A 55,113-nucleotide genomic window follows, 5' to 3' on the forward strand; every position below is an offset into this window, starting at 1 on the left:
GTTTGGATAAATTGTTTTATTGCCAAAGAAAAAGAATCTTCATTTTTAATTTCCATTTTAAAAAAATCATTTGAGTAAAAAATGACAAAAAGCAAAGGTATAAAGACTATAAAAGTTATATAAGAAGCTTGGTATTTATGATTTAAAAATAAAGTTTTCATTTGTTTTTCTCAGTAAGAATTTGAAAATTTTCATGTTCTTTGGCTTTTAAAAAATCTATAATTTTTACAAAGCTTTCAAATTTAGCATTTTTATCGCTTTTTAGTTCTACTATGGTTTTTTTATCAAGTGAAAAAATAGCATTTTGAACTTCATTTAAATCAGCTAATTTATCATTTAAATAAAAAGTATTTTTTTCGTCTATGGTTATAAGAAGTTTTTTTTCATTATTGCTTATATTGGTAGCATTTTCACTTGAAGGAAGTGAGATTTGAATTTTTCCATGCGCAATAAAGGTTGAAATACTAAGCACTATAGCAAGCAAAACAAGCATAATGTCTATAAATGGAACTATATTTAAACCTTCATTTTTTGGTAGTTTAAGCATTTTTATTTGCCTTATAAGCATTGCTTAAGAGAGAAACTTTTCTAAGTAAGGCATTATAAGCCATTAAAGCAGGAATAGCAACCAAAAGTCCTAAGGCTGTAGCTTTAAGAGCTAAAGAAAGTCCCACGACTATAGATTTGACATCTATATTACCCGCCAAGCCCATTTCGTAAAATGTAACCATGATGCCTATTACAGTACCTAAAAGTCCTATATAAGGGGCATTGGAATAGATGATATATATAGTGGTTAAATTTTCACTAATCGCATCATCAAATTGCTCTTGATTCTCATAATTTTTAAAGTTAATTTTTCTAAAAAATAGCATTCTTTCTACGACACACCAAAAAGCTATAAATGCCATAATTCCTAGAATTAAAAAGATAATTAAGTCGATGTAATCTTTTAGAAATTCCACATTTTTCTCCAAAAATATACTTATAAATTTTAAAAGATTATACTATATAAAAAATAAATTTATAATTAATATCAATTATCATAATTTTTAAGAAATTCTTGTTTATAGTATTTATTTTTATTAGGTTATAATTTATAAAAATTTAATAGGGTTTAACATGACTATAGATTTAAATCACAATTTTACCTCTTTTGAAGTTGATTTTAATTTTTCGGAGTTAAAAAGCATTTTAGAAGATAAATTTAATATAAAAATAGCTGATGAAAATTTTACCAAAGAGGGCGTGATTTTTTCATATGAAAATATGTTAGTTACTCTAAATTTGATTAAAAATCCTATACCTAATCACGAAGCAGAATACTATGCAAATTTTAATTTTATGTGGAAAGATGCCTTAGAGCAAACTAAAAAACATAAAGCTCATCTTCTTATAGCGGTGCTAAGTCAAGATCAAAGCAAATTAGAACAAGCTAAAATGTTTACGAAAATTGCAGCTTTATGTTTGGATAATAAACATGCTTTAGGTTTTTATACAGGTGCAGTTGTTTTAGAGCCCAGTTTTTATATAGAAAATGCAAAAATGTTAGATGATAATCGCTTGCCGGTATATAATTGGATATATGTTAGTGTTTATCCTAGTGAAAATGGAGTTAATGCTTATACTTATGGGCTTAGAAATTTTGATAAATTAGAACTTGAAGTTTGTGATTTAAACATAGAAGAAAAAGAACTTTTCTTTTGTATTTATGATATTGTTTTGCATATTTTAACTTATGATATTAATCTAAAAGATAAAGATATTTTAAAATTTGAAGATGGAAAAGAAATAAAATTTATAAAAAGTCAAGGTATAAGTGTTGAGAATGAAAGCTTGAAAATTATTTTTTAAGTTTCACATTCACTTCACAGTTTTGAGTTAAACTTTCGCCAACCAAGACAAAAAAAGGAGAAATTATGAAAGCAAAACTAACTTTACTTGCTTTGTTGGGTACTACGGTGCTTTTAGCTAAAGATATGGTTGTTCCTGCTAGTGAACTTCCAAATAATGCCAAAGAATTTATTTCTAAAAATTTTAAAACCGCTCAAATTGGTTTGGTGAAAAAAGATATAGATTCTTATGATGTGATTTTAAATGATGGAACTGAAATTGATTTTATGATCAATGGAGAGTGGAAAGAAGTTGATGGAAAATATAAGGCTTTGCCACATACTATCTTACCTAATGTTATGAAAAAAGTGAGTACAACTCAACCAAATGCTCAAATTCTTGAAGTAGACAAAGAAATTAATGGTTATAAATTTAAGTTTAATAACAATATGGAAGTTTATACAGATATGCAAGGAAATATTCTAGGTCAAAAATTAGATTAATTTTTGAAAATTTAACTCCCTTAGAAAATTTGATGCAAAAATTTGGAAGCATAGTCTTCCAAATTTTTATTTTTTGATTGCAAAATCCAAAATATATTTAGTTTTAAAATAATACTTTATTGATACAAGTGATTGTTTTTTTTATAAAATTAAATTTACAAAATGTTACATAAGATTTAAAATATTTTTTTTAAAAAATAATTATTTATAAATATTTTGCTAAAATAAAAGAGATGTAATCTTAAATTTAAGGAAGAATAATGAATACTCCTAAATGGACTAGTCACGATACAAGGTGGGTTTTATCTCTTTTTGGAACAGCTATTGGAGCCGGTGTACTTTTGTTACCTATTAGTGCTGGGCTTGGTGGATTGATACCTTTGTTAGTTATACTTGTTTTAGCTTTTCCTATGACTTACTTAGCTCATAGAAATTTATGTCGCTTTGTGCTTTCAAGTTCTAATCCAAAAGATGATATTACTTTTGTTGCAGAAAGTTATTTTGGCAAGGGCGGTGGATTTTTAATTACACTTTTGTATTTTTTTGCTATTTTGCCTATTTTATTGGTTTATAGTGCTAATCTTACAACAACTTTGCTTGAGTTCTTAATCAATCAGTTCAATTTCAATGCAGATCTTACTCATGCTGCTCGTTGGTGGGTGAGTTTTTTGATTGTTGGAGTTTTGGTTTTGATTTCTATTCTTGGTGAAAATGTTGTAACAAAAGCAATGAGTTTTCTTGTTTTTCCTTTTATTATATTTTTATTTATTTTTTCATTGCTTTTAATTCCACAATGGAATTCATCACTATTTACAAATGTTGATTTTTCTGTAATCTCAACAAGTAATTTTTGGGTTACTTTATGGCTTGTTATTCCTGTGATGGTATTTAGTTTTAATCACTCTCCTATCATTTCTTCGCTTGCTTGTTATTGTAAAAAAGAATATGGTGATTATGCTGAACCTCGTGCTAGAAAAATTATTTCTTTGGCAATTATTCTTATGGTTTTTGTTGTAATGTTTTTTGTTTTTTCTTGTGCTTTAACTTTTACACCAGAAGATTTTGCATCAGCAAAAGATCAAAATATCAATATTCTTACTTTTATAGCAAACAAATTTCCTGAAGTTTCTTTACTAGCATATGTTGGGCCTATTGTTGCACTTGTGGCTATTAGCAAAAGTTTCTTAGGGCATTATCTTGGTTCTCAAGAAGGCTTAAATGGTATTTTATATAAAGCAAGCAATGGTAAAATTCAAGGTAAATTAGCTCAAACTTTAACAGCGATCATTACTTTTGCTATCGCTTGGCTTGTTGCGTATAAAAATCCAAGTGTTATAGGAATTATCGAAGCTATTGGTGGTCCTGTTTTGGCTATTTTACTTTTCTTAATGCCACTTTATTGTATTTATCGTTTTGATATTTTGGCAAGATTTCGTAATAAATTTTTAGATCTTTTTATTTTGGTAATGGGGATAGTTGCAATTTCTGCTGCAATTCATGATCTTTTGTAAATTAAGGATAAAAAATGAGTAATTTAAGCATTTTTAAAATAGGTGTTGGTCCTTCTTCTTCTCATACTTTAGGGCCTATGCTTGCTGGAAATTTATTTTGTAAAAAAGTCGCTAAAAAGCTTGATGAAATTGATAGAGTTGAGGTTACTCTTTATGGTTCTTTGTCATTAACAGGTAAAGGACACTTGAGTGATAAGGCTGTAATTTGGGGGTTAAATGGCCTAGAAGCTAAAAATTTAAGCGCAGCAATACAAGATGAAGTAAATAAAAATGCTATTGAAAATGCTCAAATTGATTTTTGTGGTGAGAAAAAACTTTGTTTTAATTATGAAAAAGATTTGATATTTTCCAAAGATTTTTTACCTTTACATGAGAATGGTATGAAGATTAAAGCTTATGATTGTAAAGGTGGGTTAGTTGATGAAGAAACTTATTATTCTGTAGGTGGAGGCTTTGTTTTAACAGCTGCACAATTAGAAAAAAAAGGTAAAAATTCTAACCAAAATAAAAAGAAAAAACTAGATATAGAGCTTAACAATGCAAAAGAAGCTTTAGAGCTTTGCGATAAAAGAGATTGGGATTTAGCAGAGCTTTCTTATCGTTATGAATTGCAATTTCACACTAAAGAGGAAATTCGTGCTTATTGTCTTGAAATTTGGGAAGTAATGCAAGAAGTGTATTATAATGGTACGCATCCAAATGAAGATTATTTGCCTGGAAAACTTCATTTAAAGCGTAGAGCCAAAGGACTTAAAGAAAGAGTGGCGATGACAGCTGATCCTATGGGCATTATAGATTTTATTTCTTTATATGCTATTGCGATTGCTGAAGAAAATGCTAGCGGAGCAAAAGTTGTAACCGCGCCAACAAATGGAGCATGTGCTGTTATCCCTGCTGTTATGCTTTATCTTAAAAATCATACTATAGGTTTTAGCGATGAAAAGGCTATAGAGTTTTTATTAACAGCAATGCTTATAGGTTCTTTTTATAAGAAAAATGCAAGCATTAGCGGAGCAGAAGCAGGCTGTCAAGCAGAAATTGGTAGTGCTAGTTCGATGGCAGCTGCGGCTATGGCAACAGTTTTAGGGGCTAATGCTTTTAAAGCATGCAACGCTGCTGAAATGGCAATGGAACATCATCTAGGTTTAACTTGCGATCCAGTTGCAGGACTTGTGCAAATTCCTTGCATAGAAAGAAATGCCTTTGGAGCTATTAAGGCTATAAGTGCTGCTAGAATGGCAATGACACGCAAATCTACTCCTATGGTAAGCCTTGATGAGGTTATAGAAACCATGTATGAAACAGGAAAAGATATGAATTATAAATACAAAGAAACTTCTTTAGGTGGTCTTGCTACAAATTTAAAAACAGTATGCTAAAGTGTTTTTACACTTTAGTGTATTTTTTCATTCTTTGACTTAAAAATTCTTTCATTTCTTCTTTGGAAAAACTTTTAAGAATACGAATTTGCTTAAAAAGCAAGCCAAGATTGATTGCTCCCATCACTAAAAGCAATAAGCAAATCATTAAAAAAACAAGATCTATGGCTCCAAATTCATTAATCATAGCCAAACTTGCAAAAAATATGCTCGCTAATAATAAAAAAAATAAAAGCAATATTTGTTTTAATTTTGCTTCATTAAAATTATCGCAATTTTGAGTGAAATTTCTAAAAAGTATGATCTTTTTACCCAAATTTGAAATTAAAATTTCATCATTTTCTTTAAATAAGCCTTCTTTTAAACTTTGATAAAAAAAGATTTCATTGTTTAAATTTAAATTATCTTTGTAGCTTGATAAAGTGTAGTCTTTGTAAAAAAAGGATTTTAATTCATTTTTCTTTTCTATTTTAAATAATCTTAAATCATTTCTCGCATAAAAAAATCCACTAAAGTTCATAAATGCCATAAGTATCACTCCCTAAAAAATTCCTATAAAGTGGCTTGAAATTTAAAGGTATTGTAACATTTTTTTCATCATTTAAACTTGAACTTTGGAAAATCAAAAACATATCTATTTCATCTTTAAAGATTTTGAGAAAATTTTCTCCACCCTCATACATTAAAAATTTAGCCTCACTTGGAATTTGGGTATAAATTTGGCGGTTTGGAACTTTAAATAAAGGGATATTTTTATCAAAATTATCTATATTTTGACGGCTTAAGATACAAAGATTAGGCGCTTTTGCTTTGCAAAGCCTAGCATCTAGTATAGGATGATCTTTTCTTATGGTTTCTCCGCCGACTACAAGCAAATCAATCACCGCTCTAATTTTATGTGCATAAGTGCGACTTAGCTCATTGCTTACGATTTTGCCAAAAGGCGAGCCATTCATAGAAAGGGCTAATTTAAAAAGTTTAAATTGCCCTTTTTGCCATTTTAAAAAAGGTTTTAAAAGTTTTTTTCCTTCTTCTTTAAGTATGTCAAATTCAACCTCTATGCCTTGTTTTTTTAAAAATTCAGCCCCACCACTTGCGATTTTATTTTCATCTTTAACGCTGATGAAAATTTTTTTAAAACCTAGCTCGCTAAAGAGTTTTGCACAAGGAGGTGTTTTTCCTTGATGAGAGCAAGGCTCAAGTGTGACAAAAGCTATGCTATCTTTAAATACACCTTGATGGTTTTTGCAAATAAACTCATGTAAGGCGTTTGCTTCTTTAGGCAATGAAATTTCAGGTCTTAAGCTTTTAAAAGCATGAGCTATGGCATTAAGTTCTGCATGAGCCAATCCAGCTTTTTCATGAGCTTTTATGGCTAAAATTTTTTCATTTTTATCTAAGATTACACAGCCTACAGCCGGATTTGGATAGGTTAAAAACTGATATTTCCAAGCCTCATTTAAGGCTAAATTCATATAAAATTCTTTCATTTACCTACCTTGTATTTTAAAATTTGACATATTTTTAAAATTTTATATTTTTGTTTTAAGATAATAAATTCTAAATTTTCCATTTGTATTTCTTATTTTAATTATATTAGCCATAGTTTTCCTAAGTTTTTTAGGATATAACAAAAATTGAAGTATTATTTTCATTTGTAGAGTATCCTTTATAATTTCAGGAATGATACAAGCTTGATAAACTAGAAAGTTTTGGTGGCCGGGAGAAAGGGATTCGAACCCCTGGAGGTGTGACCCTCAACGGTTTTCAAGACCGCCGCTTTCGACCACTCAGCCATCTCCCGATAAAGTAAAGTTTTGCCTTTTGGAGGCGACATCCGGATTCGAACCGGAGATCAAGGCTTTGCAGGCCCATGCCTTACCGCTTGGCTATGTCGCCCTGATAATGTTGAAAAAGTGGTGCCCGAGGCCGGACTTGAACCGGCACGGAAGAAAAATTCCGAGGGATTTTAAGTCCCTTGTGTCTACCAATTCCACCACCCGGGCGGGTGATTATGGAGCGGGAAACGAGATTCGAACTCGCGACCCCAACCTTGGCAAGGTTGTGCTCTACCCCTGAGCTATTCCCGCATAAATTTCTGAAAGAATTGAAGATAAAAGTATAGCAAAATAAACTTAAAAGGAGTTTATTTTGCCTTAAGTTATTTGCAAATAAATAAAGCTTTCGCGCTTAAAATTTGTTCTTTTTCGCTGATAATTGGAGATGAAAGTTCTATATTGTCAGATTTTGCATTTAACATTCTAGGTGCGATATTGGCATTTGTATTTACTTGTAAATTTTTCAATACACAAGTTTTATTAAGATCTAAAGAGTAAGTTTTTTCATATTCGTATGATGTTTTTAAAAGCTCTTTGTAGAGATTTTCTTTGTTGTTGTTTAGTGTATCTTTTGAAAATTTTGTTTGTATGGCTGGTGTTGAAACGCTGATGAAATTATTTTTAGCTATGATAGAATTGATGTCATTTAAAAGCTTGTTAAAATCTGCAAGTTGGTTTTCTTTAAATTCACATTCTAAATTCGCATCAAATCTTTGACCTTTTGGAGTTTGTATACCATCTTTATAGGAAAAATTAGGTTCTAAAGAAAAACTTCCTCCGCTACAAAAATTTTCTTTTTTTGAGCGTTCTAAAATTTGATTGAAAGTATTTGTGATTTCAGCTTTTTCACTATTGTCTAATGTAATTTTTGAACTTAAATTTTCATTTGCCCAAAAATTAATATTTGCATATAAAATATCGGGTTTTAGCGTATTGCTTACTTCTATATTTCTTGAAAAATATAAATCATGATTAGAGTCTTTTTTGCCTAAAAATTCTACATTAAAAACTACTCCTGCAACAAAAAGTAATAAACATAAAAAACCTATACCTAAACCTTTAAAAAAAGCTAACATGGATATCCTTAATAATTTAATTTGAGCTAATTTTAGCAAAAAATTTTAAAATTTTTTGTTATACTCTTATTTATGCAAAAAAAAGAGCTTGAAAAACTACAAGAAAATTTACTTCTTTGGTATGAAAAAAATGGACGCAAAACTTTACCTTGGCGTAATTTACAAAGTCAAAATTGTGATGAAAGTTTAAAGCATATTGATAGAGCTTATGGGGTTTATATCAGTGAAATTATGCTTCAGCAAACTCAAGTTAAATCAGTTTTGGAAAGGTTTTATTTCCCCTTTTTGCAAAAATTTCCTACTTTAGAAAGTTTGGCTAATGCTAATGAAGATGAACTTTTAAAGGCTTGGCAAGGACTTGGTTATTACACTCGTGCTAGAAATTTAAAAAAGGCAGCTTTAGAATGTGTGGATAAGTTTGGAGCTAAATTACCCAAAGAAGTTGAGAATCTAAAAAAATTAAGCGGCATAGGAGCTTATACAGCAGGTGCTATAGCTTGTTTTGGCTATGATCAAAAGGTTTCTTTTGTTGATGGCAATATACGCCGTGTGCTTTCTCGTCTTTTTACTTTGGAAAATCCTAGTATGAAAGAACTTGAAAAAAGAGCTAAAGAGCTTTTAAATGTAAATCATGCCTTTGATCACAACCAAGCTTTGCTTGATGTAGGGGCTTTGGTTTGTGTGAGTAAAAATGCAAAGTGTGGAATTTGTCCTTTGTATGATTTTTGTCAAGGCAAATTTCATACAGAACTTTATCCAAGAGCTAAAAAAATACTTTATGAGAGTGTAAATTTAAATCTTTTTTTGTTTGAATTTAATAAAAAATTTGCCATAGGGCAAAGCCAAGATAAGCTTTATAAAGGTATGTATAATTTTCCTTTTTTTAAAGAAGGAGAGTATAAACTTTCTAAAGATATGAGTTTTATAGGGGAGTTTAAGCACGGCTATACTAAGTATAAACTTAATATCAAGGTTTATCATCAAATTTTAAACAATGAAAATAAAAATTATGAATTTAAAACCTTAAAAGAGTTAGAAAGTACCGCACTTTCAGCACTTTCTTTAAAAGCGTTAAAATTAATTAAGCTCTGATTTTTTAGGCAAACATAAAGTAGCTATAAGCATGATGATTGTAAAAATAGCTATATAGATAAAAAAGCCATTTTCTATACCTGCATTTTTAAATTGTAAAGCAACCCAAGGAGCAGATCCTCCAAAAACAGCATTTGAAATAGCATAACCCAAACCTGTCCCTAAAGCTCTTACATGTTCAGGAAAAAGTTTTGCTTTAAAAATCCCAGCAACTGAAGTATAAAAACTTAAAATAACAAACAATAATACCACCAACATAAATGTCAAAGAAGGATTATTTTGTGCGTTATTGGCTATAAGTGAAAAAATAGGATAAATTCCTACCAATGCCAAAATACAAAATACAATTAAAGATCGTTTGTGACCTATTTTATCTCCTATATATCCAAAAAGAGGTTGAATGATCATTAGTATAAATAAAGCACCTAAGAAAAGATTATTAACAAGCATTTTATCCATACCCGTATTTTCCATAAAAGTTTTAGTATAAGTTGTAATAGTATAAAAAGCTAAAGAACCTCCAGAAGTAACCCCAAGCACCATTAAAAAAGGTTTCCAAGATTTGCATAATGCTTTTAAAGTACCACGATCTTCATGCTGGTGAAGTTTTGTAGCACTTTCATTCATCATTTTTCTTACAAAAAGCGAGCCTAGTGCTAAAATTCCGCCTATTACAAAAAGTATTCTCCAAGCATAATCTTTCATATCATCAATGCTAAAAAATAAAAACATTATACTAATGCTTGCAACGGCCAAAAGTTGACCACCTATTAGGGTTACATACTGAAAAGATGAGTAAAAACCGCGTTTTCCTTCTGTAGCAAGTTCTGAAAGATAAGTAGCTGCTATGCCATACTCCCCGCCTACACTAAGACCTTGAATGAGTCTTGCTATTAAAAGTAAGATAATAGCAAGATCTCCCACTGTATCTTTGCTTGGCAAGGCTGCTATCATAAAAGAGCCCAAAGCCATTAAAACCACTGATATAACCATAGATTTTTTACGACCTACTTTATCAGCTAAAGAGCCAAAAAGCCAAGAGCCTATAGGACGCATAAAAAACCCTGCTGCAAAAACCCCAAAGGCATTGATTTGCTGGATAACAGGATTATCTGAAGTTGAAAAAGTATGAGCAAAATAAGTTGCTGTAAAAGCGTAGATATAAAAGTCAAACCACTCTACTAAATTTCCGCTACTTGCAGCAATAATAGAGCGAATTTTTTTCGTGCGAGTAAGCTCTTGCATAAACCCTTCCTTAATTTTAGATTTTTATTTAAGTATAGTGTGATTTTTGTTTAATATATTTAAAAATAAAGAAGAGAAATAAAAAAGATAAAAATATCGATAAAAATGTTACATATTTTAATAAATTTCATAAATTTTGGTAAAATGTTTACTCTAGGAAATATAATGAAATTTAAAAAAATATATATAGAATTAAGCGATATTTGTGGTTTAAAATGTGATTTTTGTCCTTCTCAAAAAGGAATTCGCGGGGTAATGAGTGAAGAAAAATTTCAAAACTTAGCTTATGAAATTTCTAATAAAGCTGAGCTTTTTACCTTTCATCTTTTGGGCGATCCTTTGCTTTTACCTAATTTGGAAAATTATCTAAAAATCTCAAAAAGTGAAGCTATGAAACTTGAAATCACTACAAGTGGCTTTTATCTAAATTCTAAAAATCAAGCTTTATTGTTAGGGTATGAGAATATCCATCAAATCAATATTTCTTTAATGTCTTTTTTAAGTCAAAGCAAAATTTCTTTAGAACAGTATTTTAAGCCTATTTTAGAACTTTGCAAAAAGCATTTAGAGCAAAAAAGCCTTTCTTTTATCAATCTAAGACTTTGGAATTTAGATGCTAATTTTAAAGCACCTAAGTCAAATTTAAAAATTTATGAGTTTTTATCCAAAGAATTTGAAGTTAAGATCGATACAAACTTAAGTAAAAATCGCTTGCAAAGACATATTTTGCTTCATCAAAATAAACTTTTTAAATGGCCAAATTTAAAAGATGAACCCCTTTATAAAAAAGGAAAATGTCATGCTTTAAAAGAGCAAATTGGGATTTTAAGTGATGGAAGTTTGGTGCCTTGCTGTTTGGATACTAAAGCAGATATTAACTTAGGAAATGTTTTTGAAAATAACTTTGATAAGCTTTTTAAATCACCGCGTATAAAGATGATAAAAAAAGCTTTTGAAGAAGATAAACGCATAGAAAAACTTTGTCAAACTTGCGAATTTTTTAAAGCAAGATTGGGTGATTAAAAATTGTTATTTTCTAGCTTTGTTTTAAATTCTTGAATTCTATCTATTATCTTAGGACTAAGACGTAATAATATATGTGTATCTTTGTTAAAATAAATACTTCCTGTTTTAACTGCTTTGGTATTTTTCAATAAAGCATTTGTATCTAAAAGGTTGTTTTTAGCATTAATTCCAAGAATGAGTATGTCTGGATTTTGTTTCAGTATATATTCTGCTGATATAACAGGTCTTGAAATTTGACTTTGCGGGCTTAAATTTTTAATCCCTATGAGTCTTAAAATATCAGCTATTAAAGAATTATCATTAAAGGCCATTAAAGGGTTGCTAGAATAAAGATAAATCGCACTTTTATTTAGGGGTTTATCGCTTAATTTTTTTAAATTTTGGGTAAATTCTTGTTTTAAAAGCTCTGCTTCTTTTTCTTTTTTGGTGATTTGGCCTAAGGTTGTGATATTTTTTGTTATATCTTCTAAACGCTCGGCTTTTAAATTGATACTTTTGATACCAAAATTTTTAAGTCCTTCTTCTAAATTTAAAGAATAAGAGCTTAAAATCACCAAACTTGGTTTTAATGCTACTATTTTTTCAAGTGAAGGATTTGAAAAAGTGCCTACGCTTGTAAGTTTTGAGGTTTGATCTTTAGGATAGATATTTGAGTGTTGTAAAGTGGCAATGCCTACGATTTGATCTTCAGCCTTAAGCATAAAAAGGGTTTCTATGCTTGCAGGATCAAGCACTACAAGGCGTTCTTTTGCATTTAGTGTGATTAAAAATAAACTCATAATAATTAAAATTTTTTTCATTTTTTCTCCTTTAAAGCTAAAATATAAGGTTTAGAATTTTTATAAATAATCTCGCAGTTTAAATCATAAATTTCTTTTAAAATTTCTTGAGTAAAAAGCTCTTTGCTCGTTCCAAAATACTTTATTTCTCCTTCTTTTAAAAAAAGGATTTTATCGCAAAACATGGAAGCTAAATTTAAATCATGCAAGATAGCAACAACGGCTATATTTTTTTCTTTAACTAGTTTTTCGCAAAGAGTTAAAAGCTCTATAGCATAGTTTAAATCAAGGGCTGAAGTAGGTTCATCTAAAAAAAGAATTTTTGGCTTTTTAAGCAAAGCTCTTGCTAAAAGCATTCTTTGAAATTCACCCCCACTTAAAGAAAGTATGCTTCTTTCTAGAAAATTTTCAAGTCTTAAATCCTTAGCAAATTCTTTAATTTCTAAAATATCTTCTTTAGAATAAGAACTAAAAGCGTGTTTTAAATTCGCATATTTGCTCATTAAAAGCACATCGATGACTTTTAAAGGGGTGTTTAATTCTGATTTTTGAGGCACAAAGCCGCAAATTTTGGCAAATTCTTTAAGAGAAAAATCTTTGATATTTGTATTAAAAAGACTTATCTCTCCTTTATTTGGACTTAAATTTTTAAGTATAAGTTTTAAAAGAGTGCTTTTACCTGAGCCATTTGGCCCTAAAATTCCTATAAAAGCCTGATTTTTAAGTTCTAAATGAATGTTTTTTAGTAAATCTTTTTGGTGATAAGCAAAGCTTAAATCTTGTATTTTTAGCATTATAAAAATCTCCTAGCACTTAAAGCCAAGTATAAAAAAATAGGAGCTCCAAAAAATGCAGTTAAAATTCCAATCGGAATTTGTACAGGGGCTAAAAGAGTTCTTGCTAAAGTATCACAAATAAGTAAAAATAATCCTCCAAATGCTGTACATAAAGGGATAACTAAGGCATTATCATAATTTTTAAGCAAAAGTCTTATAGTATGAGGAATGATGAGTCCAACAAAGCCTATAAGTCCGCTAAAAGCAACCGCAAAAGATACAGCCAAAGATGAGACAATGAGTAAATTTATCTTTAATTTTTGAGCATTTACCCCTAGATTTCTAGCTTCATCATCTCCGCTTAAAAGTATGTTTAATTCGTTTTTATGAGCGTAAAAATAAAACAAACAAAAAATTAAAGGCAAGATTAAAATTCCCACACGAAACCAAGAAGCATTGCCTATATTTCCCATAAGCCAAGAGACTATTTTAAAAGAATCCTCGCCTATAAGATAAGTGAAAAAAGAAGTAAAAGCTCCTAAAAAAGATGAAGCTGCTATGCCGATAATGAGTAAAGTCGCTATAGAAGCTTTAGAAGAAATTTTAAAAACTCCTAGGGCAAAAAAGGCAGAGCAAACAAAACCTAAAATTCCATAATAATAATCATTCAATTTTAACAAATACGCCAAAACCGCTCCAAAGGTTGCCGCAGAAGCTATACCTATGATATAAGGATCAGCTATAGGATTTGAAAATACATTTTGAGTGATAGCCCCACTACTAGCTAGAAGCATACCGATTAAAATCGCCATTATAATCCGTGGTAAGCGTCCATCTATGATGATTTGTCTTAAAATTTCATCTTGGCTAAAGATATATGAAAAAAGTTCTTTTGGGTTTAAATTCTCATCTCCTAAGCAAAGTGCTGTAAAAGAAGCGATTATATAAGCTACCAAAAGCCCTATAATCACTAAAATTTTAGAATGCGTATTTAAATTCAACATAGTAGTTTCTGCCATTCCCAACTAGGTATTGATCATTTATACTGTCTTGGTATGTGTAGTATCTTTTATCGAAAAGATTGCGAATTCCTGCTAAAATTTGTAATTTTTTATAATTATATTTCATACCAATATCTGTTAAAAAATAATCCCTTATCCAAGAATTTTTAGACATTTTTCCTGTATTTTCATTTATAGTTCCACCATCTTTTGCTCTAGAAAAATAGGTTAAATCAATAAAATTTGAGAAATTTTTATTCCAAGCGTATTCTAGCCCAGCTGTGGCTTTGATTTTTGAAACATAAGGAATTCTCATGCCGTCATTAACGCCTTTAGAAATTTTAGCATCAAGATAAGTTAGACTTTCTCTAAAGATTAAATCATCATCTAAAAAATTTTGACTCAGACTTAATTCTACTCCTAGACGGCGAGTTTGATCTATATTATAATATTTCCACCAAGATCCACTAGTAGAATGAGGGTTTCCAAGATAAGAAATTTCATCTTTGCTTAGGGTGTAAAATAAAGTTAGATTAAAGCCGTAAAAATCCCACCAAAAATCATCAATACCTAGTTCAAAGGTATCAAAGATCTCAGCTTTTAGGTTCGACGAATAATAGGGTGGTATTCCATTACCAGTTTTGTTGCGATTGACAAATTGAGCAGGTGTAGGAGAAACAAAACCTCTTTCGTATTTAAGATAAAGATTGCCTGTGTCAGAGTATTTAAAGTTAGGAGTGATTTCAAAAGCAAAATTATTGGTGTTTTTATCGGTATCAAAAAGGGTTGTTGAGTCTGTGATTATAGGATTTGATGATGGCGGTCTTCCGTTCATACTCATTTCATTTCTATAAGATCTATTGGTATTATAAGTGCTAAATTCATATCTAGCTCCACCGGATAAAGTGAAAAATTCATTAAAATTATGAGAATCAAGAGCGAAAATAGAATGGCTTTGTTTAGTCATATCCATTAAAGTTGTCATCCTGTGATAATTTATGACACCTGGAACGCTATAATACACCAAACTCTTTCTTTTTGCATCATGGTTTGTAAATTCATAACCAAAAATAAAATAAGAATTATTTGCATAATTTAGTTTGTTTTTTAAACTTATCCCTGTAAGTGTGTCTTCAAAACCACTTCCATTTTGATAAGCTGTAGTTCCCATCATAGAAATTTTATCTTTTAGATAATTGATCTTTTGATTTTGCCAAAAAGCTTCTAGGTTAAATTCCCATATATCATCAAAATAGTAATGATAATCCAAAGAAATTTCAGGGCGATTGATTTGTGTGATATTGTCACTATTGCCTTTTTGGGTTGGATCGCTTTGAGCTTGTGCTTTTGTTAGATAGCCACTGCTGGTATTTTTGCTTTTAAAATAATTATAACCCAAAGTTAAATCGCTATTATCATTGATATTAATATAGGTTTTTGTGTTGATAAAATAACCTTTTTCATTATAACCTTCTTGATATCCATCAAGGTTAAAACTTTGTATATCAAAGCTAAAAGCTAAATTTTCATTTATTTGTTTGGCGCCATTGATACCTAAATTTCCACCTAGTCCGCCATGATCATAAGCACTGCTTTTTAAATTTATAGCAAAAGCATCTGATTTTTGTTTTTTTGTAATGATATTAATCACACCCCCTCTAGTACCACTTCCATAAAGCACAGATCCACCCCCAGGTATGATTTCTATGCGTTCTACATTATCTAAATTGATACTATCTAGTGGGGTCACACCATGGGAATTATCAAGAACATTAATAGCACGCCCATCGATCATAACTTTTACAGCTATATTGGATTTATCTCCTTGTCCACGCATATCTATATTGCGTCCAAGTCCAAAATTTACAAAGCTAATACCCGAAATTCTTTCTAAGGCTTGTTCTAAGGAAACATAACCTTTATTTTGCAGATTTTTGCCTTCTATGCTGATTACATTGCGTAAATTTGAGTCTGCATCTTGCTCAAAACCTGTTGCACTAACAACAACTTTTTGTAGATTGATAGCTTCATTTGATTCTTGTGCATTTAAATTAGTTATTAGCAATAATGCAAATAAAGATAACTTAAAAGCTTTTTTATTTGGGTGCAAATTTTACTCCTTAAATAAAATAAATAATGATAATTTATATCATAATAATTTAGAACGAAATTTATCCTTTATTAACTTAATTTAGTATAAATTTTTGTTAAAATAGATAATTTATATATTTTAAGTTATTTTTAATTTGATAATTGATACCATTTTTTTTAATATTTTATTTTAAAATCAAGAAAGGATAAAAATGAATTTTGAAAGCATTATTTCTCATATGAATGATCATCATAAATCAAATTTAGTTGATCTTTGTAAAAAATTTGGTGGTATTGAGCAAGTGCAAGATGTTTTTCTAAAAAGTGTTGATTTTAATGGCTTGGATCTTGTTTACAATGATAAAGAAAATTTACGAGTGGAATTTCCTAAAAAAGCCGATGAAAACACGATTAAAGATACTATAATATCCCTTTGCATGAGTGCAAAGAGCGAGCAAAATTTTAGTGGCGTAGAAAAAGAATTAAATGAATTTATGCTAAGTTTTAATTCTGTAGCTTTGGCAACTTTAAATGCAAATGGAGAAGTTGTTTGCTCGTATGCACCTTTTGTAAGCACACAATGGGGAAATTATATTTATATAAGTGAAGTAAGTGAACATTTTAACAACATCAAAGTAAATCCAAACAATATAGAAATAATGTTTTTAGAGGATGAGAGTAAAGCTGCTTCTGTTATACTTCGCAAAAGATTGCGCTATAGAGTAAATGCAAGCTTTTTAGAGAGAGGTGAAAGATTTGATCAAATTTATAATGAGTTTGAAAAACAAACCGGAGGAGAAGGAGGCATTAAAACTATACGCAAGATGCTTGATTTTCATCTAGTAAAGCTTGAATTTAAAAAAGGACGCTTTGTAAAAGGTTTTGGTCAAGCTTATGATATAGAAAATGGAAATGTTGCACATGTAGGTGCTAGTGGAAATCCACATAAATTCCCACATAAGCATTAATTTGTATAAAATCTTATAAATTTTGTTCTTGTAAAGCTTGGGCTTTATGATGAGTGATTAAAGGTTCTATGATTTCATCAAAAAGCCCATCTTGCATAATGGCATCTAAGCGATATAAAGTAAGATTTATTCTATGATCGCTGATACGATTTTGTGGAAAATTGTAAGTGCGAATGCGTTCGCTTCTATCTCCGCTTCCTACTTGTGATTTTCTTGCTTCACTTTCTTTTGCTAGTCTTTCACTCTCTTGCATTTCATAAAGCCTTGCTTTTAGGACTTTCATCGCACTTTCTTTATTTTTGTGTTGGCTTTTTCCATCTTGATTGACTACAACTATACCTGTGGGGATATGAGTGATACGAACAGCTGAATCAGTAGTATTTACACTTTGTCCACCATGTCCTGAAGATCGCATAACATCAACTTTAAGATCGTTTGGATTGATTTCGATTTCTATATCATCAACTTCTGGCATTACTGCCACGGTGATAGCAGAAGTATGCACGCGTCCTTGGGATTCTGTTTGAGGAACTCTTTGAACACGGTGCGTTCCACCTTCATATTTAAGTCTTGAATAAGCTCCTGTTCCTTTAACAAGCATGATGATTTCTTTAAATCCACCTACACTTCCTTCGCTAGAGCTTACAATCTCAAGTTTATAGCCGCGATTTTCAGCATATCTTGCATAAGCTTTTACAAGATCTCCTACAAATAAAGATGCCTCATCGCCACCTGTACCTGCACGAATTTCAAGAAAAATATTTCTTTCATCATTGGGATCTTTAGGAAGAAGTAAAATTTTAATCTCTTCTTCAAGTTTCGGTTTTAATTCTTCTAAAGTTTTTAGTTCTTCTTTTGCAAGTTCCCCAAGTTCTGGATCGTTTAGCAAAGCTTTATTTTCTTCTATATTGTCTAAAGTTTTTAAATACTCTTTAGCTTTTAAAACGATAGGTTCTAAATTTTTTTGTTCTTTAGAGAGTGTAGTCATTTTACTGATATCGTTGAGTATATCAGAACTGCTAAGAAGAGAATTTAACTCTTCAAAGCGTTTTAAAAAAGGATCTAGTTTGCTAGCTAACATTAAAAACTATATAGAAAATTATGCGATTTTATTTACTAAAAGGGCTAAGCGGCTTACACGGCGAGAAGCAGTTTGTTTTTTAATGAAACCGCGACTTACCATAGCATGAATGCTTTTATTAGCTACTTTTAAAGCTTCATTAGCAGCATTTTTATCTCCATTTGCTGCAGCTTCTCTTATGGCTTTAGTTATATTTTTAAGTCTTGTTCTATAGAATCTATTTCTTTCTGTTTTTTTAATAGTTTGTCTTGCTCTTTTTTCAGCAGATTTATGGTTTGCCATTTATATTTTCCTTTTTTGAAATTAAAGACTAAATTATATAAGAATAAAATTTAAAATTTAATTAATTTAAGCAAAATTTCAAAATAAATCTTTTAAATTTATATCCCAAAAAACTAAATTAAATTTAAGTAAAAATCCGTAAATTACCGTACTTAAAAGTCCAGCAAACAATCCTGCTAGCATATCATCAAGCATTACACCTAGTCCGCCTTTGACTTTTTTATCTATCTTGCCAATAATAGAAGGTTTTGTAATGTCAAAGAGTCTAAATAAAACAAAAGCCAAAATAAAATTAACTATCGAGTTTTCAACACTTGCTGCAATAGCACAAGCAAGAAAAACCCCAGCAACTTCATCGATAACTATGTGTTTGTCATCGTGAATTCCTGTTTTTTTTTCATAATCATCTATAACACGAATACTTGCAACAAAAATTAAAATACTTAGTAAAAACAAAGTATTAATCCCGAGATATTTAAGTATAAAAAAAGCAGGTATTAAAGCAGCGATAGTACCAAAAGTCCCACTTGCCTTTTTTATAGAACCTGAATAAAAAAAAGTTAAAAATAATTTTTGCATTTTGTTACACCATATAAGACATTTGATGAATTTCTAAAAGTTTTTGATAAAATTCTTCATCATTTTTGTATTCTAAAATTCCATCAGTTGGAAAAAGCTCATTATAAATTTTTTGCATATTTTTTAATCTATTTGGAAAAAGAGAAGTTAAAATAACACTAGATACTTCCTTGCGCATGAAAATTGCTGGAGGAATGATACCTGCTCTTAGTAAATCTTTTAAAGACTGAGAATTATAGTGCAAATGGTGATGACAACCATGAGGGCAAGATCTTGTGCTAACAATCATGCGACATTGATCACAAAATACAAATTCAGGCAAAACAATCACTTCTATGCCATAATCCTTGGAAAAATCATCAAGTATGGTTTTTGGTTGATTATCATCATAAAACATTCCAAGTCCTGTATGATTTTGTCCTACTACTAGTTTGGTACAACCTAGACTTTTTGCGATAATGCTTTCTAAGCCAGGATTTAAATGGGCGTGAAAAATATTAATATTTTTTAATGGAAAAATGAAAATTCTATCCGGTGGAAGATAGTTTTGAATAAATTTTTTCAAATAAGCTTCTTTAAGTTCGAATTCAAACCCATTTGCATCAAAAGATTCTACAAGAAAAACTACAACTAAATCTGCTTTATCAATAGTCCAACGAAACATTCTTTCATGGGCACGATGCAAAGGATCAAAACTTGAAACTATAGCGGTAATTTTTTGTGCATTAAGATTGTTTTTGATTTGTTGAAAATTTTCTTTTATTTTTTTAATTTGAGAATTGTAAATTTCTATTTTTCCACTTATACAAGTTGTTCCCATATCTTCTAAAGAGCAAGTGTTAGGACTGAAAATATCAGAAAAATTTTTATTATTTTTAAATTGGCTTTTAAAATCTATATGTCCTACTACTTTTTCGTCTAGTATGAGATCGATTCTATCGCCAGATTTTATATCATTTAGTGCTTCTTCAGTATTTCTTGGCGCAAAGCTTAAGGGATAGGGAAAACTTTCTCCTTTAAATTTTCCTGATTTAATGATTTCATTGACTTCTTTTTCATTCATTAAATGAGTGCAAGTGCCTAGTAAACCTTCTTTAATAAGTGATAAGATGCCAAATTCATTTTGATCTATGGTAATGTTTTTATTTTTTCTTGCTGATTTCATATTTCTTCCTTTTTTCCCATAAAGATTTACGTGAAATGCCTAATTTTTTTGAAAGATCAGTATCAGGAAATATATTTTGGTAATTTATAATAACATATTTTACATACTCATCTATGGTTAAAATTTCATTGCTATCGATATTTTTTTCATTATCATTTAAATTAATGCAGTTTATTTTTAAATCATCTGTATTTGAATTGGTATGCAAAATAACATTTTTGTTTTGTATAAAATCTATGAGTTTTTCCTTTTCTGCTGCTTTTAATGCTTGAAAATTACTCAAAAATAAGAGATTGTTTTCTGTGGGAAGTTTCATAACTTTTTCAACTGAATTTGTAGATGTTAAATCAATAAAAGAAAGAGTAATGTCACATTCATTTGCATAATTAAAAACAAAAGCATCAGCACTGCTTTGCTTGTTGGATTTTAATATCAATGGAAGTTTTAATTTTTTATAATTATACTCTGGAATTTTGATTGTTTCTAATCTTGATTTGATGTAGCTTTGATAAGCTTTATTAAGGATTGAAAGTTTTCTAAAATCCTGATAATGCTTTATTTTTCTAATCAGCTCTTCTATCATAAAGGGTTTTTGAATATAATCACTAGCACCTAATTTCAAAGGATTTGAAACTGTATCTGTACTTATATAAGAAATAAGCAAAATAATAATACTATGTTTAAACTGACCTACGGCTTTTAGAAAATTATTAGTATTTGTAGAAAGCAGTACAATATCATAGTATTTTTCACCATTGTATTCATCAAACGAGTTGATAATTTCACAGCTATATCCAGCATCACTTAGTTTAATGCTAATGCTTTGTGCTAGATAAATTTCATTTTCAATAATTAAAACTTTCATAATCTTGTCCAATCAAAATATTTTAAATTTACACTACTAAGCACCGCCATACCTTCTTTTCTTCCAATAAAACCCAATTTTTCCGTTGTTGTGGCTTTAACATTGATTCTAAATTCATCTAAATCTAAAGTATGAGCTATATTGCTTTGCATAGCTTGTTTAAAGTCTTTAAGTTTAGGGCTTTGTGCCATGACGCAAATGTCTATATTAATGAGTTCAAAACCTACTTCTCTGACTTTATCATAAGCCTGTTTTAAAAGCTCCATGGAGTTGGCATTTTTAAATTTCATATCAGTATCAGGATAAAGCTCTCCTATATCTCCAAGTCCTGCAGCACCTAAAATCGCATCGGTTAAAGAGTGAGCTAAAACATCTCCATCGCTGTGTGCTTTAAGCCCCATAGTAGGATGAATTTGCACTCCTGCTAAAAGCAAAGGGCGATTCTCTCCAAATTCATGCACATCAAAACCATTGCCAGTAAAAATTTCAAAGCTAGGTGTAGGCAAATCAAGCTTTTTAAGATCTTCTTTAAAGGTTAGTTTTCTTGCATTTTCTTCACCTTCAACAAACCAAATTTTTCCACCCATTGCAGCTATAGCTGTGCTATCATCTGTAAATTCTAGGTTTTGATCCAAGGCTTTTTTAAGCAATTTGGTTTTAGAAATTTGCGGGGTTTGAATGAGTTTGATTTTTTCTCTTTGCAAGGCTTCATTGTCAAAAAGTGTTGTATCTGCAACTTTTAAAGCAGGGGTAATACAATCTGCTTTATCTAAATTTTCAATCAAACGATCAAACAAATTTTTACTCACCAATACCCTTGCTACATCACTTACCATAACAAATTCGCTATCTATGAGCTCTAAGGCTTTTTTTAAGGATTCTGCTCTGGTATCACCACCTTCTATGAATTCATAGTTTTTAGTAAATTTTTTCATATAAGTGATATTACTAGAGGTAACAACTATTTTTTTAAAAGGATAAAAAGAGCTTAAATTTTTTGTTGCATAAAGCCAAAGAGGGTCATTTCCAAGTCGTAAAAATTGTTTTTTTACCTTTGTGTTAAAACGAGTAGAATTTCCAGCTGCTAACATAATGAGGCTAATTTCACTCATTTTTTCATTCCTCTTTTTAATATTGTTGGTTTTTATAATGTTACCATATTATACACTTATAAAAAGCTAAATTTTATCATTTTATTAGTAAAATTGATTTTTTTAAAAGACAAGGAAAAAACATGAAAGAACAAATTTTAGAGAAATTAAAAACTGTAAAATATCCTGGCTTTGAAAAGGATATAGTGAGTTTTAACTTTGTAAAAGATATTAAAATTCAAGATGATGGTGTATTTATTGATATAGAAATTGTTTCAGCAAATCCTGAAGTAGTTAATGAAATTCGTAAAAATGTTACTGAAGCTTTATCGAGTTTGGCTTTAAAAAATATCGAACTTAATATCATTACTCCAAAAATTCCTGAAGAAAAAAGCAATTCAAGAAGTGGAAAAAATATCGCTCCACAAGTAAAAAATTTCATCATGGTTTCAAGTGGAAAAGGTGGCGTAGGCAAATCTACAACTACAGTAAATTTAGCAATTTCCATGGCTAAAATGGGAAAAAGAGTAGGGATTTTAGATGCAGATATTTATGGGCCAAATATTCCAAGAATGCTAGGCGAAACCAAAACTCAGCCTGAAGTAGTAGGGCAGAGATTAAAGCCTATTTTAACTCATGGTGTTTATATGATGAGTATGGGGGTTTTGATCGAAGAGGGTCAAGGTCTTATGTGGCGTGGAGCTATGATTATGAAAGCAATCGAGCAACTTTTAGCTGATGTAATTTGGCCTGAACTTGATGTATTGTTTTTGGATATGCCTCCAGGAACAGGCGATGCGCAAATTACTTCCGCGCAAAGTATTCCTATTACTGCAGGAGTTTGTGTAAGCACACCTCAAACCGTATCTTTAGATGATAGTAAAAGAGCTTTAGATATGTTTAATAAACTTCACATTCCTATAGCGGGTGTGATTGAAAATATGAGTGGATTTTTATGTCCTGATAATGGTAAAGAGTATGATATTTTTGGCAAAGGAACGGCTGAGGATATGGCAAAAGCCTATAAAAGTGAAGTTTTAGCACAAATTCCTATAGAAATGATAGTAAGAGAAGGTGGAGATGAAGGTAAGCCTGTGAGTTTTTATCACCCTGAAAGTGTGAGTTCAAAGCGTTATTTAATGGCGGCTGAAAAAATTTGGAGCTTTATAGAAAAGATTAACAATGAAGGTGGTGCGGATAATTCTGCTATACAACCTGTGATGAATGGAAAAAGTGCGTGTTCGCATTAAAAATTAAATGGATAAGGAAAAGAAAATGATTAATACCAAAGAAGATTTTTTACTTTTAATCAAACAAATTGAGCAAAAAAGTGGCTATAAAAAACCTAAAGCTTTTGGCATAGCAAGGCTTGATAGAGGGCAGCTAAATAAAAATAAAATCTTACAAGCAAGTTTTGCTTTGATTAATTACGAGCAAAATTTTGGCTCAGCGGCAATCATGCTTGAAGCTTTTATGCAAAGGGGTGTGGAGATTGATTTTAATGCGAGTGAGTTTGTGCAAACTTTGAAATTAGAAGATATTGATTTTGCGCTTTCTTGTTTTAAACCTTTTTTAGAAGAAGAAGGGCATCAAAATATTGATTTATTAAAGATTATCAAAGATAAATTTAAAGACGATGAATTTGCTTTTGTTTGTCTTTTTGAGGATAAAGAACCTTTAAGTGTAGAAAGTGTTTATCTAAAACTTTATTTGCTTTCTACTAAAAAAGTGCCTTTAAGAAGTATTAATCTAAATGGAGCTTTTGGACTTTTAAGCAATGTAGCTTGGAGCGATGATAAACCTATCGAGCTTGAGTATTTAAGAGCAAATGAAATGCGTTTAAAAATGAGCAATCAATATCCAAAAATCGATTTTGTTGATAAATTTCCAAGATTTTTAGCACATATTATCCCTGAGGATAATACAAGAATTTTAGAAAGCTCTAAAGTAAGAATGGGTGCGTCTTTAGCAGCAGGAACAACCATCATGCCAGGGGCAAGTTATGTGAATTTTAATGCAGGCACAACAGGAGCTTGTATGGTTGAAGGGCGTATTAGTTCAAGTGCTATAGTAGGAGAAGGTTCTGATGTAGGTGGCGGAGCTTCGATTTTAGGTGTTTTAAGTGGAACAAGTGGTAATGCTATAAGTGTAGGTAAGGCTTGTCTTTTAGGGGCTAATTCAGTGACAGGAATTCCTTTAGGGGATAATTGTATAGTTGATGCAGGTATTGCGGTGCTAGAAGGAACGAAATTTTTACTCAAAGATGCCGAAGAGCTTGCTAAACTTAATCCTTATTTTAATTTTGATAAAGAAATTTACAAAGGCTTAGAGCTTAAAGGTTTAAATGGGCTACATTTCCGTCAAGATTCTATAAGCGGTGCTATGATAGTAGCTTTAAATAAAAAAGCAGTCAAACTTAATGAAGCCTTGCATTGATATAAATTTATTTACATAAAGCTTTAAGCTTTATGTCTTTCTTTCAACTTTGAAATCACATCTGAGAAACTAAGATTTGCATCTGCAAGTAAAACACTTAAATGATACATTAAATCCGCTGCTTCACAAATAAGCTCTTCTTTATCTTTTACTGTCGCTGCTAAAGCTGTTTCTACGCCTTCTTCACCAACTTTTTGTGCGATGCGTTTTGTGCCACTTTTGAAAAGTTTTGCTGTATAAGAAGTATTTTCATCGGCATTTTTGCGTGCATTAATAAGTTTTTCAAGTCTGGCTAGAAAAACAAAATCCGCATTTTTAGAAATTTTTTCAAAACAAGAAATATCGCCCGTATGACAAGTAGGTCCTACAGGATTTGCTAAAATTAAAAGCGTGTCATTATCACAATCTAAGCTTAAATCTACGATATTTAAGAAATTTCCACTTTCTTCACCCTTCATCCAAAGACGCTGTTTTGTGCGTGAAAAAAAGACTACTTTACCACTTTCTAAGCTTTTTTCTAAGGCTTCATTATTCATAAAGCCTAGCATTAAAACTTCACAAGTTTTTGCATCTTGGATGATGACAGGTAAAAGATGATCCACTTTTTGCCAAGCAATTTTTTCATTAAGTTCTTTGAAATTTTGCATATTATATCCTTATACTTAAACCTTGATTTTTAAGATAAATTTTTAATTCTTTAATGTCTATAAGTTTTTGATGAAAAACAGAAGCAGCTAAAGCCCCATCTATACCTAGTTTAAAAGCTTCTAAAAAATGCTCCATTTTTCCCGCTCCCCCGCTTGCGATCAAAGGTACTTTGCAAATTTTATATACAGCTTCTAATTGTTCTAAATCATAGCCATTTTTAACGCCATCTTGATTCATCATATTTAAAACAATTTCGCCTGCACCTAGATCTTGCACTTCTTTAACCCATTCTAAAGTGCTTTTTCCACTATGCTTGCTTGTTTTTTCATCGCCTGTGTATTGAAATACTTTTAAATTTCCATTTTCATCTTTGAAGCTATCAATCCCTACTACTACGCATTGCACGCCAAAGCTTTTAGCAAGGCGTGTGATTAGGCTTGGATCATTTAAAGCAGGAGAATTGATAGAAATTTTATCTGCCCCATTAGCCAAAAGTTCAGCTGCATCTTCTTCGCTTTTAATACCCCCTGCAACACAAAAAGGAATATTAATATTTTTTGCTACTTCACTTACCCATTCTCTTGATATGCGTTCTTTTCTAGCACTTGCAGCAATATCATAAAAAACAAGCTCATCAATACCATTTTGAGAGTAATATCTAGCAAGCTCTATGATATCTCCTATATCTTTATGGTTTTTAAATTGTGTTCCTTTTACTACTCTGCCATCTTTGACATCTAAACATGCAATTATGCGTTTTGTAAGCATTTATTTCTCCAAAATACATTTTTCTTTAAGATATTTTTCCATTTCTTCATCGCTTTTAATTTCATCAAAATTAGCTTGAATTTTTGCTTCTTTGCCCACTTTAATTTGTTTGTTTATATCATCAATAAATTCTTTAAAATTTGGATTTTTATTAATCAGCATATTTAGTGTTTGAATATCAAGTTCTTTTTCTTTTGCACTAATTAAAATTTGAGAATTTGAAATATCTTTTTCAAGTTTTATCACTCCTATACCAAAACTTTGATTTAAGCGTCTTAACTCGCTTAAAACTTCGCTATCAATTTCTTGTAAAACAACCAAATAGCCCTCATTTGCCCAGCTAGAATTGCTTACAGCTTGAAAATAGCATTCTTTTAAATTTGAAAAATTTAAAGCAATTTTAAGTTCAAAAGAAAAAAGTTTATAGCTGTTTTGTTTGATATTTTCTAAAAGTGTTATGGTTTCTTTTTCATAATCATCATAAGGAAAATAAACCCCTACAATATCAGGATAATTCCACTTATCTTCCCCACCTTTACCCTTTTTGCTTTGTTCGTGATAAATTGTTTTGCAATTTAAATTAAAATCTAAATTTTCATATAAAAATTTTACAATCAAGGGGTGTAAATCTCTTTCATGAAATTTATTTTTTTCTTGTTTTTCGTTAGTAATTTCATTTTTATCATCAAGCTTTAAAAGTTCATTTTCTCTTTCTTTTAACCAAAAAGTTCTGGGTTTTTGGGAAGCTTTGATAAATAAAGAATTGTGTTGTAATTCTTTTATATCAACATATATCCTAGCCCCTAAAGTAGCAATTGGAGTTTGCCCTATACTAGAAAGCTTTTTATCTAAGCCTTTTTCAAGAGCTTTTTGCCAAATTTCATTAGCGCTTAAAGGCTTATCACTTTGTTTTAAAATTTCTAAAGCAAGTTCTTTGTAGCTTAATTTGCTAGACATCTTATTCCTTCTTCTACGCTAAAAACTCCGTCTAATAAAGCTTTTCCTACGATAACCCCACTACAAATTCCTTTTAAGTTTTCAAGGTCTTTTAAGCTCGCTACTCCACCACTTGCCTGAATGCAAATATGAGGAAAAATTTCATGGATAAGTTTGTAAAGTCTTACATTTACTCCTTGCATGGTGCCATCTTTTGAAATATCTGTGCAAAGTATGTGTTTTAAGCTTTTATTGCTATAAAAATCTAAAACTTCCATAAGCTTTTTATCGCTTGCTTCTTGCCAAGCATTTACAGCCACAACATAATCTTCTTTTAAAATCGTATCTAAGGCTAAAACTATAGCTTCGCTACCAAATTCTTTTAAAATTTCAAGACATAAAGTCGCATCTTTAATCGCCATAGATCCTATAACTACTCTTTTTACTCCACAATCAAGCAAAGCTTTAACTTCTTCTTTAGAGCGTATGCCTCCACCTACTTGTAAATTGACACTGACTTCTTTGGCTAATTTTTCTATCAAAGCAAGTTGTCTTTTGCTAGGATCTTTTGCACCTGTAAGATCTACAAGATGAAGTTCTTTCGCTCCTGCTTTTTCGTATTCTTTGAATTTTTCCAAGGGATTGTATTTATATACTTTTTTTTGTTCATAATCCCCTTTTACAAGACGCACCACTTCGCCATCTATAAGATCGAGTGCGGGTATGATTTGAGTCATCCTATATCCTTAATAAAATTTGAAATTAAAATTTCCCCCGCCTCGCTACTTCTTTCAGGGTGAAATTGCACCCCGTAAAAATTATCTTTCATTACGCTTGCGCTAAATTTTTGCGAATACTCACAATCTGCTATAGTGTATTCCCCAAGTCCTACACAATAACTATGCACAAAATAAAAATAAGCCCCTTCTAAGCCTTTAAACAAAGCATGAGAGCTATGAACTTGATTCCATCCCATATGCGGAAAAGTAAAGCCTTCTTTAGTTTTAAATTTTTGAGTTGTAAAATCTATAAGTTTTAAGGTTTCTTGATTTAATTCTTCGGAAAAATTTCCTAAAATTTGCATACCTAAACAAATACCAAGCAAAGGTTTTTTGGTATTTTTAATAAAATCAATAAGATTAAATTGTTCTAAATTTTTCATCGCTTCTTTTGCGGTACCCACTCCAGGTAAAAAAAGCTTATCCGCACTTTCAAGCTCTTTTAAATCCCTACTGATAGTTGCATTAAAACCTAATCTATCCAGACAAAATTTCAAAGATGCTAAATTCGCACAGGCTGTATCGATGATGATGATTTTCATATCACTCCTTTAGAGCTGGCTAAATTTTCACTTTCTATTTTCACTGCCATTTTCAAAGCTTTTGCAAAGGCTTTAAAAAGCCCTTCGGCTTTATGATGATCGTTTTTGCCTTTAACTTTTAAATGCAAACTTATACCCATAGCATAGCTTAAAGAATAAAAAAAGTGCTCGATCATTTCTGTGCTTAAAGCCCCTAAATGAGATTTTTTAAATTTGGCTTTATAGACTAAATGAGGACGATTGCAAAAATCCATCGCACAACTTGCCAAACACTCATCCATAGGTAAAGCAAAACCATATCTTGCAATGCCGATTTTATCCCCTAAAGCTTTTTTGATACAAGCTCCAAGTGCTAAGGCTACATCTTCAACGCTATGATGCTCATCGATTTCTAAATCCCCTTTACAAGAAATTTCAAGCCCTATACCTCCATGTACAGCGATTTGCTCTAACATGTGATCAAAAAAATCAATACCTGTTTTAATGCTAACCTTGCCCCCATTTAAGCACACTTTTACTTTTATATCTGTTTCTTTAGTAGTTCTTTGATAACTCGCACTTCTAAAAGAACTTAAAATTTCATTTTCTATTTCTTTCCAAGAAAGTTCGCCATATCTTAAACCACGCACGCCTAAATTTGAAGCTAAGATCATATCACTCTCACGATCTCCGATAACAAAACTTTGCTCCTTATCATAAAGTTCGTGTTTGATATACTCTTCTAACATAGCGGTTTTAGGTTTTCTACAAGCACAATTTTCATTTTCAAAATGCGGACAAATAAAAATATCTTGAAATTCTATACCGCAACTTTTTAAAATATCAAGCATTTTTTCATGAGCAATTTCAAAATTTTCCTTTGGAAAACTTGGCGTTCCAAGACCATCTTGATTGCTTACCATGACAAATTTAAATCCAAAATTTTTTAGTTTTAAAAGAGTAGGAATAGCATCTTTTTCAAAACGCAATTTTTCAAGAGTATCGATTTGAAAATTGCTTTTTGGCTCCTCTATTAAAGTGCCATCTCTATCTATAAAAAGGATTTTTTGACTCATTTTAAGCTCTCTAAACGAAAAGTTACTGCATTTTTGTGTGCGTCTAAATGCTCATTTTGCGCTAAAATTTCAACACTTTTACCCAAAGCTAAAAAGCCTTCTTTACTTAATTCTTGAACGGTCATTCTTTTACTAAAATCTGCCAAACCTAAACTAGAATGCGTTTTAGTAAGTCCATAAGTAGGTAAAACATGATTAGTCCCACTTGCATAATCACCCATAGACTCCGGGGAATAAGCTCCTAAAAATACCGATCCTGCGTGTTTTACACCTTTTAAAAGTTCTCGTGGATTTCGAGTTTGTATGATCAAATGTTCAGGGGCATAAAGATTTGAAATTTCTAAGGCTTGATTTAAATCTTTAGCTATGATAATGCGTGAATTCGCAATACTTTTGCTTGCAAGTTCTTTGCGAGGCAAAAGTTCTAATTGACTTTGGACTTCATCGCTTGCTTTTTTAGCAAAATCTTGACTTAAACACACCAAAATCACTTGAGAATCTGCACCATGTTCAGCTTGTGAAAGCAAATCACTAGCTACAAATTTTTCATTAGCCAAATCATCAGCTATTACTAAAACTTCACTAGGTCCTGCTTGCATATCAATAGTCGCTCCGTTTATATCGCTACTTACTTGACGTTTTGCTTCGGTTACAAAGGCATTTCCTGGGCCAAAAATTTTATCCACCTTTAAAACACTTTGTGTACCATAAGCCAAAGCTGCTATAGCTCCTGCACCACCCATTTGATAAATTTCATCCACGCCGCAAAGTTTAGCACAAAAAAGCACGGCATCATTGATTTTTGCAGGACTTGCTAAAACGATTTTTTCACAACCTGCAATTTTTGCAGGAATAGCTAGCATTAAAACCGTTGAAAACAAAGGCGCCAAACCCCCTGGTATGTAAAGCCCTACTTTTTCTATGGGGCGTGTTAAAACTTCACATTTAACGCCTTTTGTAGTTTCAAGAGCGATTTCATGCGGGATTTGGGCTTCGTGGAATTTTTTGATATTTTCATAAGCTACTAAAATAGCATCTTGCAAATCTTTATCCAAACGATTGCTTGCTTGAGTAATTTCTTCTTGAGTGATTTTAATATTAGAAATTTCAGCCTTATCAAATTTTAAAGCTTGTTCTATCAAAGCTTCATCGCCTTTTTCTTGCACTTCTTTAATGATAGAACTTACTATTTTTGAAATTTCATCCTTCGCGCTTATAGCAGGGCGTTTTAACGCCTCTTCTTTTTGTTTTTCATCTAAATTATCATATACTAAAATTTGCATTTTTTACTCACTTTAACATTTTTTCTATAGGCAGAACTAAAATCGAACTCGCACCTTCTTCTTTTAAAGCCTCCATAGTTTCCCAAAAAAGATTTTCTTTACTTACCATATGTAAAGCTACATTTTTTTCATCGTGTGCTAAAGGTAAGATAGTCGGTCTTTCAACTCCTGGAAGCAGAGCTTGAATTTTATCAAGCTTTTCTTTTGGAACATGAAGCATAATGTATTTAGATTCTCTTGCTTGCATTACTCCTGCTACACGCAACATAATTTTATCCACTAAAGCTTGTTTTTCTTTACTTAAAGCATTTTCTTTTTGAATTAAACAAGCACGAGATTCATAAATGACTTTAACTTCTTTAAGATTATTTGCTTGTAAAGTTGCCCCGCTTGAAACAAGATCGCAAATTGCATCGGCTAAATTTGCCCTAGGGGCTACTTCAACAGAACCTGTAAGCATACAATTTTTATAATTAATCCCATTTTTTTTCATAAAACGCTTTAAAAGTTGTGGATAAGAAGTAGCTATCCTTAAGCCTTCAAAATCTTTCAAATTTTGAAATTTTTTTTCTTGAGGTAAGGCAAGAGAAAGACGGCAATATCCAAAATCTAGCTTTTTTAAAAGTTTATAGCTTGGATTTTCTCCTAAAGACTGGCGTTCAAGTTCATTTTCTTCTAAAACATTTTCCCCTATAATACCTAAATCTACAACACCATCAAAAATAAGCCCAGGGATATCATCATCTCTAACGCGTAAAATATCTATAGGTAAATTTGTAGAAAAAGCGATCAAACTTTGTTCATGGATATGCATTTTAACACCACATTCTGAAAGAAGCTCTATGGATTCTTTTGAAAGTCTACCTGATTTTTGTATCGCAATACGTAAACGAGTGTTTTCTTGCATAACATATCCTTGAAATTAAAAATTAAAAACTTATATTAGCATAAGTAGTTGAATTTTTAGCAAGGGTTTTGAAAAATAAATAAATTTAATTTTATTTAAAATAATTATTTAAAACTTTTTATTTTTAGGGTATTTAATTGAAGTATTAATCCTAGCAAAAGCTAGGATTTGATTAAGCTACAAATTCGATGAAAGCCATTTCAGCAGCATCACCACGGCGAATTCTTGTTTTGATGATTCTTGTATATCCACCATTGCGATCTTTGAATTTTGGAGCAATTTCAGTCACTAATTTATTAGTAGCGTTTTTATCTTGTAATGAAGCAAAAACTGCTCTATGAGTGTTAAAATCTCCAAGTCTTGCTCTAGTAATCAATCTTTCTACATAACCTCTTAATTCTTTAGCTTTTGGTAGAGTAGTTTCAATTTTTCCGCTATTTACTAAAGCTATAGTTAAATTTTTTAATAAGGCAGCACGATGAGATGAAGTTCTGCCAAGTTTTCTATATCCATGTTTATGTCTCATTCTTTATCCTTCGTTTTGTGCTTTTAATTCTGCGATTTTATTTTTAAGTATTTCTTTATTATCGCTAAGCTTAGAAGTTCCCACAGGAAAACCTATGCTTTCCATGATGTTTTTAATTTCATCAAGAGATTTTTTACCTAAATTTTTAAGCCCTGCAAGTTCACTTACACTCATCAAAGCAAGCTCGCCTATGTAAACCACTCCTGCTTTTTCAAGACAATTATAACTTCTAGCACTTAAATTTAAATCTGTAATGTTTTGCAATAATTTAGTATTTTCTAGTTCATTGCTTGTTGCTTGATTTTTAATTACGCTTCTAACATTGGTGATTTTATCAAATACTGATAATTGTTTATACATAGCTTCTAGAGCATTTTGAAAAGCTTCATTTGGAGTGATTTGTCCATCAGTTGTTACGGTTAAAACCACTTTTTCATAATCAGGATTATCTTCAAATAAAACTTTTTCAATATCATAGGTTGCTTCTCTTACAGGTGTAAAGAAAGCATCTAAAGCTATAAATTTAGGATCATTTATAAGCTCTTTAATTTCTTCGCTTGGTACATAGCCAATACCTTTTTCAACGATCAATGTGAATTTGAGTTCAGCATCTTCGTTGATAGTTGCTAGATAGGCGTCTTTATTTACTACTTCTACTTGATCATTATTTAGATCTTTGCCGTAAATTTCTTTTGAGCCTTTAAAGCTAAATTCTACTATTTCTTTATTTGATTCGCCTTTAATTTTAAAGCGTAGTTTTTTTAGATTAATGATAAAAAGTGCTACATCTTCAAGCATACCACGCATGCTATCAAATTCATGAGCTACGCCATCAATATGGATCGCAGTTGGAGCATATCCTATGGTGCTAGTGTAAAGCAAACGGCGTAAAGGATGGGCTAGGGTGATTCCATAGCCGATCTCAAAAGGCCAAGCACTGATTTTAGCCACAGTATCACTAATGTTTTCTATTGTAAATTCTGTTGGCGTATAAGCAGATGTTGTAATATTTCTCATATTTAGCCCCTATTACTTAGAGTAAAGCTCAACGATAAATCTTTCCTCAACCGGAATGACAACTTCTTCTCTCTCAGGTTTTCTTGTGAAAATTCCAAATCTCTTATCTTTTTCAACATCAACCCAAGCAACGATTCCAGTTTGTGCTGTAAGTTCGATAGCTCTTGTTATTTGTGGATTGTTTTTGCTTTTTTCGATAATTTCGATTTTAGCACCTGCTTCTACTCTAAAGCTAGGAATATCCACTCTTTTACCATTTACTAAAACATGTCCATGTGTTACAAGTTGTCTTGCAAAACGACGTGTTGTAGCAAAACCCATTCTATATACTACATTGTCTAATCTTTGTTCTAAAAGTTGGATAAGTAATACCCCTGTATTTCCTTCTCTTCTTGCTGCTTCAGCAAATAAACGACGGAATTGCTTTTCGCTTACTCCATACATAAATTTAGCTTTTTGTTTTTCTCTTAATTGAAGTCCATACTCACTAATTTTACCTTTTCTTGCTCCGTGTTGTCCTGGTGCATAAGGGCGTTTATCTAGTGCACTTTTGCCAGCTAGTCTTCTTTCTCCTTTTAATGCTAAGCTAACACCAAAGCGTCTTTCTAATTTTTCTACTGGTCCTCTATATCTTGCCATAATATTCTCCTAAATTTTTCTTATATCTTAGACACGACGACGCTTAGGCGGTCTGCAACCATTGTGAGCTAATGGAGTGATATCTTTTAAGAAAGTTACTTTAATTCCTTCCATAGCACCTACACTCTTAACAGCAGTTTCTCTACCGCTTCCTGGTCCTTGTACTTTAATGCCTACTTCTTTAATTCCGTGTTCTTTTGCTTTATTTAAAGCGTCTTCTACTGCTTGTTGTGCCGCATAAGGAGTTGATTTTTTAGAACCTTTAAATCCTAAACCACCTGCACTACTCCAAGCGATAGCATTTCCCATTTCATCAGTCACTGTAACCATAGTATTGTTAAAAGTCGCACTGATATAAACAATACCTTTTGCTATATTTTTTTTAACTACTTTTTTCTTTACGATTTTTCTTTTTGACATGATTTATCCTTATGATTTTGCACCAACAGTTTTTCTCTTACCTTTTCTAGTTCTTGCGTTTGTCTTTGTTTTTTGTCCGCGAACTGGTAAGCCTTTTCTGTGTCTTAAGCCTCTAAAGCTTCCTAAATCCATAAGTGCTTTAATATCCATAGCAACTTGTTTTCTCAAGTCCCCTTCAACCATATAGTTTTCTTGAATTTCTTTACGGATAGCTGCTGCTTCATCTTCACTTAACTCATGAACTCTTTTATCATAAGAAATTCCTACTTTATCTAGAATTTTTCTTGAAGTGAAAAGTCCTATACCATAAATATAGGTTAGTCCATACTCAATTCTTTTTTTCTTTGGTAAATCCACACCTGCAATACGAGCCATGTTTATCCTTGTCTTTGTTTATGTTTTGGATTTTCGCAAATAATGCGAACCACGCCTTTACGGCGAACTACTTTGCACTTGTCGCACATCTTTTTAACCGATGGTCTCACTTTCATGAGCGTCTCCTTGAATGAATTCCACTTGATTTACGACTACATCAGGTTTTATGAATAACCAACTATTTTCAAAATAAGTGGTGGATTTTAAAAATACTTCTTCATATAGTTCGATGTAATTTGTCGCAAAAACTCTAATTTTATCTAAAATTAGCTTTTAAATAACTTAGATTATTTATATCTAAAAGTTATACGCCCTTTATCAAGGCTATAAGGTGTAAGTTCTACTTTTACTTTATCACCTGGCATTATTCTTATATAATGCATACGCATTTTTCCTGCAATATGACATAAAATTACATGTTTGTTGTCAAGTTCAACCTTGAAATTTGCATTAGGCAATGCTTCAAGTACGGTGCCATCAATTTCGATTACATCATCTTTTGCCAAAATTTTCTCCTTTCATGAAATAAAAAGGTTATAATTTTAGCAAAAATTATTAAAATTTTTACTTAATTTTTAGTAATTTTTAAGTAATTAATCTAAAAATTTAGGCTCAATAAAAGGCACATGAGTCCCTATAACTTTGAGTTTTCTTTCTTTAAATTGTTTAAGTAGTTTTTCCCTTGTTTGTATAGCCTCATTTTGATCTATATCAAATTTTATAGCGATTTTAGGTTTTGGGATTTGTATATCATAAAGATGAAGTAAATCTCCCCAAAAGACTATTTTATCATCAATTATGATAGCATTTTGACCTGGGGTATGTCCATAAGCAGGTATGGCTTTAATGCCTGAATTTTGAAAGATCAAATCTTTAGAGTGGTTAATAAATTCTATATTTTTAAGTTTAAGCAAGGTGTTTTTAATTTCTTGTCTATCGCTTTTGATCCAAAAATCATATTCTTTTTTATCGATTAAAATTTGAGCTTTTGGAAAAAGATTTTCTTCGCTCATTAAAGCTCCTATATGATCAGGATGCGCGTGTGTTAAGATAATATGAGTGATATCTTTAAAATCGGTTTTGTGGATATGTAATTTTTCTTTTAATGTATCAATAGTATCTAAAAACCCTGTGTCTATTAAAGCATTAAAATTTGGATTTTTTATCAGAGCAATATTATGCTCATTTCTTTTGATTTTTGTGCGAGTTTTTCCTATAAAATTCTTATCTTCATCGCTTTGTGGCACTAAAAAAGAAAATAATAAATTTAAAAATTCATCATCAGATTGTTTAAGTGAGATTATATGGGTTTGATTTGAACTTTTGCTTGTGGTTTTTTCTTCTAAAAAATAAAGATTGGTTTTTAAAAGAGTGATTATAAAATTAAACATATTTATCCTTAAATTTTTAGATAATATTTTGGAAATGATTATAGTATAATAAAAACAATGTTTTTAAAATTTAAGGTAATTAATCAATGAAAAAATCAAAATTTGGAACAAAGGAAATTAAGATCTTAGGACTTTCTTCACTAGGAGGAACTTTAGAATTTTATGATTTTATTATTTTTGTATTTTTTGCTGAATATATAGCCAATGTATTTTTTCCTAAAGATATGAGTGAATTTTGGGCTTTATTAAATACTTATGGAGCATTTGCAGCTGGATATTTAGCACGTCCTTTAGGTGGTATAGTTATGGCACATTTTGGAGATAAATTTGGGCGTAAAAATATGTTTATGCTAAGTATTTTACTAATGGTTCTTCCTACCTTTGTCTTAGCTTTTATTCCAGGTTATGAAACTCTTGGGTTTTTAGCTCCTGTTTTATTGATACTTATAAGAATTTTTCAAGGCATAGCTATAGGTGGAGAATTGCCTGGAGCTTGGGTTTTTGTAAGAGAACATTGTCAAGAAAAACAAAAAGCTTTCTTTTTAAGCTGTTTAAATTCAGCTATGGCTTTAGGAATTTTGTTAGGAAGTATAGTATTTTTAATCATTAATGCTTTTTTTAGTATAGAAGAAATTGCTGCTTATGCATGGCGTATTGCTTTTTTTGTAGGTGGAATTTTTGGGATTATTTCTATTTATTTGCGTAGATTTTTGCAAGAAACTCCTGTTTTTAAACAAATGAAAAAAGAATCATCACTTAGTTCTTTTCCACTTAGAGATTTATTTAAAGAAAAGGATATTGTAAAAAATTTATTTTCATCAATGATGATGACTTGGGTTTTAACAGGTTGTGTTATTGTGCTTGTTTTATTGATGCCTAAATTTATGCCTAGTATTTTAAATTTAAGTGGGGTTGAAGGAAGTTATTTACAGATATTAGGAATTTTGGGAATAGCTTTAGGCGGGGCTTTTATGGGTTATCTTGTAGATAAATTTGGTTTATTTAAAATTTGCATTTTCTTTTCTTTAACTTTTGTATTTTTTTCTTTTTTATATTTTTATACTTTATATGAGCTTAAAAATTTGGTTTTGGTGTGTATTTTGTATTCGATTGTTTGTTTTTTAGGTGGGATTAATGTGTTTGCGCCTATTTTAATGAGTGAAGTTTTTAGAGCTAAAATAAGATTTTCAGGAATTTCTTTTTCTTATAATATTGCTTATGCAATTTCAGGCGGTATTACTCCGCAACTCGTTTTTTGGCTTAATACACTCGCGAGTAAAAATGAAAATCCATTTTTATATGGTATGAGTATATATATGATTTTTTTAGCGTTATTGGCTATTTGTGCTGTTTTTATAGTAAAAGATAAAATAAAATTTTGATAATCACTCTTAAAATGTTATAATTAAAATTATATTTTGGAGTTTATAAATGCCTTTTATTATGGAATTACTTAAGCAAAATAAATTAAAGTTGATTTCTTTTTTGCTTTTTTCTTTTATTACAAGTGCTGTTGGAGTTTTAACTCTTGTTTTTATCAATGATTATTTGCTTAAAAATGCACAAAACATTCCTATTTTTTATTTTATTGTTTTGCTTTTGATATTTTTTATAAGTTCTACCATAGTTGAACTTGGACTTAGTATTTTTGGACAAAATTTTATTTTTAAAATGCAAAGGCGCGTAGTAAAGCAGATCTTAGACACCCCTTTGTTAAGAGTGGCTAAAGTAGGTAAGGCTAGAATTTTAGCTTCTTTGGGAAGTGATGTGAGAAATATATCTTTTGGGCTTTTAAGATTGCCTGATTTTTTACAATCAAGTATATTGATTTTATGCACTAGTGTTTATTTATGTTATCTTTCACCACAAATTTTTGCTTTGTGTGTGGTATGGATTATGGTTATTTTTATTACTAATAATTTTTTGATGATGAAAGTATATCAGTATTTTAGAAAGGCAAGGGAAAATGATGATGCTTTGCAAAATAATTACCAAAATATACTAGATGGACATAAAGAACTTTTGATCAATCGTGATAGAGCCAAGCTTTATTATGAAGATGAATTTGAAAATAATGCAAGATTGAAAAAGAAAAATAGTACTTTAGGTAATCTTTTTAACAATCTCTCAAACAACTGGACAAATGTAACTCTTTTGGCTTTAGTGGGTGTAGAGTTTTACTTAGCTTTAAAATTTGAATGGGCAAGTGTTGCAGATGCTACAACTATAGCTCTTTCTATTTTGTTTTTACGAACCCCTTTAGTATCTATGATAGGATCTTTTCCTACTTTGCTTTTGGCAAAAATCGCTTTGGATAAGATCGCAAAATTGGAATTAGATGATTATATAGAAGGTTTTAAAAAAACACATTATATCAGTGAATGGAAAAAAATTTCTTTTAGAAATACTCAATTTGCTTATGAAGAAAATTTTCATTTAAATCCTGTAAATATAGAGCTTAAAAAAGGTGAATTGGTATTTTTAATAGGTAAAAATGGAAGTGGTAAATCCACTTTTTGTATGCTTTTGACAGGACTTTTTAAGCCAAGCAAAGGCGGAATTTATGTTGATGATACGCTTATAGATGATAAAAATTTAGATGAGTATAGATCTCTTATTTCTGCTGTTTTTAGCGATTTTCATCTTTTTACTAAAACCTTAAATAAAGAAAATTTTGCAAGCGAAGAAAAAATTGCTTTTTGGTTGGAGTTTTTAGAACTTAAAGATAAAACAAGTGTCAAAGATAATGAACTGACCTTAACCAAACTTTCTACAGGGCAAAAAAAGCGTTTAGCTATGCTTATAGCCTTGCTTGAAGAAAGGGATATTTTAGTGCTTGATGAATGGGCGGCTGATCAAGATCCTGTTTTTAGAAGATTTTTTTATAAAAAACTTTTACCTTTGCTAAAAGAGCAAGGTAAAACAATCTTTGCTATCACACATGATGATGTGTATTTTGATATGGCTGATAGAATTTTACTTGCACAAAATGGTCAAATTTGTGAATTAAAAGGCGATATAAAAGAACTAGCAAAAAATGCGGTAGAAAAATTTTAAAGGAAAAAAATGAAAAAATTACTCATTTTATGTGTATTTTTAGGAGTAAGTTTAATGGCAAAATCTTTTGAGCTTGTAAAAGAGCCTGTGTTAACTACACAAATGGTTGAAGGGATTTTGGAGCTTGCAAAGAAAGAAGCAAGAAAAAATGGCTTTTATGTAAGTATTACTATAGTAGATAAATCTGGCCAAATTTTAGCAGTTTTAAGAGATGATAAGGCGGGCGTGCATACACTTAATGCTAGTTATAAAAAAGCTTATACGGCCACTTCACAAAAAAGAGAAACAGCGGTTATTTTTAAAGGTGTAAAAGATGGTAAAATACCTGAAGATATTCGTTATTTAGATGATAAGTTTTCCATTATGCCTGGTGGGGTGCCGATTTTTATAGATGGAGTTGTTGTTGGTGGTATAGGTGTGGGTGGAGCACACTTAGATGAGGATGTAAAAATAGCTAAAGCAGGGATAGCATTTTTAAAATAGGCTTTGAACATCAAAGCCTATGATTACTTAGCTTTTGCATAAATTTCTTTTTCAATGTCTATGTAAAATTGTGCGATAGCTTTGTAAGCTTCTTCCCAAGCTTTTAGTGTGGTTTCATCTGCATTTAATACTACTTTGATAGCTTTTAAAAGACAAGCCCCCACTATAGGATAGTGCTCTTCTTTAACATTTAATTTTGTATGGGTTATAGCTACTTTATCAACAAAGCTTCTCATATTTTCTAAATTTTCTATATTTTTAGCTGCCATTAAAATTGCCATAGCTAAGGCTTTTGGTTGTTCTCCTGAAATTTGTTTTTCCATATTAAACATAGGTTTTACCTCAGGATAATCATTAAACATTATTTTATAAAACTCATTAGTTAAATCCTCTCCATTTTTTTGCAAAATAGGCACACAATCTTTGATGATTTGAATTTGTTCTTTTGTCATAATTTCTCCTTTTTATTGTAAAAGAGATATTTTATATCTTAAAAAGGAGAAAAAAATTGACTTGTGTTAAAATTTATATTTTAGTTGATTGAAAAAGTCTTGTATTAAAATTTATTGATACTTTATTACCAAGATATAACTTTATCCCCCGTATAGGCTTGTGAGTTGAGTTTTTTTGTTTTATAATTTTGTGCGTTATTAAAATAAAAAGGTTTTTTATGTTGAGATTTTTAATTTTTGCAATGTTGTTGTTTGTAAATTTAGAAGCAAAAATCCCAAAAGATACACTTATTATAGCAGTTGAAAATGAAATCGCAAGGATAAATCCTGCTTATAGTGAGGATCATGATGCAGTGATTAATCTTGTATTTTCAGGGCTTACGCGTTTTGATGAAAATATGAGTTTAAAACCTGATTTGGCTAAGTCTTGGGATGTTAGTAAAGACGGGCTTGTTTATGATATTTTTTTAAGAGATGATGTTTTATGGCATGATGGAGTCAAATTTAGTGCTGATGATGTGAAATTTAGCATAGAAGCCTTTAAAAATCCTAAAAACAATTCTTCTGTTTATGTCAATTTTGAAGACATTAAAAGTGTGGAAATTTTAAATCCTTCTCATGTAAAAATCACACTTTTTAAACCTTATCCTGCATTTTTAGATGCTTTAAGCATAGGAATGCTTCCTAAACATTTGCTTGAAAATGAGAATTTAAACACAAGCTCTTTTAATCAAAATCCTATAGGTACAGGTCCTTATAAATTTGTAAAATGGAAAAAAGGTGAATATGTTGAATTTAAAGCCAATGAACATTTTTATCTTGATAAGGTAAAAACTCCAAGACTTATTATAAAACACGTTTTTGATCCTTCTATAGCTAGTGCCCAGCTTAAAAATGGCAAGATAGACGCAGCTTTAATCGATGTTTCTTTGCTAAATATTTTTAAAAATGATGAAAATTTTGGAATTTTGCGTGAAAAATCGGCTGATTATCGGGCTTTAATGTTTAATTTTGATAATGAATTTTTAAAAGATTTAAAAGTAAGACAAGCCTTAAATTACGCAGTTAATAAAGAAAGTATAGTAAAAAATCTTTTACATGATTATGCTTTTGTAGCCAATCACCCTTTAGAGCGTTCTTGGGCAAATTCTAAGAATTTTAAAATTTACAAATATGATCCTAAAAAAGCCGAGGACTTGCTTGTAAGTGCAGGTTTTAAGAAAAATAAAGATGGAAATTTTGAAAAAGATGGGAAAATTTTAGAATTTGAAATTTGGGCGATGAGTAATGATCCTTTAAGGGTAAGTTTAGCTGGAATTTTGCAAAGCGAATTTAGAAAAATAGGAGTTGTAAGCAAGGTGGTGGCTAAACCTGCTGGAAGTTTTGATTATTCTAAAGTAGATAGTTTTTTAATAGGCTGGGGAAGTCCTTTAGATCCTGATTTTCACACTTTTAGGGTATTTGAAAGTTCGCAAGATAGTGCTTTAAATGATGAGGGTTGGAATTTTGGACATTATCATGATAAAAAAGTGGATATAGCCTTGCAAAAAGCAAGAAATACTTCAAATTTAGAAGAGAGAAAAAAATATTATAAAGATTTTATAGATGCTTTGTATGAAAATCCTCCTTTTATTTTTTTAGCTTATCTTGATTTTGCTTTAGTTTATAATAAAGATTTAAAAGGTATCAAAGCAAGGACTTTAGGTCATCACGGAGTGGGTTTTACTTGGAATGTTTATGAGTGGAGTAAATAGTGCTAAAACGCTTAGTTTTTAGTATTGTCGTAGCATTTTTTAGCACTTTTTTATGTTTTGTTTTACTTCATTTTAGTAAAGGCAGTATAGCTTATGCTAATGGAGTTAATTCACAAAGTAAAGAATTTGTTCAAAGAATAGAACAAAATTTAGGGCTTGATAAGCCTTTGCTAGAGCAGTATAAAATTTGGCTTTTTAAGGCTTTAAAAGGAGATTTAGGAGTTTCTTTTTTAAGTGGAGAAAGTGTTTTAAAGCTTATAAAAGAAAGAATTTTTAATACTTTTATTTTGGGTTTTAGTGCCTTAATGCTTTTATTTTTACTCAGTGTTTTTTTGGCACTTTTGGGATATTCTTATAAAGAAAGTTTTATAGATAAAATCATCACTTTTTTAGCTTTTAATTTTTTTGTTTTACCTCCTTTTGTTTTGGCTTTATTGTTTGTTTTGATTTTTGGAATTTTTTGGAAAATTTTGCCTGTTATGGGAAGTAGTGATATAGGCTTTGAAGATGATTTTTTAAATCGTTTAGAGCATTTGATTTTGCCTGTTTTGGTGCTCGTTTTATCACATTTGGCGTTATTTTTAAGGATTGCTAGAAATTTTATCAATGAAAGTTTTTCTCAAATTTTTATTCAAAATTTATACGCTAGAGCTTTAAGGGAGAAAGATATTTATTTTTTAGTTTTGAAATATTCTTTAAGTCCTATTGTGGCTTATTTTGGGGGAAGTGCTTTAAGTTTTATGATCGGAACTTATGTGGTAGAAAGTGTCTTTGCTTACGAGGGGCTTGGGTCTTTACTTTTTAAAAGTATTATTTTTAAAGATTATCCTGTTGTGCTTGCGCTTATATTTTTTAGTGTTTTGCTTGCAGCATTTTTTACATTTTTAAGTGATATTGTAGCTAGGATTTTAAATCCTAGATTAAGAAGGCTTGATTTTGTTTAAATTTCTTATCATTCTTGCGCCTTTAATTTTTTTGTTTTTATGCGCCTTGTTTGCACCTTTTTTGGCTCCTTTTGATATTTTAAGTACTCATTTAGAAAATTTGCATCAAGCTCCTAATTTTACTTATATTTTAGGGACTGATTTTTTAGGCAGAGATTTGTTTTCTCGTTTGCTTTTTGCTTTGAGAAATTCTTTGATTATAGGTGTTGGTGGATCTTTATTGTCTATTATCTTTGCTTTGTGCTATTTGTTTTTAGCGCGATGTTTTTTTTATGTTTTTTGGATGCGTATTTTAGAGTTTTTTTTAGCCTTGCCTGCTTTTTTACTTATGATGTTTTTTCAAAGTATGATAACTTCTGATGTGTTTTTGATGATTTTTTTAATCGCTTTAATTCATTGGTGTTTCATAGCAAGAATTATAGAAAGTGAATTAAAAAGACTTGAAAATTTAGATTTTTACAAAGCAAATATAGTGCTTGGAAGAACTAAATTTAGAGCTTTTTTTAAAGATTTAATACCTGCTTTAAAAACACTGATTTTTACACTTTTTATATTTAATATCGTTCATGCTATAGCCACAGAAGCTACTTTGAGTTTTTTTGGACTGGGTTTAGGATTTGAAATTCCAACTTTAGGTACTCTTTTGAGTGAGTCTTCAAAAGCAGTTTTTATAGGCGCTTGGTGGATGATACTTTTTCCACTTTTAAGCTTGCTTTTGTTGTTTTTACCTCTTTTATGGTTGGGTAATTTTTTACAAAAAATTTGGGGTATAAGATCTTGAAGGTAAGAAATTTAAATATCAGTTTGAAGAATAATTTATTGCTTAAGGATATTAATTTAGATATAAAAACAGGTAAAACTTTAATGATACTAGGACAAAGTGGAGTGGGCAAAAGTTTGTTAGGAAAAGCTTTGGTAAGACTTTTAGACTCTAATTTCACAATAAGTTTTGATGAATTAAGTTTTCATAATTCTTGTATTTTTAATTTTAACAAAGAAGAACTTAGAAATTTTCGTTCTAAGGTGGCACTTGTTTTGCAAGATGCAGAGCTTAGTCTTTATCCTTATTTGGATATTGGAAATTTATGTCATCTTGTTTTAAAAACTCATACAAAATTAAAACAAAAAGAAAGAAAAGATTACGCTTTTTCTTATTTTCAAAAATTAGGATTTGAAAATCTTGATCGTTTGTGGCATTCTTATGCTAATGAATTAAGTTTGGGTATGGCAAGAAGGGTGAGCCTAGCTTTGGCATTATTAAATCAACCCCAAATTTTAATTTGCGATGAAATCACAGCTTCTTTGGATAAAAAAAACGCTTCTAAGATTATATCGATTTTAGAAGAATTAAAAAATAACACAGCCTTAGTTTGCATCACTCATGATTTAAATTTGGTGAATTCTTTAGCAGATGAAATTCTTATGCTAGAAAAAAATAGTTCAAATTTATATAGCTTAAATGAGTTTTTAAGGTATTATAATGCTTAAAGTTTGTAATTTAAGTAAATTTTATGAGCTTAAAAAGCATTGGTATTTAAAAAAAGAAAGACATATTATTTTTGATAATATCAATTTTTCTTTAAATGAAAATGACAATTTAATAATTTTAGGTAAAAGTGGTGTAGGTAAAAGCACATTAGCTAGAATTCTTTGTTTTTTAGAAGATCCAAGTGAGGGTGAGGTATGGTATGAAAATCTTAACTTACACAAGCTTGATAAAAACAAACAAAGACTTTTAAGAAAGCAAATTCAGTATTGCTTTCAAGATCAAAAAATGGCTTTAAACCCTTATAAAAAAATCAAAAATCTTATACAAGATGGTTTGGAAAATTTTAATTTACAAAAGAATGATGATTTGATTTTAGAATTTTTTGATTTTTTTAGTCTAAAAAAGCAAATTTTAAAACAAAAACCCTATGAGTTAAGCGGAGGAGAAGCCACGCGTGTAGGTCTTATCCGTGCTTTGGTTTTAAATCCTAAATTGTTGATTTTAGATGAAATTACTTCAGCGCTTGATATTAAAACCTCTAAAGAAATTTTAACTTTTTTATATGACTATCAGCAAAAAAATAATATTTCTTATATATTTATAACCCATCAAAGTGATCTTTTTTATAAATTTAATCATAAAAAATTAAAACTTTAAAAAATATTTTTTAATATAAGTTTCAATATAGAAAGTTTAGAGTAAAATAAAGAAAAGTGTAAATTTAATTTTGTTGTGGAGTGATTAAAGTGCTTTAAAAAAGGAGAATAAATGTCTCATATAGATGCTTCGCATCCTTATTTTGGTATTTTTTTAATGCTAGTACTTGCTAGTGTTATTTTTTTTGGACTGGTTTTTTTAGCTTCAAAAATCGGTAATAATTTTGCCGCAAAAAATCGCAAAAAATTAGGACTTGGAATTTATGAATGTGGTCCTATTCCTGTTAAACAAGCTAACAAGATTAACTCTCAATTTTTCATCATCGCCTTAATCTTCATACTTTTGGATATAGAAGTTGTGTTTTTATTTCCTTGGGCTTTGATTTTTAAAGATTTAGGTTGGTTTGGGCTTTTAGAAGTTTTTGTTTTTATCGTACTTTTAGGAGTTGGATTTTTATATGCTTATAAAAAAGGAGCGTTTGCATGGCAGAGCATCAAGTAAATTATGCAAGTGGTTTGCCCGTAGTTTTAACTAGTGTGGATAAACTAGTTCAATGGGGCAGGAGTAATTCTTTATGGGCTTTATCTTATGGACTTGCCTGTTGTGCGATTGAGATGATGGCGGCTGGGGGTTCAAGATATGATTTTGATAGATTTGGAACGATTTTTAGAGCTTCACCACGCCATAGTGAAGTGATGATTATCGCAGGAACTTTGTGTAAAAAACACGCTGAATTTACAAGAAGACTTTATGATCAAATGCCTGATCCTAAATGGGTGATTTCTATGGGAAGTTGTGCCAATACAGGCGGTATGTTTAATACTTATTCTACGGTTCAAGGAGTGGATAGAATTATACCTGTAGATATTTATGTGCCAGGCTGTGCTCCACGCCCAGAAAGTTTTCAGTTTGCTTTGATGATTTTGCAAAAAAAGATTCGCAAAGAAAAAGCAAGTCGCAAGATCACACCTAAAAGGTTGGTATAATGAGAAAGTATAGCGATAAAAAAAATGCTCAAACTCAAAATTATTACAAAGATAGATTTTATCACGCGCCACACACTGTAAAATCTGATGTTAATGAAAGTGTTTTTAAAGATGATTTTGAAGTTTTAAAAACTCAAGTAGAAATTTTAAATTCCTTTGTAGAGCTTGATTTTTGGGTAATAGAAATCAAAAAAGAAGACAATGCTAAAACCTTGCAAATGCTTAAAACTTTAGGTTATTTAAGTTTTACAGAAGCAAGTGCTATTGATTTTGTAGCAGATAAAAATGGTTTTGAAGTGTTTTATCAGCTTTTAAATTTAGAAAAAAAATTAAGAGTGAGAATAAAAACTTTTGTAGGCGTAAAAGAGCGTTTGCAAAGCGTGGCTCATATTTTTAAAGGAGCAAATTGGAGTGAGAGAGAAATTTATGATATGTTTGGAATTTTCATCATAAGTCATCCCAATTTAAAACGCATTTTAATGCCTGATGATTGGTTTGGACATCCGCTTTTAAAAACTTATCCTTTAAAGGGCGATGAGTTTGCAAGATGGTATGAGATTGATAAAATTTTTGGCAAAGAATATCGTGAAGTAGTGGGCGAAGAGCAAAGAGATTCTGGTTTTGCTGATGATAAAGATACGCTAAATTTTGCAAGACTTTATCATGAAGTGCCAAAAGGTAGTCAAAAGAAGGAAATTTCCTTTAAACAAGAATATCAAGAAGATGAAGGCGTGGCTTTTGTAAAAAAAGTAAAACGCGATGAAGCAAAAATTTTAGAGAAAAGGCGTTAAAATGCAAATTCCTAGCAAGTTAAAACCTTATTATGAAAATATAGCTTTTGAGCAAGAAGACTCAAAGATGATTATCAACTTAGGCCCTCAACACCCTTCAGCACACGGAAATTTACGCCTTATTTTAGAACTTGATGGAGAGCAAGTTGTAAAAGCACGTCCTTGTATAGGTTATATGCATCGTGGTATGGAAAAAATGGCTGAAAATATGATTTATCAAGAATTTATTCCTACTACTGATAGAATGGACTATATCGCTGCTTCAGCGAATAATTATGCTTATTGTGCAGCGGTTGAAAAGCTTTGTGGTTTAGAGATTCCACGTCGTGCAGCAGTGATACGCATGATACTTTTAGAATTAAACCGTATCACATCACATTTGCTTTGGCTTGCCACTCATGCGCTTGATATTGGTGCGATGAGTGTGTTTTTATACTGCTTTAGAGAACGAGAATATGTTTTGGATTTGATAGAAAAGTATTGCGGTGCAAGGCTTACGCATTCTTCTATGAGAATAGGCGGGGTTATGCTTGATTTACCTGAAAATTATTTAGAAGAAATGCTTGCATTTTGCGATAAATTTCCAAATGATTTAAAAGATTATGAAGATCTTTTAGATGATAATAGAATTTGGCGTTTAAGAACTGAAAATGTAGGTGTGGTTACTAAAGAACAAGCCTTAAATTGGGGTTGTACGGGTGTGATGTTAAGAGGAAGTGGTATAAAATACGATATACGCAAAGAAGAGCCTTATTTGCTTTATAATGAAGTTGAATTTGGCGTGCCTTATGCTACGCAAGGGGATTCTTATGCAAGATATAAAGTTTATATGCAAGAATTTCGTGAAAGTTTGAAAATCCTTAGACAATGTGCCACGCTTTATAAAGATACTCCACCTGAAATTTTAGCTACGCATCCTGAGTATGTAAGTGCTTCAAAGGAGCAAATTTTAACGCAAAATTATTCTTTAATGCAACATTTTGTTTTAATCACTCAAGGTTTAAAACCCCCTAAAGGCGAAGTTTATGTGCCTACTGAAAGTCCAAAAGGTGAGCTTGGCTTTTTTATCCATAGTGATGGTACAGGAAGACCTTATCGCTTAAAGGCTAGAACGCCTAGCTATTGGCATTGTGCGTTTTTTGAAGAAATGCTTGTAGGTACTTATTTGGCTGATGTTGTAGCCATTATGGGTAATGTAAATATAGTTTTAGGTGAGATAGATAGATGAGAAGAGTAGATTTAAGAAAAAGCAAAGAGCTTTTTGAAGATTTAGCACAAATCATAAAAGAAGCAAAACAAGGCGAGGTTTTAGTGGTGCTTTTTGAAATCGGCGATTTTTCTCCTGTTGAAAAAAGTTTTTCTTTTGTAAAAGAACAAGGCTGTGAGCTTTTAAATTCTTTGAAATTTAATCAAGTGGATTGGACTATTGTTATAAAAAAGGAGAGGGTATGATTTATGATAATGCTCTTTGTTTTTTAGATATGCCAAGCCTTAAAAACAAAAATTTATGTGAAAAAATAGGTGTAAATAGCATTAATATTTCTTGTTTGGAAGATAAAAACTTAAAAGCTAAATTTTACAAATGCGAAATTGCAAGTTTGAGTTTTGTTTTAGCCTTGCTTTGTAAATTAAGCGATGAAGGGCATTTTTGCGATTTAGATGAGGGATATTTAAGTGCTGAATCTTGCTTTGGAGAGGAAGAAGCAGGTGAAGTGCTTTCTTTTTTAAAAGAGGCTAAGTATTTAATTATAGATAAAAATATCCATTCTTACAAAGATAGCAAAAATATCAAATATTTTTTGAATTTCTTAAGCATAAAATATGAATTAAAGATTTTAGATAGTGATGAAGAAGAATGCGATTTTAAAAAGGCAAAATTAAACACCCTAAAAGAACTCGATAATTATGATGGTTTAGTGCTTTTTAAAGCCAATTTACAAGATAAAAATTTGCATTGTTCAAGGCAATTTTTACAAATTGCAAAATGCAAAGATCAAAGTGAAGTTGAAATTTTGGCTAAAGATTTTAGTCTTAAAACCAAGCTTTGTTTAGATGAAAATTTACAAGGCACTATAGCTTTTTTAAATCATGAAAACAATGGTTTTGATTTTACTCCAATTCGCATAAAGGAAGCAAAATGACAGTTAAGATTAATGGTATAGATTGCGCCTTTGAAGAAGGCGAATATATTTTAAATATAGCAAGAAGAAATGATATTTTTATCCCAGCAATTTGCTATCTTTCAGGCTGTAGTCCTACTTTGGCTTGTCGTATGTGTATGGTTGAAGCTGATGGTAAAAAGGTATATTCTTGCAATACTAAAGCAAAAGAGGGTATGGTTGTAGAAAGTGATTTGCAAAATCTTTGGGATGAAAGAAATGAGATCATGCAAGCTTATTGTATCAATCATCCTTTAGAATGTGGAGTTTGCGATAAATCAGGCGAGTGTGAATTGCAAAATTTCACTCATAAAAGTCGTGTAAATGTTCAAAAACATTGGATTAAAGACACGCATAAACCGCATAAACATTGGGGAATGATTAATTACGATCCCGCACTTTGCATAGTATGTGAGCGCTGCATTACAGTTTGTAAGGATAAAATCGGTGAAAGTGCTTTAAAGACTGTTCCTCGTGGCGGAGATAGTGTGGATAATAGCTTTAAAGAGAGCATGGGAAAAGATGCTTATGCGATTTGGACTAAATTTCAAAAAAGTTTGATAGGTCCTGCAAATGGCGACACGCTTGATTGTTCATTTTGTGGAGAATGTACAAGCGTGTGTCCAACAGGAGCTTTGATAGGTTCGAAATTTCAATACACTTCAAATATTTGGGAACTTAAAAGAATCCCTGCTTCAAATCCGCATTCAAGTGATTGTGAGTTGATGTATTATGATATTAAGCAAAGTGGTATTAGCAATCAAAAAGAAAAAATTTATCGTGTGAGTAATGATTTTGCCTTTGCGAGTTTAAATAAGGCTGCAAGATTTGCTTTTGATACGCAAAATGAGGCGGATAAAGACGAAAAAGCCTTTAAAGAACTTGTGGAACTTTTTGAGAAAAATGAAATTAAAAACATTAAATTTAATAGTTTTATTACCAATGAAGAAGCTTTGATTTTGCAAAATTTAAAAAAGAAATTTAATCTTTCTTTGATCAATGAAGAAGCTTTGAAATTTAAAGAATTTTTACAAGAATTTATCGCTAATTCTGGCGAGTTTTATAGTGCTAATACTCAAGATATAACAAAAAGTGATTTTTTAGTTGTGGCTGGAATGCTTTTAAGATATGATGCTCCAACGCTTAGCTATAAAATCAATAATGCTTTAGTGATGAATAAAGGTTCAGGGCTTTATTTTCATCCTATGGAAGATATGGGTATAGCAAAATATTCTAAAAATTTTATCCCGCATATTCATAAAAGTGGCGATGAAGAGCAAATTTTATATTTTTTACTTCAAAAATTTAGCCAAGATGAAGGTATTAAAACTCATTTAGCAGAGTTTTTTGTTAGTGAAAATAAAGAAATAGAAGAAAGTATCAACGAAGAAGTTGTAGAACAAGTCATAGAAAAAGATGAAGAAGGCAATGAAATTCAAAAAGAAGTAAAAAAAGTCGTGCCTAAGAAAGTGAAAAAAATCATAGAAGTGCAACGCTCTGTTTTTGCTAAAAATTTAGGCATAGATGAAGATAAATTAGAAGATTTATTGCTTAAAAAAGCAAATTTTACTCTTGTTGTAGGGAGTGATTTTTATTTTCATAAAAATGCGAAAAAACTTGCTAAATTACTTGCTTTGATTCAAAATACTACTCCTTTTAAAGTCTTTTTAAATCCTACGCATACTAATACCTTAGGTGTGGCTATGATTTGTGATTTGGATAAAATCACACAAGAAGGCAAGACTTTAGGCTACAATGAAAAAGGTGATTTTAGTTTTTCTTATGAAGAGCATGCAAATTTAGCTAGTGCGAGTTTAAATCAGCAAGAAGGAACTTTTTTAAATTATGATAAAAGAGTGGTACCAACTAACGCTGCTTTAGAATTTAAGGGATATTTTTTAAATGATTTGGCTAATGCTTTAGGTTTTGATGAGGAATATACTATAAATTATACTAAGAGACTCCCTATAAATAAAGGTTTTTCTCCGATTGATTTTGATCATTTAGACAATTTTTATACCAATGCAGGCGATTGTAAAAGGGGATATGAGCTTAATTTAGAATGTTTCAAACAAGTTGCTAAAAAAGAATTCATCTCTCCAAATTTTGAAAATTTAAGCCTAAAAGAAGATGAAATTTTGCTTTATAGTGCTAATCCTAGCTATCAATTTGGTAGATTTTCAAATCGTGCTAGTGCGATTAATGAGGTGATTTTTTTAGGTGTAAGTGAAAATTTAGCTAAAGAGAAAAATTTAAAAGATAAAGATCTTGTAAAACTTAAAATAAAAGATAAAGAATTAAGCCTTAGTGTGCGTGTGGATAAGGATATAAAAAATGGAGCTTTCTTGCCGTATTTTGATGAAAAACTTGACACGCTAAGCTTTTTTGATGAAAGATTTGTTGTGGCGAATTTAGAAAAATTAGGAGCAAACCATGAGTGATTTTGCTTTTTTTGCTTTAGAGACTTTGATTAAATGTATTATTATCATTGCAATATTTGCGAGTTTAGCAGGTCTTGCAACTTATGCTGAAAGAAAGGTTTTAGCTTATTTTCAAAGACGCATAGGGCCTGATATGGTAGGGCCTTTTGGGCTTATTCAACTTGTAGCTGATATGATAAAACTTTTTACTAAAGAAGATATAATTCCTTCAAATTCGCAAAAATTTATTTTTGCTATAGCACCTTTGATTTCTGCTATTTGTGCTTTTGTTTCTTTAGCAGCTATTCCTATGCTACCTGAATTTACTTTATTTGGAAGGGTGATTCAGCCTATAGTGGCAGATATTAATGTAGCTTTGCTTTTTGTCATCGGTACTTCAGGGCTTTGCTTTTATGCGGTGTTTTTGGGTGGACTTGCAAGTAATAATAAATGGTCGATTTTAGGGGCTGCAAGAGGACTTGTAGCGATTATTTCCTATGAAAGCGTAGGAGCTTTAGCTTTGATTGCTATTGTAATGCTTGTAGGTTCTTTTTCTTTGGTGGATATTAACAATTATCAAAGCGATGGATTTTTTTCTTGGCTTATTTTTAAACAGCCTTTGGCTTTTGTGCTTTTTATAATTGCTTTATTTATAGAGACTAATAGAACCCCGCTTTGTTTGACGGAAAATGATGCTGAAATTGTAGCGGGTTATGGAACGGAGTATTCGGGTTTAAGATGGGGTATGTTTTTCATAGGTGAATATGCTTCTATGATAGCTGGAGCTATTTTGGTAACTCTTTTGTTTTTAGGGGGTTTTAATAGCTTTTGGATTATTCCTGGTTGGATTATGATGATAGTAAAATCAAGTTTTATTTTCTTTTGGTATTTTTGGGCAAGAGCTGCTTTTCCGCAATTGCGTCCAGATCAAGTGATGAAAATGTGCTATTTGATCTTAATCCCTTTAGCGGTTTTAAACCTTTTAATCACTGCTTTGGCAGTTCTTTTATAGGAGTTTGATATGAAAAATTATTATTTAGTGGATGAGAAAAGAAAAACTCCTGTTAGCACTTGGGAGAAAATTTCACAAGCTTTGCGTAGAAGCGTTAAACTAGAGCTTTTTGTAGGGCTTTTTGTGATGATGAGAGAATTACTTAAGAGAAATAATAGCGCTACGATTAAATATCCTTTTGAAAAGGTAAAGCTTGACAATCGTTACCGTGCTGTTCATCGTTTGATGCGTTTTATAGAAAGCGAAAATGAAAGATGTATAGGTTGTGGGCTTTGCGAAAAAATTTGTATTAGCAATTGTATTAGAATGGAAACTTCTTTAGATGAAAATGGGCGTAAAAAAGTAGGAAATTATAGTATTAATTTAGGGCGTTGTATTTATTGTGGTTTTTGCGCTGAGGTTTGTCCTGAGCTTGCTATAGTACATGGAACAGAGTATGAAAATGCGGCTGAACAAAGATCTTATTTTGGCTATAAGCAAGATTTTTTAACTCCTATTGATAAGCTTAAAAATCAAGTTGAATTTGAAGGAGCGGGAAGCCTTAGAAAAGATGCTGATTTATTGGTGGTAAAAACACCAAATTATTACGATGCGATGCTTGAAAGTGCCTTAGAAAATCAAGACACACAAGAGCAAGGAGAAAACAAATGATAGAAAATTTAGGCTTTGTGTTTTTTAGTGTTGTGGTTTTAGGCTTTTTTGCTATTGCGGTTTTAAGTAAAAATATGCTTTATTCTCTTTCGGCTTTAGCAGGTGGAATGGTGTTTTTATCAGGATTTTATTTTTTACTTGATGCAGAGTTTTTAGGCGTGATACAAATTATTGTTTATAGTGGAGCTGTGCTTGGACTTTATAGTTTTGCGATGATGTTTTTTGATGCTTCTAAAGAATTTAAAGAACAACTTAAAGCTAAAAAAAGTTTTTTTACTTTGGTGGTTTTAAGTGCGATTTTACTTTTGGCCATGCTTATAGGTTTTAAATACCAAAATATCAGCACGGATTTGCCTTTAAACGATCCTGCTTTATTTGATTTTAATAAACAACTGGCTTTAGCGATTTTTTCAAAATATCTTTTGGCTTTTGAATTTATAGCCATTTTACTTTTGATTGCTTTAGTTTGTGCTATAGTGCTTACTCATAAAGAGCTGACAAAGGAAAAACAATGATAGAAAAGTATTTTTTTATAGCTATTTTAATGTTTGTCATAGGGCTTGTAGGGATTTTAAAAAGACAAAATCTCATCATGCTTTTTATTTCGAGTGAAATTTTATTAAATAGTGCTAATTTAGCCTTAGTAGCAGCTTCTAAAATGCACAATGATTTAAATGGACAGGTTTTTGCACTTTTTATCATGGGTGTAGCGGCTTGTGAAGTAGCTGTTGGTGTAGCTTTGTGTGTGCTTTGGTATAGAAGAAAAGGCACTTTGGAATTAAAAAGCTTAAAAGAAGTGGAGGCTTAGTATGCAAAATTTAGCTTTGATTTCTCTTTTTAGTCCTTTTATAGCTTTTTTGTTTGCAAGTTGTTTTGCTTTGAGTGAGAAAAAACAATTTGTAGGGATAATTTGTTCGCTTCTAATAGCTTTAAGTGCTTTTTGTTCTTTGTATTTGCTTTTTTGCAATGAAGCTTTTAATGTGAGTTTGTTTGAATGGTTTGCTGGAGTAAATTTTGGCTTTGATATAGATGCCATTTCGCTTACTATGATGAGTGTTGTAGGTATTGTAGCTACTTGTGTGCATTTTTATAGTATTTTTTATATGGCTCATGATGAAGGTTTTAATAAATTTTTTGCTTATTTGGGGCTTTTTGTCTTTTCTATGCTTTTTTTAGTTATGAGTGATAATTTCTTAGGACTTTTTGTAGGTTGGGAAGGCGTTGGGCTTTGCTCTTGGTTGCTCATAGGTTTTTGGTATAAAAACGCTACTTATTCTTTTGCGGCTAATGAAGCTTTTATTATGAATCGTATTGCGGATTTGGGTATGCTTTTAGGAATTTTTTGGCTTTATTTACAAGCAGGAACTTTAAAATATGATGAAGTTTTTTCCATGGCACAAAGCCTAGATCACAACGCTTTGATCTTAATCGCAACTTGTTTATTTATAGGAGCTATGGGAAAATCTGCACAATTTCCTTTTCACACTTGGCTTGCTGATGCTATGGCAGGGCCAACTCCTGTTTCTGCATTAATCCATGCAGCAACCATGGTAACAGCGGGGGTTTATTTGGTAATTCGTGCAAGCACCCTTTATGATTTAGTTCCTGAGGTTTCTTATATTATTGCCTTGCTTGGAGCTTTTGTAGCGATTTTTGCAGCCTCTATGGCTTTGGTGGCTAGGGATTTAAAACGCATTATTGCTTACTCTACCTTATCGCAACTTGGATATATGTTTGTGGCCGCAGGACTTGGGGCTTATGGTATAGCTTTATTTCACTTAGCTACACATGCTTTTTTTAAATCTTTACTTTTTTTAGGTGCTGGAAATGTAATGCATGCTATGAATGATAAATTAGACATTAAAAAAATGGGTGGACTTTTTAAACCTTTAAAATTTACGGCTATTTTGATGTGTATAGGATCTTTAGCTTTAGCAGGAATTTATCCTTTTGCAGGATTTTTCTCTAAAGATTTGATTTTAGGATATTCTTTCATTTCTTTTCACCATGGTATTTTTTTAGTGCTTTTAATCGCAGCTTTTTTAACAGCATTTTATAGCTTTAGACTTTTAATGTTGGTATTTTTTACCCCTGCAAGACATGATGAACATCCACATGAAGCAAGTAAAATCGCACTTTTGGCTATGAGTCCTTTGATGGTTTTAGCTATTGTTGCAGGATTTTTTGAACATAGTTTTTTTGAATATTTAAGCACAAAATTAGTTTTTATTGATGCACAAAATCAAATTGTAATGATTTGTGCGAGTGTAGCAGCTATTTTGGGTGTAATTTTGGCTATTTTTGCTTATAAAAATTCTTGGTTTAAAGAAAGTATTGAAGAAAATAAAATTCACA

General features: G+C 30.8%; 63 protein-coding genes and 4 tRNA genes (2 of these 67 only partly in view). 29 read left to right on the forward strand and 38 right to left on the reverse strand.

Annotated elements, in window-relative coordinates; translation table 11 throughout:
• The 3 genes in view from ELQ04_RS04660 to exbB are tightly spaced (each overlapping or abutting the next) and all read right to left on the reverse strand, a layout consistent with a single transcriptional unit that may run on beyond the window.
• Positions 1-161, reverse strand: partial view of an energy transducer TonB gene (locus ELQ04_RS04660; protein ID WP_002937378.1) — the beginning only. It extends 523 nt beyond the left edge of the window; the window shows 161 of its 684 coding nt (coding positions 1-161); its start codon is at positions 159-161; the stop codon falls past the left edge of the window.
• Positions 158-547, reverse strand: a complete 390-nt coding sequence (gene exbD, locus ELQ04_RS04665) for a TonB system transport protein ExbD (RefSeq protein WP_002851470.1) — start codon at positions 545-547, stop codon at positions 158-160. Before exbD ends, ELQ04_RS04660 begins: the two co-directional genes overlap by 4 nt.
• Positions 540-965: a TonB-system energizer ExbB gene (gene exbB / locus ELQ04_RS04670; protein ID WP_002851166.1), complete on the reverse strand. Its 426-nt coding sequence runs from the start codon at positions 963-965 to the stop codon at positions 540-542. The genes exbD and exbB overlap by 8 nt, the downstream gene beginning before the upstream one ends.
• Positions 966-1,122: 157 nt before the next feature.
• On the opposite strand from exbB, the gene ELQ04_RS04675 reads away from it, so the two are divergent.
• The 4 genes from ELQ04_RS04675 to ELQ04_RS04690 all read left to right on the forward strand — a co-directional run bounded on the left by ELQ04_RS04675 (position 1,123) and on the right by ELQ04_RS04690 (position 5,226).
• Complete coding sequence (locus tag ELQ04_RS04675) at positions 1,123-1,854, forward strand: DUF4261 domain-containing protein (RefSeq protein WP_134224458.1); 732 nt, start codon at positions 1,123-1,125, stop codon at positions 1,852-1,854.
• A gap of 65 nt (positions 1,855-1,919) precedes the next feature.
• Positions 1,920-2,336: a PepSY-like domain-containing protein gene (locus ELQ04_RS04680; RefSeq protein ID WP_002938612.1), complete on the forward strand. Its 417-nt coding sequence runs from the start codon at positions 1,920-1,922 to the stop codon at positions 2,334-2,336.
• A gap of 260 nt (positions 2,337-2,596) precedes the next feature.
• Positions 2,597-3,847 carry an aromatic amino acid transport family protein gene (locus ELQ04_RS04685; protein ID WP_002938622.1) on the forward strand — a complete coding sequence of 417 codons (1,251 nt, stop codon included), beginning with the start codon at positions 2,597-2,599 and terminating at the stop codon, positions 3,845-3,847.
• A 14-nt stretch (positions 3,848-3,861) separates the two neighbouring features.
• Positions 3,862-5,226, forward strand: coding sequence for an L-serine ammonia-lyase (locus ELQ04_RS04690; RefSeq protein WP_002855898.1), 1,365 nt, complete (start codon positions 3,862-3,864; stop codon positions 5,224-5,226).
• Positions 5,227-5,233: 7 nt separating this feature from the next.
• On the opposite strand, the gene ELQ04_RS04695 is transcribed toward ELQ04_RS04690, so the two are convergent.
• The 7 genes from ELQ04_RS04695 to ELQ04_RS04725 all read right to left on the reverse strand — a co-directional run bounded on the left by ELQ04_RS04695 (position 5,234) and on the right by ELQ04_RS04725 (position 8,140).
• Positions 5,234-5,755 carry a hypothetical protein gene (locus ELQ04_RS04695; RefSeq protein WP_002938629.1) on the reverse strand — a complete coding sequence of 174 codons (522 nt, stop codon included), beginning with the start codon at positions 5,753-5,755 and terminating at the stop codon, positions 5,234-5,236.
• Positions 5,736-6,716 carry a bifunctional diaminohydroxyphosphoribosylaminopyrimidine deaminase/5-amino-6-(5-phosphoribosylamino)uracil reductase RibD gene (gene ribD / locus ELQ04_RS04700; RefSeq protein WP_002938633.1) on the reverse strand — a complete coding sequence of 327 codons (981 nt, stop codon included), beginning with the start codon at positions 6,714-6,716 and terminating at the stop codon, positions 5,736-5,738. Before ribD ends, ELQ04_RS04695 begins: the two co-directional genes overlap by 20 nt.
• 226 nt (positions 6,717-6,942) lie before the next feature.
• Positions 6,943-7,030 (reverse strand) — tRNA-Ser (locus ELQ04_RS04705).
• Between the two features lie 21 nt (positions 7,031-7,051).
• Positions 7,052-7,125, reverse strand: a tRNA-Cys gene (locus ELQ04_RS04710).
• Between the two features lie 18 nt (positions 7,126-7,143).
• A tRNA-Leu gene (locus ELQ04_RS04715) sits at positions 7,144-7,232 on the reverse strand.
• A 9-nt stretch (positions 7,233-7,241) separates the two neighbouring features.
• Positions 7,242-7,316: transfer RNA gene (locus ELQ04_RS04720), tRNA-Gly, on the reverse strand.
• 71 nt (positions 7,317-7,387) lie between these two features.
• Entirely contained in the window at positions 7,388-8,140 is a 753-nt protein-coding gene (locus ELQ04_RS04725) for a hypothetical protein (protein WP_002895360.1), read from the reverse strand.
• 72 nt (positions 8,141-8,212) lie between these two features.
• Between ELQ04_RS04725 and mutY the strand changes: the two genes are divergently transcribed.
• A complete protein-coding gene (mutY, locus tag ELQ04_RS04730; protein ID WP_002937911.1) occupies positions 8,213-9,232 on the forward strand; it encodes an A/G-specific adenine glycosylase in 1,020 nt (339 codons plus the stop codon).
• Here mutY and ELQ04_RS04735 read toward each other — a convergent pair.
• Complete coding sequence (locus ELQ04_RS04735) at positions 9,218-10,477, reverse strand: MFS transporter (RefSeq protein ID WP_002851199.1); 1,260 nt, start codon at positions 10,475-10,477, stop codon at positions 9,218-9,220. The genes mutY and ELQ04_RS04735 overlap by 15 nt on opposite strands.
• 165 nt (positions 10,478-10,642) lie before the next feature.
• On the opposite strand from ELQ04_RS04735, the gene ELQ04_RS04740 reads away from it, so the two are divergent.
• The gene (locus tag ELQ04_RS04740) at positions 10,643-11,500 is read left to right on the forward strand and encodes a radical SAM/SPASM domain-containing protein (protein ID WP_002937912.1); all 858 of its coding nucleotides are present in this window, start codon (positions 10,643-10,645) and stop codon (positions 11,498-11,500) included.
• Here ELQ04_RS04740 and ELQ04_RS04745 read toward each other — a convergent pair.
• From ELQ04_RS04745 to ELQ04_RS04760, 4 genes are read right to left on the reverse strand one after another with little or no spacing between them, the layout of a single operon-like run.
• Positions 11,497-12,303, reverse strand: a complete 807-nt coding sequence (locus ELQ04_RS04745) for an ABC transporter substrate-binding protein (protein ID WP_002881816.1) — start codon at positions 12,301-12,303, stop codon at positions 11,497-11,499. The two genes, ELQ04_RS04740 and ELQ04_RS04745, sit on opposite strands and share 4 nt — an antisense overlap.
• Positions 12,300-13,076, reverse strand: coding sequence for an ABC transporter ATP-binding protein (locus ELQ04_RS04750; RefSeq protein WP_002937913.1), 777 nt, complete (start codon positions 13,074-13,076; stop codon positions 12,300-12,302). Before ELQ04_RS04750 ends, ELQ04_RS04745 begins: the two co-directional genes overlap by 4 nt.
• Entirely contained in the window at positions 13,076-14,062 is a 987-nt protein-coding gene (locus tag ELQ04_RS04755; protein WP_002937917.1) for an iron ABC transporter permease, read from the reverse strand. Before ELQ04_RS04755 ends, ELQ04_RS04750 begins: the two co-directional genes overlap by 1 nt.
• Entirely contained in the window at positions 14,037-16,169 is a 2,133-nt protein-coding gene (locus tag ELQ04_RS04760) for a TonB-dependent receptor (protein WP_002937920.1), read from the reverse strand. The genes ELQ04_RS04755 and ELQ04_RS04760 overlap by 26 nt, the downstream gene beginning before the upstream one ends.
• A 193-nt stretch (positions 16,170-16,362) precedes the next feature.
• Here ELQ04_RS04760 and ELQ04_RS04765 point away from each other — a divergent pair, with 193 nt between their 5' ends.
• Positions 16,363-17,118: a HugZ family heme oxygenase gene (locus ELQ04_RS04765; RefSeq protein ID WP_002937923.1), complete on the forward strand. Its 756-nt coding sequence runs from the start codon at positions 16,363-16,365 to the stop codon at positions 17,116-17,118.
• Positions 17,119-17,131: 13 nt separating this feature from the next.
• On the opposite strand, the gene prfA is transcribed toward ELQ04_RS04765, so the two are convergent.
• The 6 genes from prfA to ELQ04_RS04795 all read right to left on the reverse strand — a co-directional run bounded on the left by prfA (position 17,132) and on the right by ELQ04_RS04795 (position 22,202).
• Complete coding sequence (gene prfA / locus ELQ04_RS04770; protein ID WP_002937926.1) at positions 17,132-18,199, reverse strand: peptide chain release factor 1; 1,068 nt, start codon at positions 18,197-18,199, stop codon at positions 17,132-17,134.
• An 18-nt stretch (positions 18,200-18,217) separates the two neighbouring features.
• Complete coding sequence (gene rpsT / locus ELQ04_RS04775) at positions 18,218-18,481, reverse strand: 30S ribosomal protein S20 (RefSeq protein ID WP_002937928.1); 264 nt, start codon at positions 18,479-18,481, stop codon at positions 18,218-18,220.
• Between the two features lie 78 nt (positions 18,482-18,559).
• Positions 18,560-19,060 (reverse strand): phosphatidylglycerophosphatase A, encoded by a 501-nt coding sequence (locus tag ELQ04_RS04780; RefSeq protein WP_002880242.1) that lies wholly within the window; start codon positions 19,058-19,060, stop codon positions 18,560-18,562.
• 4 nt (positions 19,061-19,064) lie between these two features.
• Positions 19,065-20,225 carry a sulfate adenylyltransferase gene (locus ELQ04_RS04785; protein ID WP_002937929.1) on the reverse strand — a complete coding sequence of 387 codons (1,161 nt, stop codon included), beginning with the start codon at positions 20,223-20,225 and terminating at the stop codon, positions 19,065-19,067.
• Complete coding sequence (locus ELQ04_RS04790; RefSeq protein ID WP_002937930.1) at positions 20,203-21,090, reverse strand: response regulator; 888 nt, start codon at positions 21,088-21,090, stop codon at positions 20,203-20,205. The genes ELQ04_RS04785 and ELQ04_RS04790 overlap by 23 nt, the downstream gene beginning before the upstream one ends.
• The gene (locus ELQ04_RS04795; RefSeq protein WP_002877789.1) at positions 21,087-22,202 is read right to left on the reverse strand and encodes a bifunctional 2-C-methyl-D-erythritol 4-phosphate cytidylyltransferase/2-C-methyl-D-erythritol 2,4-cyclodiphosphate synthase; all 1,116 of its coding nucleotides are present in this window, start codon (positions 22,200-22,202) and stop codon (positions 21,087-21,089) included. Before ELQ04_RS04795 ends, ELQ04_RS04790 begins: the two co-directional genes overlap by 4 nt.
• 122 nt (positions 22,203-22,324) lie before the next feature.
• On the opposite strand from ELQ04_RS04795, the gene ELQ04_RS04800 reads away from it, so the two are divergent.
• Positions 22,325-23,431: an Mrp/NBP35 family ATP-binding protein gene (locus ELQ04_RS04800; RefSeq protein ID WP_002937931.1), complete on the forward strand. Its 1,107-nt coding sequence runs from the start codon at positions 22,325-22,327 to the stop codon at positions 23,429-23,431.
• A gap of 25 nt (positions 23,432-23,456) precedes the next feature.
• Positions 23,457-24,617 carry a 2,3,4,5-tetrahydropyridine-2,6-carboxylate N-succinyltransferase gene (locus ELQ04_RS04805; RefSeq protein ID WP_002866583.1) on the forward strand — a complete coding sequence of 387 codons (1,161 nt, stop codon included), beginning with the start codon at positions 23,457-23,459 and terminating at the stop codon, positions 24,615-24,617.
• Between the two features lie 23 nt (positions 24,618-24,640).
• Here the strand turns inward: ELQ04_RS04805 and hisIE are convergent, their stop codons facing one another.
• From hisIE to ELQ04_RS04885, 16 genes are all read right to left on the reverse strand, one after another.
• Positions 24,641-25,264: a bifunctional phosphoribosyl-AMP cyclohydrolase/phosphoribosyl-ATP diphosphatase HisIE gene (gene hisIE, locus ELQ04_RS04810; protein ID WP_002868829.1), complete on the reverse strand. Its 624-nt coding sequence runs from the start codon at positions 25,262-25,264 to the stop codon at positions 24,641-24,643.
• Position 25,265: 1 nt separating this feature from the next.
• Positions 25,266-26,033 carry an imidazole glycerol phosphate synthase subunit HisF gene (hisF, locus tag ELQ04_RS04815; protein WP_002937932.1) on the reverse strand — a complete coding sequence of 256 codons (768 nt, stop codon included), beginning with the start codon at positions 26,031-26,033 and terminating at the stop codon, positions 25,266-25,268.
• Positions 26,034-26,990, reverse strand: a complete 957-nt coding sequence (locus ELQ04_RS04820; protein ID WP_002937933.1) for an HTH domain-containing protein — start codon at positions 26,988-26,990, stop codon at positions 26,034-26,036.
• Entirely contained in the window at positions 26,975-27,706 is a 732-nt protein-coding gene (gene hisA, locus ELQ04_RS04825) for a 1-(5-phosphoribosyl)-5-[(5-phosphoribosylamino)methylideneamino]imidazole-4-carboxamide isomerase (RefSeq protein WP_002937934.1), read from the reverse strand. Before hisA ends, ELQ04_RS04820 begins: the two co-directional genes overlap by 16 nt.
• Positions 27,703-28,290, reverse strand: coding sequence for an imidazole glycerol phosphate synthase subunit HisH (hisH, locus tag ELQ04_RS04830; protein WP_002895371.1), 588 nt, complete (start codon positions 28,288-28,290; stop codon positions 27,703-27,705). The genes hisA and hisH overlap by 4 nt, the downstream gene beginning before the upstream one ends.
• Complete coding sequence (hisB, locus tag ELQ04_RS04835) at positions 28,287-29,345, reverse strand: bifunctional histidinol-phosphatase/imidazoleglycerol-phosphate dehydratase HisB (protein WP_002937936.1); 1,059 nt, start codon at positions 29,343-29,345, stop codon at positions 28,287-28,289. Before hisB ends, hisH begins: the two co-directional genes overlap by 4 nt.
• On the reverse strand, positions 29,342-30,628 hold the full coding sequence (hisD, locus tag ELQ04_RS04840) for a histidinol dehydrogenase (RefSeq protein ID WP_002937938.1): 1,287 nt from the start codon (positions 30,626-30,628) through the stop codon (positions 29,342-29,344). The genes hisB and hisD overlap by 4 nt, the downstream gene beginning before the upstream one ends.
• Positions 30,629-30,635: 7 nt before the next feature.
• Entirely contained in the window at positions 30,636-31,535 is a 900-nt protein-coding gene (gene hisG / locus ELQ04_RS04845; RefSeq protein WP_002937941.1) for an ATP phosphoribosyltransferase, read from the reverse strand.
• A gap of 172 nt (positions 31,536-31,707) precedes the next feature.
• Entirely contained in the window at positions 31,708-32,061 is a 354-nt protein-coding gene (gene rplQ / locus ELQ04_RS04850) for a 50S ribosomal protein L17 (RefSeq protein WP_134224460.1), read from the reverse strand.
• 3 nt (positions 32,062-32,064) lie between these two features.
• Positions 32,065-33,078 (reverse strand): DNA-directed RNA polymerase subunit alpha, encoded by a 1,014-nt coding sequence (locus ELQ04_RS04855; protein ID WP_002855748.1) that lies wholly within the window; start codon positions 33,076-33,078, stop codon positions 32,065-32,067.
• Positions 33,079-33,090: 12 nt separating this feature from the next.
• A complete protein-coding gene (rpsD, locus tag ELQ04_RS04860) occupies positions 33,091-33,717 on the reverse strand; it encodes a 30S ribosomal protein S4 (RefSeq protein ID WP_002856574.1) in 627 nt (208 codons plus the stop codon).
• A gap of 27 nt (positions 33,718-33,744) precedes the next feature.
• Entirely contained in the window at positions 33,745-34,137 is a 393-nt protein-coding gene (gene rpsK / locus ELQ04_RS04865; protein ID WP_134224462.1) for a 30S ribosomal protein S11, read from the reverse strand.
• 9 nt (positions 34,138-34,146) lie between these two features.
• On the reverse strand, positions 34,147-34,512 hold the full coding sequence (gene rpsM, locus ELQ04_RS04870; protein WP_002800121.1) for a 30S ribosomal protein S13: 366 nt from the start codon (positions 34,510-34,512) through the stop codon (positions 34,147-34,149).
• A gap of 2 nt (positions 34,513-34,514) precedes the next feature.
• A complete protein-coding gene (rpmJ, locus tag ELQ04_RS04875) occupies positions 34,515-34,628 on the reverse strand; it encodes a 50S ribosomal protein L36 (RefSeq protein ID WP_002781429.1) in 114 nt (37 codons plus the stop codon).
• Between the two features lie 171 nt (positions 34,629-34,799).
• Positions 34,800-35,018 (reverse strand): translation initiation factor IF-1, encoded by a 219-nt coding sequence (gene infA, locus ELQ04_RS04880; protein ID WP_002781436.1) that lies wholly within the window; start codon positions 35,016-35,018, stop codon positions 34,800-34,802.
• 87 nt (positions 35,019-35,105) lie between these two features.
• Positions 35,106-35,903, reverse strand: a complete 798-nt coding sequence (locus ELQ04_RS04885; RefSeq protein ID WP_002937945.1) for an MBL fold metallo-hydrolase — start codon at positions 35,901-35,903, stop codon at positions 35,106-35,108.
• An 86-nt stretch (positions 35,904-35,989) separates the two neighbouring features.
• On the opposite strand from ELQ04_RS04885, the gene ELQ04_RS04890 reads away from it, so the two are divergent.
• From ELQ04_RS04890 to ELQ04_RS04900, 3 genes are read left to right on the forward strand one after another with little or no spacing between them, the layout of a single operon-like run.
• Positions 35,990-37,285, forward strand: a complete 1,296-nt coding sequence (locus tag ELQ04_RS04890) for an MFS transporter (RefSeq protein ID WP_134224464.1) — start codon at positions 35,990-35,992, stop codon at positions 37,283-37,285.
• A gap of 49 nt (positions 37,286-37,334) precedes the next feature.
• Positions 37,335-38,960 carry a multidrug ABC transporter permease/ATP-binding protein gene (locus tag ELQ04_RS04895; RefSeq protein ID WP_052801880.1) on the forward strand — a complete coding sequence of 542 codons (1,626 nt, stop codon included), beginning with the start codon at positions 37,335-37,337 and terminating at the stop codon, positions 38,958-38,960.
• A 9-nt stretch (positions 38,961-38,969) separates the two neighbouring features.
• Positions 38,970-39,443 (forward strand): DUF336 domain-containing protein, encoded by a 474-nt coding sequence (locus ELQ04_RS04900; RefSeq protein ID WP_002783438.1) that lies wholly within the window; start codon positions 38,970-38,972, stop codon positions 39,441-39,443.
• A gap of 23 nt (positions 39,444-39,466) precedes the next feature.
• On the opposite strand, the gene cgb is transcribed toward ELQ04_RS04900, so the two are convergent.
• Complete coding sequence (gene cgb / locus ELQ04_RS04905) at positions 39,467-39,895, reverse strand: single-domain globin Cgb (protein WP_038853909.1); 429 nt, start codon at positions 39,893-39,895, stop codon at positions 39,467-39,469.
• A 218-nt stretch (positions 39,896-40,113) separates the two neighbouring features.
• Here cgb and ELQ04_RS04910 point away from each other — a divergent pair, with 218 nt between their 5' ends.
• The 17 genes from ELQ04_RS04910 to nuoL all read left to right on the forward strand — a co-directional run.
• The gene (locus ELQ04_RS04910) at positions 40,114-41,649 is read left to right on the forward strand and encodes an ABC transporter substrate-binding protein (RefSeq protein WP_057100414.1); all 1,536 of its coding nucleotides are present in this window, start codon (positions 40,114-40,116) and stop codon (positions 41,647-41,649) included.
• Positions 41,649-42,593, forward strand: coding sequence for an ABC transporter permease (locus ELQ04_RS04915; protein ID WP_002938392.1), 945 nt, complete (start codon positions 41,649-41,651; stop codon positions 42,591-42,593). The genes ELQ04_RS04910 and ELQ04_RS04915 overlap by 1 nt, the downstream gene beginning before the upstream one ends.
• Positions 42,580-43,374: an ABC transporter permease gene (locus ELQ04_RS04920; protein WP_002858931.1), complete on the forward strand. Its 795-nt coding sequence runs from the start codon at positions 42,580-42,582 to the stop codon at positions 43,372-43,374. Before ELQ04_RS04915 ends, ELQ04_RS04920 begins: the two co-directional genes overlap by 14 nt.
• On the forward strand, positions 43,371-44,081 hold the full coding sequence (locus ELQ04_RS04925) for an ATP-binding cassette domain-containing protein (protein ID WP_032599920.1): 711 nt from the start codon (positions 43,371-43,373) through the stop codon (positions 44,079-44,081). The genes ELQ04_RS04920 and ELQ04_RS04925 overlap by 4 nt, the downstream gene beginning before the upstream one ends.
• Complete coding sequence (locus tag ELQ04_RS04930; protein WP_002938387.1) at positions 44,074-44,739, forward strand: ATP-binding cassette domain-containing protein; 666 nt, start codon at positions 44,074-44,076, stop codon at positions 44,737-44,739. The genes ELQ04_RS04925 and ELQ04_RS04930 overlap by 8 nt, the downstream gene beginning before the upstream one ends.
• Before the next feature lie 111 nt (positions 44,740-44,850).
• On the forward strand, positions 44,851-45,240 hold the full coding sequence (locus ELQ04_RS04935) for an NAD(P)H-quinone oxidoreductase subunit 3 (RefSeq protein WP_002824972.1): 390 nt from the start codon (positions 44,851-44,853) through the stop codon (positions 45,238-45,240).
• Entirely contained in the window at positions 45,222-45,725 is a 504-nt protein-coding gene (locus ELQ04_RS04940) for an NADH-quinone oxidoreductase subunit B (protein WP_002938384.1), read from the forward strand. The genes ELQ04_RS04935 and ELQ04_RS04940 overlap by 19 nt, the downstream gene beginning before the upstream one ends.
• Complete coding sequence (locus ELQ04_RS04945) at positions 45,722-46,516, forward strand: NADH-quinone oxidoreductase subunit C (protein ID WP_079264682.1); 795 nt, start codon at positions 45,722-45,724, stop codon at positions 46,514-46,516. Before ELQ04_RS04940 ends, ELQ04_RS04945 begins: the two co-directional genes overlap by 4 nt.
• 1 nt (position 46,517) lies before the next feature.
• Positions 46,518-47,744 carry an NADH dehydrogenase (quinone) subunit D gene (gene nuoD / locus ELQ04_RS04950; protein ID WP_002855665.1) on the forward strand — a complete coding sequence of 409 codons (1,227 nt, stop codon included), beginning with the start codon at positions 46,518-46,520 and terminating at the stop codon, positions 47,742-47,744.
• A complete protein-coding gene (locus tag ELQ04_RS04955) occupies positions 47,741-47,968 on the forward strand; it encodes an NADH-ubiquinone oxidoreductase subunit E family protein (RefSeq protein WP_002824979.1) in 228 nt (75 codons plus the stop codon). The genes nuoD and ELQ04_RS04955 overlap by 4 nt, the downstream gene beginning before the upstream one ends.
• A complete protein-coding gene (locus ELQ04_RS04960) occupies positions 47,965-48,657 on the forward strand; it encodes a hypothetical protein (RefSeq protein ID WP_002938381.1) in 693 nt (230 codons plus the stop codon). The genes ELQ04_RS04955 and ELQ04_RS04960 overlap by 4 nt, the downstream gene beginning before the upstream one ends.
• Positions 48,654-51,116 (forward strand): NADH-quinone oxidoreductase subunit G, encoded by a 2,463-nt coding sequence (locus ELQ04_RS04965; protein WP_002938378.1) that lies wholly within the window; start codon positions 48,654-48,656, stop codon positions 51,114-51,116. Before ELQ04_RS04960 ends, ELQ04_RS04965 begins: the two co-directional genes overlap by 4 nt.
• Entirely contained in the window at positions 51,109-52,107 is a 999-nt protein-coding gene (gene nuoH, locus ELQ04_RS04970; protein WP_002938377.1) for an NADH-quinone oxidoreductase subunit NuoH, read from the forward strand. The genes ELQ04_RS04965 and nuoH overlap by 8 nt, the downstream gene beginning before the upstream one ends.
• Before the next feature lie 9 nt (positions 52,108-52,116).
• Positions 52,117-52,758: an NADH-quinone oxidoreductase subunit NuoI gene (nuoI, locus tag ELQ04_RS04975; protein WP_002938373.1), complete on the forward strand. Its 642-nt coding sequence runs from the start codon at positions 52,117-52,119 to the stop codon at positions 52,756-52,758.
• On the forward strand, positions 52,755-53,273 hold the full coding sequence (locus ELQ04_RS04980; RefSeq protein WP_002938370.1) for an NADH-quinone oxidoreductase subunit J: 519 nt from the start codon (positions 52,755-52,757) through the stop codon (positions 53,271-53,273). The genes nuoI and ELQ04_RS04980 overlap by 4 nt, the downstream gene beginning before the upstream one ends.
• Positions 53,270-53,566: an NADH-quinone oxidoreductase subunit NuoK gene (gene nuoK, locus ELQ04_RS04985; RefSeq protein ID WP_002858466.1), complete on the forward strand. Its 297-nt coding sequence runs from the start codon at positions 53,270-53,272 to the stop codon at positions 53,564-53,566. The genes ELQ04_RS04980 and nuoK overlap by 4 nt, the downstream gene beginning before the upstream one ends.
• Position 53,567: 1 nt before the next feature.
• Positions 53,568-55,113, forward strand: the 5' portion of a protein-coding gene (nuoL, locus tag ELQ04_RS04990) for an NADH-quinone oxidoreductase subunit L (protein ID WP_002938365.1). 245 nt of this gene lie beyond the right edge of the window; only the first 1,546 of its 1,791 coding nucleotides appear in the window; its start codon is at positions 53,568-53,570; its stop codon lies off the right edge, out of view.

It is taken from the genome of Campylobacter sp. CH278, from assembly GCF_004378845.1.
GTDB classification, from domain to species: domain Bacteria; phylum Campylobacterota; class Campylobacteria; order Campylobacterales; family Campylobacteraceae; genus Campylobacter_D; species Campylobacter_D jejuni.

What these genes read in the sequence shown, in the direction of transcription:
- exbD (WP_002851470.1), bottom strand. Translation starts at nt 547, where the DNA reads ATGCTTAAACTACCAAAAAATGAAGGTTTAAATATAGTTCCATTTATA.
- ELQ04_RS04675 (WP_134224458.1), top strand. Translation starts at nt 1,123, where the DNA reads ATGACTATAGATTTAAATCACAATTTTACCTCTTTTGAAGTTGATTTT.
- ELQ04_RS04680 (WP_002938612.1), top strand. Translation starts at nt 1,920, where the DNA reads ATGAAAGCAAAACTAACTTTACTTGCTTTGTTGGGTACTACGGTGCTT.
- ELQ04_RS04685 (WP_002938622.1), top strand. Translation starts at nt 2,597, where the DNA reads ATGAATACTCCTAAATGGACTAGTCACGATACAAGGTGGGTTTTATCT.
- ELQ04_RS04690 (WP_002855898.1), top strand. Translation starts at nt 3,862, where the DNA reads ATGAGTAATTTAAGCATTTTTAAAATAGGTGTTGGTCCTTCTTCTTCT.
- ELQ04_RS04695 (WP_002938629.1), bottom strand. Translation starts at nt 5,755, where the DNA reads ATGGCATTTATGAACTTTAGTGGATTTTTTTATGCGAGAAATGATTTA.
- ribD (WP_002938633.1), bottom strand. Translation starts at nt 6,716, where the DNA reads ATGAAAGAATTTTATATGAATTTAGCCTTAAATGAGGCTTGGAAATAT.
- ELQ04_RS04725 (WP_002895360.1), bottom strand. Translation starts at nt 8,140, where the DNA reads ATGTTAGCTTTTTTTAAAGGTTTAGGTATAGGTTTTTTATGTTTATTA.
- mutY (WP_002937911.1), top strand. Translation starts at nt 8,213, where the DNA reads ATGCAAAAAAAAGAGCTTGAAAAACTACAAGAAAATTTACTTCTTTGG.
- ELQ04_RS04735 (WP_002851199.1), bottom strand. Translation starts at nt 10,477, where the DNA reads ATGCAAGAGCTTACTCGCACGAAAAAAATTCGCTCTATTATTGCTGCA.
- ELQ04_RS04740 (WP_002937912.1), top strand. Translation starts at nt 10,643, where the DNA reads ATGAAATTTAAAAAAATATATATAGAATTAAGCGATATTTGTGGTTTA.
- ELQ04_RS04745 (WP_002881816.1), bottom strand. Translation starts at nt 12,303, where the DNA reads ATGAAAAAAATTTTAATTATTATGAGTTTATTTTTAATCACACTAAAT.
- ELQ04_RS04750 (WP_002937913.1), bottom strand. Translation starts at nt 13,076, where the DNA reads ATGCTAAAAATACAAGATTTAAGCTTTGCTTATCACCAAAAAGATTTA.
- ELQ04_RS04755 (WP_002937917.1), bottom strand. Translation starts at nt 14,062, where the DNA reads ATGTTGAATTTAAATACGCATTCTAAAATTTTAGTGATTATAGGGCTT.
- ELQ04_RS04765 (WP_002937923.1), top strand. Translation starts at nt 16,363, where the DNA reads ATGAATTTTGAAAGCATTATTTCTCATATGAATGATCATCATAAATCA.
- prfA (WP_002937926.1), bottom strand. Translation starts at nt 18,199, where the DNA reads ATGTTAGCTAGCAAACTAGATCCTTTTTTAAAACGCTTTGAAGAGTTA.
- rpsT (WP_002937928.1), bottom strand. Translation starts at nt 18,481, where the DNA reads ATGGCAAACCATAAATCTGCTGAAAAAAGAGCAAGACAAACTATTAAA.
- ELQ04_RS04780 (WP_002880242.1), bottom strand. Translation starts at nt 19,060, where the DNA reads ATGCAAAAATTATTTTTAACTTTTTTTTATTCAGGTTCTATAAAAAAG.
- ELQ04_RS04785 (WP_002937929.1), bottom strand. Translation starts at nt 20,225, where the DNA reads ATGAAATCAGCAAGAAAAAATAAAAACATTACCATAGATCAAAATGAA.
- ELQ04_RS04790 (WP_002937930.1), bottom strand. Translation starts at nt 21,090, where the DNA reads ATGAAAGTTTTAATTATTGAAAATGAAATTTATCTAGCACAAAGCATT.
- ELQ04_RS04795 (WP_002877789.1), bottom strand. Translation starts at nt 22,202, where the DNA reads ATGAGTGAAATTAGCCTCATTATGTTAGCAGCTGGAAATTCTACTCGT.
- ELQ04_RS04800 (WP_002937931.1), top strand. Translation starts at nt 22,325, where the DNA reads ATGAAAGAACAAATTTTAGAGAAATTAAAAACTGTAAAATATCCTGGC.
- ELQ04_RS04805 (WP_002866583.1), top strand. Translation starts at nt 23,457, where the DNA reads ATGATTAATACCAAAGAAGATTTTTTACTTTTAATCAAACAAATTGAG.
- hisIE (WP_002868829.1), bottom strand. Translation starts at nt 25,264, where the DNA reads ATGCAAAATTTCAAAGAACTTAATGAAAAAATTGCTTGGCAAAAAGTG.
- hisF (WP_002937932.1), bottom strand. Translation starts at nt 26,033, where the DNA reads ATGCTTACAAAACGCATAATTGCATGTTTAGATGTCAAAGATGGCAGA.
- ELQ04_RS04820 (WP_002937933.1), bottom strand. Translation starts at nt 26,990, where the DNA reads ATGTCTAGCAAATTAAGCTACAAAGAACTTGCTTTAGAAATTTTAAAA.
- hisA (WP_002937934.1), bottom strand. Translation starts at nt 27,706, where the DNA reads ATGACTCAAATCATACCCGCACTCGATCTTATAGATGGCGAAGTGGTG.
- hisH (WP_002895371.1), bottom strand. Translation starts at nt 28,290, where the DNA reads ATGAAAATCATCATCATCGATACAGCCTGTGCGAATTTAGCATCTTTG.
- hisB (WP_002937936.1), bottom strand. Translation starts at nt 29,345, where the DNA reads ATGAGTCAAAAAATCCTTTTTATAGATAGAGATGGCACTTTAATAGAG.
- hisD (WP_002937938.1), bottom strand. Translation starts at nt 30,628, where the DNA reads ATGCAAATTTTAGTATATGATAATTTAGATGAAAAACAAAAAGAAGAG.
- hisG (WP_002937941.1), bottom strand. Translation starts at nt 31,535, where the DNA reads ATGCAAGAAAACACTCGTTTACGTATTGCGATACAAAAATCAGGTAGA.
- rplQ (WP_134224460.1), bottom strand. Translation starts at nt 32,061, where the DNA reads ATGAGACATAAACATGGATATAGAAAACTTGGCAGAACTTCATCTCAT.
- ELQ04_RS04855 (WP_002855748.1), bottom strand. Translation starts at nt 33,078, where the DNA reads ATGAGAAATATTACAACATCTGCTTATACGCCAACAGAATTTACAATA.
- rpsD (WP_002856574.1), bottom strand. Translation starts at nt 33,717, where the DNA reads ATGGCAAGATATAGAGGACCAGTAGAAAAATTAGAAAGACGCTTTGGT.
- rpsK (WP_134224462.1), bottom strand. Translation starts at nt 34,137, where the DNA reads ATGTCAAAAAGAAAAATCGTAAAGAAAAAAGTAGTTAAAAAAAATATA.
- rpsM (WP_002800121.1), bottom strand. Translation starts at nt 34,512, where the DNA reads ATGGCTCGTATTGCAGGTGTGGATTTACCAAAGAAAAAAAGAATTGAG.
- rpmJ (WP_002781429.1), bottom strand. Translation starts at nt 34,628, where the DNA reads ATGAAAGTGAGACCATCGGTTAAAAAGATGTGCGACAAGTGCAAAGTA.
- ELQ04_RS04885 (WP_002937945.1), bottom strand. Translation starts at nt 35,903, where the DNA reads ATGTTTAATTTTATAATCACTCTTTTAAAAACCAATCTTTATTTTTTA.
- ELQ04_RS04890 (WP_134224464.1), top strand. Translation starts at nt 35,990, where the DNA reads ATGAAAAAATCAAAATTTGGAACAAAGGAAATTAAGATCTTAGGACTT.
- ELQ04_RS04895 (WP_052801880.1), top strand. Translation starts at nt 37,335, where the DNA reads ATGCCTTTTATTATGGAATTACTTAAGCAAAATAAATTAAAGTTGATT.
- ELQ04_RS04900 (WP_002783438.1), top strand. Translation starts at nt 38,970, where the DNA reads ATGAAAAAATTACTCATTTTATGTGTATTTTTAGGAGTAAGTTTAATG.
- cgb (WP_038853909.1), bottom strand. Translation starts at nt 39,895, where the DNA reads ATGACAAAAGAACAAATTCAAATCATCAAAGATTGTGTGCCTATTTTG.
- ELQ04_RS04910 (WP_057100414.1), top strand. Translation starts at nt 40,114, where the DNA reads ATGTTGAGATTTTTAATTTTTGCAATGTTGTTGTTTGTAAATTTAGAA.
- ELQ04_RS04930 (WP_002938387.1), top strand. Translation starts at nt 44,074, where the DNA reads ATGCTTAAAGTTTGTAATTTAAGTAAATTTTATGAGCTTAAAAAGCAT.
- ELQ04_RS04935 (WP_002824972.1), top strand. Translation starts at nt 44,851, where the DNA reads ATGTCTCATATAGATGCTTCGCATCCTTATTTTGGTATTTTTTTAATG.
- ELQ04_RS04940 (WP_002938384.1), top strand. Translation starts at nt 45,222, where the DNA reads ATGGCAGAGCATCAAGTAAATTATGCAAGTGGTTTGCCCGTAGTTTTA.
- nuoD (WP_002855665.1), top strand. Translation starts at nt 46,518, where the DNA reads ATGCAAATTCCTAGCAAGTTAAAACCTTATTATGAAAATATAGCTTTT.
- ELQ04_RS04955 (WP_002824979.1), top strand. Translation starts at nt 47,741, where the DNA reads ATGAGAAGAGTAGATTTAAGAAAAAGCAAAGAGCTTTTTGAAGATTTA.
- ELQ04_RS04960 (WP_002938381.1), top strand. Translation starts at nt 47,965, where the DNA reads ATGATTTATGATAATGCTCTTTGTTTTTTAGATATGCCAAGCCTTAAA.
- ELQ04_RS04965 (WP_002938378.1), top strand. Translation starts at nt 48,654, where the DNA reads ATGACAGTTAAGATTAATGGTATAGATTGCGCCTTTGAAGAAGGCGAA.
- nuoH (WP_002938377.1), top strand. Translation starts at nt 51,109, where the DNA reads ATGAGTGATTTTGCTTTTTTTGCTTTAGAGACTTTGATTAAATGTATT.
- nuoI (WP_002938373.1), top strand. Translation starts at nt 52,117, where the DNA reads ATGAAAAATTATTATTTAGTGGATGAGAAAAGAAAAACTCCTGTTAGC.
- ELQ04_RS04980 (WP_002938370.1), top strand. Translation starts at nt 52,755, where the DNA reads ATGATAGAAAATTTAGGCTTTGTGTTTTTTAGTGTTGTGGTTTTAGGC.
- nuoK (WP_002858466.1), top strand. Translation starts at nt 53,270, where the DNA reads ATGATAGAAAAGTATTTTTTTATAGCTATTTTAATGTTTGTCATAGGG.